The 57671-nt window shown below is 73.2% G+C and carries 50 protein-coding genes (1 of these 50 only partly in view); 36 read left to right on the top strand and 14 right to left on the bottom strand.

Annotated features, from left to right (window positions below):
• From ACIRBX_RS13680 to ACIRBX_RS13670, 3 genes are all read right to left on the bottom strand, one after another.
• Positions 1-222, bottom strand: partial view of a hypothetical protein gene (locus tag ACIRBX_RS13680; protein ID WP_402296296.1) — the 5' portion only. It extends 498 nt beyond the left edge of the window; 222 of the gene's 720 nt are visible here — the first part of the coding sequence; it begins with the start codon at positions 220-222; the stop codon falls past the left edge of the window.
• A gap of 311 nt (positions 223-533) precedes the next feature.
• On the bottom strand, positions 534-791 hold the full coding sequence (gene rpsT, locus ACIRBX_RS13675; protein ID WP_402296295.1) for a 30S ribosomal protein S20: 258 nt from the start codon (positions 789-791) through the stop codon (positions 534-536).
• Positions 792-1062: 271 nt separating this feature from the next.
• Complete coding sequence (locus ACIRBX_RS13670; RefSeq protein WP_402296293.1) at positions 1063-1383, bottom strand: antibiotic biosynthesis monooxygenase family protein; 321 nt, start codon at positions 1381-1383, stop codon at positions 1063-1065.
• A 109-nt stretch (positions 1384-1492) separates the two neighbouring features.
• Here ACIRBX_RS13670 and lepA point away from each other — a divergent pair, with 109 nt between their 5' ends.
• The gene (gene lepA, locus ACIRBX_RS13665) at positions 1493-3364 is read left to right on the top strand and encodes a translation elongation factor 4 (RefSeq protein WP_402296480.1); all 1872 of its coding nucleotides are present in this window, start codon (positions 1493-1495) and stop codon (positions 3362-3364) included.
• A 53-nt stretch (positions 3365-3417) separates the two neighbouring features.
• Here the strand turns inward: lepA and ACIRBX_RS13660 are convergent, their stop codons facing one another.
• From ACIRBX_RS13660 to ACIRBX_RS13650, 3 genes are all read right to left on the bottom strand, one after another.
• The gene (locus tag ACIRBX_RS13660) at positions 3418-4491 is read right to left on the bottom strand and encodes an NAD(P)/FAD-dependent oxidoreductase (RefSeq protein WP_402296291.1); all 1074 of its coding nucleotides are present in this window, start codon (positions 4489-4491) and stop codon (positions 3418-3420) included.
• A gap of 56 nt (positions 4492-4547) precedes the next feature.
• On the bottom strand, positions 4548-5447 hold the full coding sequence (locus ACIRBX_RS13655; RefSeq protein WP_402296289.1) for a sigma-70 family RNA polymerase sigma factor: 900 nt from the start codon (positions 5445-5447) through the stop codon (positions 4548-4550).
• Positions 5448-5521: 74 nt separating this feature from the next.
• Positions 5522-6037: a MarR family winged helix-turn-helix transcriptional regulator gene (locus tag ACIRBX_RS13650; protein WP_402296287.1), complete on the bottom strand. Its 516-nt coding sequence runs from the start codon at positions 6035-6037 to the stop codon at positions 5522-5524.
• Between the two features lie 61 nt (positions 6038-6098).
• On the opposite strand from ACIRBX_RS13650, the gene ACIRBX_RS13645 reads away from it, so the two are divergent.
• The gene (locus tag ACIRBX_RS13645; RefSeq protein WP_402296286.1) at positions 6099-7046 is read left to right on the top strand and encodes an EamA family transporter; all 948 of its coding nucleotides are present in this window, start codon (positions 6099-6101) and stop codon (positions 7044-7046) included.
• Between the two features lie 83 nt (positions 7047-7129).
• Here the strand turns inward: ACIRBX_RS13645 and ACIRBX_RS13640 are convergent, their stop codons facing one another.
• Positions 7130-9166, bottom strand: coding sequence for an ABC transporter ATP-binding protein (locus tag ACIRBX_RS13640; RefSeq protein ID WP_402296284.1), 2037 nt, complete (start codon positions 9164-9166; stop codon positions 7130-7132).
• On the bottom strand, positions 9163-10896 hold the full coding sequence (locus ACIRBX_RS13635) for an ABC transporter ATP-binding protein (RefSeq protein ID WP_402296282.1): 1734 nt from the start codon (positions 10894-10896) through the stop codon (positions 9163-9165). The genes ACIRBX_RS13640 and ACIRBX_RS13635 overlap by 4 nt, the downstream gene beginning before the upstream one ends.
• Before the next feature lie 282 nt (positions 10897-11178).
• Here ACIRBX_RS13635 and ACIRBX_RS13630 point away from each other — a divergent pair, with 282 nt between their 5' ends.
• The 3 genes from ACIRBX_RS13630 (at position 11179) to ACIRBX_RS13620 (ending at position 15795) form a co-directional block, all read left to right on the top strand.
• Complete coding sequence (locus tag ACIRBX_RS13630; protein WP_402296280.1) at positions 11179-13074, top strand: AMP-dependent synthetase/ligase; 1896 nt, start codon at positions 11179-11181, stop codon at positions 13072-13074.
• Positions 13075-13189: 115 nt separating this feature from the next.
• Complete coding sequence (gene hemW, locus ACIRBX_RS13625) at positions 13190-14419, top strand: radical SAM family heme chaperone HemW (protein ID WP_402296278.1); 1230 nt, start codon at positions 13190-13192, stop codon at positions 14417-14419.
• 92 nt (positions 14420-14511) lie between these two features.
• Positions 14512-15795 (top strand): glycosyltransferase 87 family protein, encoded by a 1284-nt coding sequence (locus tag ACIRBX_RS13620; protein ID WP_402296276.1) that lies wholly within the window; start codon positions 14512-14514, stop codon positions 15793-15795.
• Here the strand turns inward: ACIRBX_RS13620 and ACIRBX_RS13615 are convergent.
• Both ACIRBX_RS13615 and ACIRBX_RS13610 read right to left on the bottom strand, forming a co-directional pair.
• The gene (locus tag ACIRBX_RS13615) at positions 15783-16622 is read right to left on the bottom strand and encodes a DUF3097 domain-containing protein (RefSeq protein WP_402296274.1); all 840 of its coding nucleotides are present in this window, start codon (positions 16620-16622) and stop codon (positions 15783-15785) included. The genes ACIRBX_RS13620 and ACIRBX_RS13615 overlap by 13 nt on opposite strands.
• 47 nt (positions 16623-16669) lie before the next feature.
• Positions 16670-17404: a DUF2785 domain-containing protein gene (locus ACIRBX_RS13610; protein ID WP_402296273.1), complete on the bottom strand. Its 735-nt coding sequence runs from the start codon at positions 17402-17404 to the stop codon at positions 16670-16672.
• Positions 17405-17462: 58 nt separating this feature from the next.
• On the opposite strand from ACIRBX_RS13610, the gene ACIRBX_RS13605 reads away from it, so the two are divergent.
• Both ACIRBX_RS13605 and ACIRBX_RS13600 read left to right on the top strand, forming a co-directional pair.
• Positions 17463-17936, top strand: coding sequence for a DUF4440 domain-containing protein (locus ACIRBX_RS13605; protein ID WP_402296271.1), 474 nt, complete (start codon positions 17463-17465; stop codon positions 17934-17936).
• A 2-nt stretch (positions 17937-17938) separates the two neighbouring features.
• Complete coding sequence (locus tag ACIRBX_RS13600; RefSeq protein WP_402296270.1) at positions 17939-18436, top strand: hypothetical protein; 498 nt, start codon at positions 17939-17941, stop codon at positions 18434-18436.
• Positions 18437-18453: 17 nt separating this feature from the next.
• Here ACIRBX_RS13600 and ACIRBX_RS13595 read toward each other — a convergent pair whose 3' ends face one another.
• Entirely contained in the window at positions 18454-19038 is a 585-nt protein-coding gene (locus tag ACIRBX_RS13595) for a hypothetical protein (RefSeq protein ID WP_402296268.1), read from the bottom strand.
• 16 nt (positions 19039-19054) lie between these two features.
• Positions 19055-19969 carry a zinc metalloprotease HtpX gene (htpX, locus tag ACIRBX_RS13590; protein WP_402296266.1) on the bottom strand — a complete coding sequence of 305 codons (915 nt, stop codon included), beginning with the start codon at positions 19967-19969 and terminating at the stop codon, positions 19055-19057.
• A gap of 213 nt (positions 19970-20182) precedes the next feature.
• Between htpX and hrcA the strand changes: the two genes are divergently transcribed.
• From hrcA to ACIRBX_RS13570, 4 genes are all read left to right on the top strand, one after another.
• Positions 20183-21214 carry a heat-inducible transcriptional repressor HrcA gene (hrcA, locus tag ACIRBX_RS13585; protein WP_402296264.1) on the top strand — a complete coding sequence of 344 codons (1032 nt, stop codon included), beginning with the start codon at positions 20183-20185 and terminating at the stop codon, positions 21212-21214.
• A gap of 81 nt (positions 21215-21295) precedes the next feature.
• Positions 21296-22435 carry a molecular chaperone DnaJ gene (gene dnaJ, locus ACIRBX_RS13580; protein ID WP_402296262.1) on the top strand — a complete coding sequence of 380 codons (1140 nt, stop codon included), beginning with the start codon at positions 21296-21298 and terminating at the stop codon, positions 22433-22435.
• A gap of 28 nt (positions 22436-22463) precedes the next feature.
• Positions 22464-23213: a 16S rRNA (uracil(1498)-N(3))-methyltransferase gene (locus tag ACIRBX_RS13575; RefSeq protein ID WP_402296260.1), complete on the top strand. Its 750-nt coding sequence runs from the start codon at positions 22464-22466 to the stop codon at positions 23211-23213.
• A 176-nt stretch (positions 23214-23389) separates the two neighbouring features.
• A complete protein-coding gene (locus ACIRBX_RS13570; protein WP_402296258.1) occupies positions 23390-26734 on the top strand; it encodes a PDZ domain-containing protein in 3345 nt (1114 codons plus the stop codon).
• Here ACIRBX_RS13570 and ACIRBX_RS13565 read toward each other — a convergent pair.
• Positions 26731-27312, bottom strand: a complete 582-nt coding sequence (locus ACIRBX_RS13565) for a hypothetical protein (RefSeq protein ID WP_402296256.1) — start codon at positions 27310-27312, stop codon at positions 26731-26733. The genes ACIRBX_RS13570 and ACIRBX_RS13565 overlap by 4 nt on opposite strands.
• 121 nt (positions 27313-27433) lie before the next feature.
• Here ACIRBX_RS13565 and ACIRBX_RS13560 point away from each other — a divergent pair, with 121 nt between their 5' ends.
• The 10 genes from ACIRBX_RS13560 (at position 27434) to era (ending at position 35147) form a co-directional block, all read left to right on the top strand.
• Complete coding sequence (locus tag ACIRBX_RS13560; RefSeq protein WP_402296254.1) at positions 27434-27787, top strand: histidine triad nucleotide-binding protein; 354 nt, start codon at positions 27434-27436, stop codon at positions 27785-27787.
• Positions 27788-27791: 4 nt separating this feature from the next.
• Positions 27792-28709 carry a ribonuclease Z gene (locus ACIRBX_RS13555; protein WP_402296252.1) on the top strand — a complete coding sequence of 306 codons (918 nt, stop codon included), beginning with the start codon at positions 27792-27794 and terminating at the stop codon, positions 28707-28709.
• 178 nt (positions 28710-28887) lie between these two features.
• Complete coding sequence (locus ACIRBX_RS13550; protein ID WP_402296251.1) at positions 28888-30000, top strand: PhoH family protein; 1113 nt, start codon at positions 28888-28890, stop codon at positions 29998-30000.
• A 14-nt stretch (positions 30001-30014) separates the two neighbouring features.
• Entirely contained in the window at positions 30015-30509 is a 495-nt protein-coding gene (gene ybeY, locus ACIRBX_RS13545; protein ID WP_396292795.1) for an rRNA maturation RNase YbeY, read from the top strand.
• Between the two features lie 13 nt (positions 30510-30522).
• Entirely contained in the window at positions 30523-31854 is a 1332-nt protein-coding gene (locus ACIRBX_RS13540; protein WP_402296249.1) for a hemolysin family protein, read from the top strand.
• Positions 31855-31899: 45 nt separating this feature from the next.
• Entirely contained in the window at positions 31900-32415 is a 516-nt protein-coding gene (locus ACIRBX_RS13535) for a DUF4383 domain-containing protein (RefSeq protein ID WP_402296247.1), read from the top strand.
• Positions 32416-32552: 137 nt separating this feature from the next.
• A complete protein-coding gene (locus ACIRBX_RS13530; protein WP_402296246.1) occupies positions 32553-33542 on the top strand; it encodes an aldo/keto reductase in 990 nt (329 codons plus the stop codon).
• Between the two features lie 35 nt (positions 33543-33577).
• Entirely contained in the window at positions 33578-33934 is a 357-nt protein-coding gene (locus ACIRBX_RS13525; protein ID WP_402296245.1) for a cytidine deaminase, read from the top strand.
• A gap of 94 nt (positions 33935-34028) precedes the next feature.
• Positions 34029-34181: a hypothetical protein gene (locus tag ACIRBX_RS13520; RefSeq protein ID WP_402296243.1), complete on the top strand. Its 153-nt coding sequence runs from the start codon at positions 34029-34031 to the stop codon at positions 34179-34181.
• A gap of 27 nt (positions 34182-34208) precedes the next feature.
• Positions 34209-35147, top strand: coding sequence for a GTPase Era (gene era / locus ACIRBX_RS13515; RefSeq protein ID WP_402296241.1), 939 nt, complete (start codon positions 34209-34211; stop codon positions 35145-35147).
• A gap of 221 nt (positions 35148-35368) precedes the next feature.
• Here the strand turns inward: era and ACIRBX_RS13510 are convergent, their stop codons facing one another.
• A complete protein-coding gene (locus tag ACIRBX_RS13510; protein ID WP_402296239.1) occupies positions 35369-36373 on the bottom strand; it encodes a LacI family DNA-binding transcriptional regulator in 1005 nt (334 codons plus the stop codon).
• A gap of 133 nt (positions 36374-36506) precedes the next feature.
• On the opposite strand from ACIRBX_RS13510, the gene ACIRBX_RS13505 reads away from it, so the two are divergent.
• From ACIRBX_RS13505 to ACIRBX_RS13435, 15 genes are all read left to right on the top strand, one after another.
• The gene (locus ACIRBX_RS13505) at positions 36507-37736 is read left to right on the top strand and encodes an MFS transporter (protein WP_402296238.1); all 1230 of its coding nucleotides are present in this window, start codon (positions 36507-36509) and stop codon (positions 37734-37736) included.
• Positions 37737-37774: 38 nt separating this feature from the next.
• Complete coding sequence (locus ACIRBX_RS13500; RefSeq protein ID WP_402296237.1) at positions 37775-38488, top strand: alpha/beta fold hydrolase; 714 nt, start codon at positions 37775-37777, stop codon at positions 38486-38488.
• 112 nt (positions 38489-38600) lie between these two features.
• Positions 38601-41057 (top strand): beta-glucosidase, encoded by a 2457-nt coding sequence (locus tag ACIRBX_RS13495; protein WP_402296236.1) that lies wholly within the window; start codon positions 38601-38603, stop codon positions 41055-41057.
• Between the two features lie 161 nt (positions 41058-41218).
• Complete coding sequence (locus tag ACIRBX_RS13490) at positions 41219-41584, top strand: hypothetical protein (RefSeq protein WP_402296234.1); 366 nt, start codon at positions 41219-41221, stop codon at positions 41582-41584.
• 17 nt (positions 41585-41601) lie between these two features.
• On the top strand, positions 41602-42597 hold the full coding sequence (gene pstC, locus ACIRBX_RS13485; RefSeq protein WP_402296233.1) for a phosphate ABC transporter permease subunit PstC: 996 nt from the start codon (positions 41602-41604) through the stop codon (positions 42595-42597).
• Positions 42594-45701 carry a phosphate ABC transporter permease PstA gene (gene pstA / locus ACIRBX_RS13480; RefSeq protein ID WP_402296231.1) on the top strand — a complete coding sequence of 1036 codons (3108 nt, stop codon included), beginning with the start codon at positions 42594-42596 and terminating at the stop codon, positions 45699-45701. The genes pstC and pstA overlap by 4 nt, the downstream gene beginning before the upstream one ends.
• Positions 45698-48661, top strand: a complete 2964-nt coding sequence (locus ACIRBX_RS13475; RefSeq protein WP_402296229.1) for a hypothetical protein — start codon at positions 45698-45700, stop codon at positions 48659-48661. The genes pstA and ACIRBX_RS13475 overlap by 4 nt, the downstream gene beginning before the upstream one ends.
• Positions 48662-48807: 146 nt before the next feature.
• Positions 48808-49809 carry a substrate-binding domain-containing protein gene (locus ACIRBX_RS13470; RefSeq protein WP_402296228.1) on the top strand — a complete coding sequence of 334 codons (1002 nt, stop codon included), beginning with the start codon at positions 48808-48810 and terminating at the stop codon, positions 49807-49809.
• A gap of 120 nt (positions 49810-49929) precedes the next feature.
• Complete coding sequence (locus ACIRBX_RS13465; protein ID WP_402296226.1) at positions 49930-51522, top strand: Ig-like domain-containing protein; 1593 nt, start codon at positions 49930-49932, stop codon at positions 51520-51522.
• A gap of 133 nt (positions 51523-51655) precedes the next feature.
• A complete protein-coding gene (locus ACIRBX_RS13460) occupies positions 51656-53383 on the top strand; it encodes a hypothetical protein (RefSeq protein ID WP_402296225.1) in 1728 nt (575 codons plus the stop codon).
• Positions 53380-54390: a sortase gene (locus ACIRBX_RS13455; RefSeq protein WP_402296224.1), complete on the top strand. Its 1011-nt coding sequence runs from the start codon at positions 53380-53382 to the stop codon at positions 54388-54390. The genes ACIRBX_RS13460 and ACIRBX_RS13455 overlap by 4 nt, the downstream gene beginning before the upstream one ends.
• Before the next feature lie 76 nt (positions 54391-54466).
• Positions 54467-55270: a phosphate ABC transporter ATP-binding protein gene (locus tag ACIRBX_RS13450; protein WP_402296478.1), complete on the top strand. Its 804-nt coding sequence runs from the start codon at positions 54467-54469 to the stop codon at positions 55268-55270.
• A gap of 59 nt (positions 55271-55329) precedes the next feature.
• The gene (locus ACIRBX_RS13445) at positions 55330-56808 is read left to right on the top strand and encodes an insulinase family protein (protein WP_402296222.1); all 1479 of its coding nucleotides are present in this window, start codon (positions 55330-55332) and stop codon (positions 56806-56808) included.
• 18 nt (positions 56809-56826) lie between these two features.
• Positions 56827-57405 carry a hypothetical protein gene (locus tag ACIRBX_RS13440; protein WP_402296220.1) on the top strand — a complete coding sequence of 193 codons (579 nt, stop codon included), beginning with the start codon at positions 56827-56829 and terminating at the stop codon, positions 57403-57405.
• A 48-nt stretch (positions 57406-57453) separates the two neighbouring features.
• The coding region (locus tag ACIRBX_RS13435) for a hypothetical protein (RefSeq protein ID WP_402296218.1) at positions 57454-57671 on the top strand (218 nt) is incomplete at its 3' end.

Below are 57671 nucleotides of genomic sequence, written 5' to 3'. Positions count from 1 at the left end.
CTCCACCACCCGGTAGGACCCGAGGTCCGGGGCCCGCCCGCCCGGCGGGGCGACCAGACCGGGCACGGTGAGCACCGCCGCCACCCAGATCGCCGAGGTCAGAGCAGCGCTCGCGGCACCCCAGAGCAGGTGGCGCCGGCTGCGGCGGGGCGGGCGCCGGTAGGGCGACGGCGGTGCGTGGGTCCGTCCGCCGTCCGTCCTGGTCGGTACCTGATGCGTCATCTGATGAGCCCCCAAACCGGGATCCGCACGGAGCGCGTCGCACGTACCATATCGGTGACCGTGGCATGGCAGAACGTGAGGGAGCGTCAGGTCCCGGCCGGAGGCGGCGCCGGAACGCCGACAGGCGCCGCGGCCGGAGCCGCGACGCCTGTCGCTGTACCGCACCCGCGTGGCGAACGCAGGCCGCGTGCGGTACGGAGTCACTACGCCTCACGGGTTCCGGGTAGAGGGCCGGAAGTTGACGCGGGGCGGGTCGGGTGGCGGAGGCGGGTAGAGGGCCGCCGGTCACGCCTCCCGGAGGGGCCGTCAGATCAGGCCGCGACGAGCTTGGTGACCGCGGACTTCTTGTTGGCGGCCTGGTTCTTGTGGATGACGCCCTTGCTGGCGGCCTTGTCGAGCGCCTTGGAGGCGGCCTTCGCCAGCTCCACGGCCTTCTCGGTCTCACCGGCGGCAGCGGCCTCGCGGGCCTTGCGCAGGGCGGTCTTCAGGGAGGACTTGACGGCCTTGTTGCGCAGGCGCGCCTTCTCGTTGGTCTTGTTGCGCTTGATCTGGGACTTGATGTTCGCCACGAAAGTGCCTCAGCTTTGTCTGGAAGTTGAACGGGTCGCACCCGGCGGGGCAGCTGAGAGGGCATACCTGTGCCGAGTGCAGCGGCCAACGCTACCAAAGCCCCGGCGCCCGCCCCAAACCGGCTGGGGGCTGTCTCCTCGACGGGGCCGGGCTGGCGCCGCCGGAGCACGCCCCTCGCCGGCTTCTCGTCGGTCGCCGATGCTCCGCATGGACTCCCTCCTCGGCGCCGCCGAGGCACGCACTCCAACGACGCCCGCTGATCCAGCCCCATCAAGGAGACAGCCCCGAGGCCGTGAGCAGCGCCTCGCCGTAGTGCTCGACCTCCGGGAAGGGCTCGTAGAAGTGGTGCAGCAGCCGGCGCCACTCCCGGTACTCGGCCGAGCCCCGGAAGCCCTCGGTGTGGTCGGCCAGGGTCTCCCACTCCACCTGGAGCAGGAAGCGCGAGCCGCGCCCGGCGTCCAGGCAGCGGCGCAGCTCCAGCGAGCGGAAGCCGCGCTGCACGGCGATCAGCGGGCGGGCCTCGGCGAAGGCGGCCAGGAAGGCGTCCTCCTGGCCGGGGCGGACGTCGAGCAGGGCGCTTTCCAGGATCATGGCGGGTGATCCTGCCCCACGGCGGGGCGCAGCGGAAGAGCTGACCGGCAGGCTCCGCCCGGCTCGTGGGAGGATGGACGGAATCACATCGACCGCCCCGAGGACCAAGGTGCCCGCGACCCCGAGCAACGTGCCAGAGCCCAGCCGTACCGACCCGGCGCTGATCCGCAACTTCTGCATCATCGCCCACATCGACCACGGCAAGTCGACGCTCGCCGACCGGATGCTGCAGATCACCGGCGTGGTCGACCCCCGGCAGATGCGTGCCCAGTACCTCGACCGGATGGACATCGAGCGCGAGCGCGGCATCACCATCAAGTCCCAGGCGGTCCGTCTGCCGTGGGCGCCGAAGACCGGTGAGCTGACCGGTCAGACGCACATCCTGAACATGATCGACACCCCGGGCCACGTGGACTTCACCTACGAGGTGTCCCGTTCGCTGGCCGCCTGCGAGGGCACCATCCTGGTGGTCGACGCGGCCCAGGGCATCGAGGCGCAGACCCTCGCCAACCTGTACCTGGCGCTGGAGAACGACCTCACCATCGTCCCGGTGCTGAACAAGATCGACCTGCCGGCCGCCCAGCCCGAGAAGTACGCCGCCGAGCTGGCGCACATCATCGGCTGCGACCCGGAGGACGTCCTCAAGGTCAGCGCCAAGAGCGGCCTCGGCGTGCCGGAGCTGCTCGACCACCTGGTCGAGAAGATCCCGGCCCCGGTCGGCGTCAAGGACGCCCCGGCCCGCGCGATGATCTTCGACTCGGTCTACGACTCCTACCGCGGCGTGGTCACCTACGTCCGGGTGGTCGACGGTCAGCTCACCAAGCGCGAGCGGATCGCCATGATGTCCACCGGCGCGACCCACGAGCTGCTGGAGATCGGCGTCATCTCGCCGGAGCCGAAGGTCTCGGACGGCCTCGGCGTCGGTGAGGTGGGCTACATCATCACCGGCGTGAAGGACGTCCGGCAGTCCAAGGTCGGTGACACCATCACCTCGATGCACAAGGGTGCGACCGAGGCGCTGGGCGGCTACAAGGACCCGCGCCCGATGGTGTTCTCCGGGCTCTACCCGCTGGACGGCTCGGACTACCCGCTGCTCCGCGACGCGCTGGACAAGCTGCGGCTGAACGACGCCGCGCTGGTCTACGAGCCGGAGACCTCGGTCGCGCTCGGCTTCGGCTACCGCTGCGGCTTCCTCGGCCTGCTGCACCTGGAGATCATCCGGGAGCGGCTGGAGCGCGAGTTCAACCTCGACCTGATCTCCACCGCGCCGAACGTGGTCTACCGCGTGGTGATGGAGGACGGCACCGAGCACACCGTCACCAACCCCAGCGAGTTCCCCACCGGGAAGCTGGCCGAGGTGTACGAGCCGGTGGTGCGCGGCACCATCCTGGCGCCGAACGACTTCGTCGGCGCGATCATGGAGCTCTGCCAGGCCCGCCGCGGCAACCTCCAGGGCATGGACTACCTCTCCGAGGACCGGGTCGAGCTGCGCTACACCCTGCCGCTGGCCGAGATCGTCTTCGACTTCTTCGACCAGCTGAAGTCCAAGACCCGTGGCTACGGCTCCTTCGACTACGAGCCGATCGGCGAGCAGAGCGCCAACCTGGTGAAGGTCGACATCCTGCTGCACGGCGACGCGGTGGACGCGTTCTCCGCCATCGTGCACAAGGACAAGGCGTACAACTACGGCGTCATGATGGCCGGCAAGCTGCAGAAGCTGATCCCGCGTCAGCAGTTCGAGGTGCCGATCCAGGCCGCCATCGGCTCCCGGGTGATCGCCCGTGAGACCGTCCGCGCCATCCGCAAGGACGTCCTCGCCAAGTGCTACGGCGGTGACATCTCCCGGAAGCGGAAGCTGCTCGAGAAGCAGAAGGAGGGCAAGAAGCGGATGAAGATGGTCGGCCGGGTGGAGGTCCCGCAGGAGGCCTTCATCGCCGCGCTCTCCACCGACGCTGACGCCCCCAAGGGCGAGAAGAAGTAGCCCGGTGCACGCGAAGGGCCCCCGCCTCCCGGAGGCGGGGGCCCTTCGCGTGCTCAGCGCAGGTTCTTGACGATCAGCTTGACGATGTAGCCCTTGGTCCAGCGGCCGAGCGCGCCGGTCAGCACGGTGTTCCGCATCGAGTCGTCGGGGTGCACCAGCTGCACCATGCCGTCCCTGCGGCCCAGGCTGATGCACTGCACCTGGTACTTGAAGGCGAACGGCTTGTCGGTCCTCCCGCTCAGCAGGTCACCCAGGTAGCCGCCCTGCGGCAGCGCGGTGGCGCAGGCCATCCGCAGCTCGCCGATGCCAGCCACCCGCACCTGCGCGGCGTCGCCGATCACGTGCACCTCGGGGTGCGAGACCGAGCGCAGGTACTCGTCCACCACCGCCCGGCCGTCGGCGGTGACGGTCAGGCCGGCCTCGGCGGCCAGCTCGTACGGCTCCATCGCGGCGGTCCAGGCGACCAGGTCGGCGTCGATCGCGCCCGCGTCGGTGCGCACCCCGGCGGCGGTCACCGAGGTGACCGGCAGGCCCTCGTGCACCTCGACGCCGAGCCGCTCGAAGGTCCGCCGGACGTACGCCCGGCCCTTGGGCGAGAGGTGGTGGCCGACCGGGGCGGCCGAGACGATCCGGACCTTCCAGGCGGGGTGGGTCTCGGCCAGCTCGGCGGCCAGCTCGATGCCGGTCAGCCCGCCGCCGACCACCGCCACGGTGCCGGGCTCCGGCGCCGCCGCCATCCGGGCGGCCAGCTCGGCGGCCCGCTCGGCCGGGTGGGCGTGCTCGGCGGCGCCCGGGACGCCGTGCCAGGCGGTCCGGCTGCCGACCGCGTAGACCAGGGTGTCGTACCCGACCGTCTCGCCCGAGTCCAGCAGCACCTTGCGGGCGTCCAGGTCCAGCTCGGTGGCGCGGGCCCGCTTGTGGGTCACCTGACGGTCCGCCAGCAGCTCGGCCAGCGGCGGCCGGTGCTCCGGGTGGCCGGCGAAGGTCTCGTGCTGGCGGGTCCGGTTGAGGAAGCGGTCCTCGGGGGCGATCAGGGTCACCCGGTGCTTCCGGCCGGCCCGGGTCGCCGCCGACAGGCCCGCGTAGCCTGCGCCGATCACGACGATGTGCTGCTGCTGGGTGGTCATCCCGTCCTCCTGCGGAGCGCTTTCGGTTGCGTACGGCAGGAGGACGGGACAGCGGCTCAGGATGTGACGGTGATCCGGGTCACATGGGTGAGCTTCTCCGGGTTGACCACCACGTGGGCCTCGGTGATCCGGCCGTCGGTGAGCTCGAAGACCACCACGCCGAAGACGGTGCCCTCGGCGTCGTGCCAGGCCATCCCGGGGACGCCGTTGATCAGCACCGGCGCCCAGCCGACGCCGGCCTCCGGGGCGATGAACTTGGCGTACAGGCCGACCACCAGGCGGGCGACCTTGTCGACGCCGGAGATCGGGCGGACGCCCGCCGAGACGATGCCGCCGCCGTCGGAGTGCCAGACCACCTCGGGGTCGAGCAGCGCCACCAGGCCCTGGATGTCGCCCCGGGTGGCGGCCGAGGCGAAGGCGGAGACCACCTCGCGGTGGGCCGTGCGGTCGACGGTGGTGCGCCGCCCGCCGTTCTTCATCCGGCGGCGGGCCCGGGAGGCCAGCTGGCGGGTGGCGTCCGGGGTGCGGTCCAGCGAGCCGGCGATCTCGTCGAAGCCGATCGCGAACACGTCGTGCAGCACGAAGGCGGTGCGCTCGGCCGGGGTGAGCTGCTCCAGCACGGTGAGCAGCGCCATCGAGACCTCCTCGCCCAGCTCGGCCAGCTGCGCGGGGGAGGCGTCCTCGGAGACCACCGGCTCCGGGAGCCACTCCCCGTAGTACGCCTCCCGGCGGTGCCGGGCCGAGCCCAGCTGGTCGTAGCAGAGCCTGGTCACCACGGTGGTGAGGAAGGCCCGCGGCTCCTCCACCCTGCTCCGGTCGGTGGCCCGCCAGCGCAGCCACGCCTCCTGCAGGATGTCCTCGGCGTCGCTCACCGATCCCAGCAGCCGGTACGCCACCGAACCCAGGTAGCGCCGCAGCGCCTCGAACTCGTCCACCCCTGACGTTTCATCGGTCACGCGGTCACCGTACCGCCCGCCCGCCGGGGCCCGGCCCGGGCCCCGGCAGTCGTGGGCCGGGGGTTGACGTCCCGTCAGCCGCCGGCCGAGGCCAGCAGGCGGCGGAGCAGTTCGTTCAGGGTGGCGGTCTCCTCGGGGGTGAGCACCGCGATGGTCCGCTGGTAGACCTCCACGCCGGGCCCGACGGCCCGCTCGACCATGGCCAGGCCCTCCTCGGTGAGGGTGATCCGCAGGCCCCGGCGGTCGTTCGGGTCGGGGGAGCGGGTGATCAACCCGGCCCGCTCCAGCTTGTCCAGACGGCCCGTCATGCCGCCGGTGGTGAGCATCAGGGTGGCGGTCAGCTCGCGCGGCGAGAGGGTGTACGGCTCGCCCGAGCGGCGCAGGGTGGCCAGGACGTCGAACTCGCCCCGGCCGATCCCGTGGCCGGCGTGCACCTGGGAGACCGAGTCGGTGACGGCCCGGGAGATCCGGCCCATCCGGCCGAAGACCGTCATGCCGTCGGTCGCCAGGTCCGGGCGGACCGCGTTCCACTGGGCGGCGATGGCGTCCACCGCGTCGGGGGTGGGGGGCTGCTCGGTCTGCTCGCTCATGGGGGAAGTCTGCCACAGGAAAGTGACTTGACGGCAAGTAGCTTGATGGTAAGTTACTTTCATGCTTCCGAACTTGCGCACCCTGGCCCTCACCGCACTGGCCCCGCTCGCCTGGGGCTCCACCTACCTGGTCACCACCGAGTACCTGCCGCCGGACCGCCCGCTGCTCACCGCCACCCTGCGCGCGCTCCCGGCCGGGCTGCTCCTGCTGGCCTTCGCCCGGCGGCTGCCCAAGGGCGGCTGGTGGTGGCGGGTGCTGCTGCTCGGCTCGCTCAACATCACCCTCTTCCTGGCGCTGCTGTTCGTCGCCGCCTACCGCCTGCCCGGGGGAGTGGCCGGCGTGCTCGGCGCGATCCAGCCGCTGGTGGCGGCCGGCCTGGCCGTCCCGCTGCTCGGCGAACGGGCCGGTGGCCGGGCGGTGCTGGCCGGGGTGGCCGGGGTCTTCGGGGTCGCGCTGGTGGTGCTGAAGGCCACCGCGCAGCTGGACACCGTCGGGGTGCTGGCCGGGCTCGCGGGGGCCGGAGTGATGGCCCTGGGCACCGTCCTGACGAAGCGTTGGGGCCGACCGGAGGGCGTCGGCCCGCTGGCCATGACCGGCTGGCAGCTCACCGCCGGCGGGCTGCTGCTGGTGCCGATCGCCCTGCTGGTGGAGGGCGCACCGCCCGCGCTGACCGGCGTCAACCTGCTCGGCTACCTCTACCTCGCGGTGCCCAACACCGCCGTGGCGTACTGGCTGTTCTTCCGGGGCGTCGGCAAGCTGCCCGCCTCCTCGGTCGCCTTCCTCGGCCTGCTCAGCCCGGTCTCGGCCACCGTGCTCGGCTGGGTCTTCCTGCACCAGTCGCTGACCGCCCTGCAGATGCTGGGCATGGGCATCGCGCTGGGCAGCACCGTGGCGGGCGCGCTGTTCGCCGTCCGGCGCGGCTCGGCCGGCCGGGTGGTCGCGGAGGTCCAGCCGGCCCCGGCCCCGGCCCCGGCCCCCGCACGGGTCCGGGCCCGCCTCGGAAGCTGAGACGGGCCCGGTGGGTGAAGCGGTCGTGCGGTCTGGAGCGGGTGGCCGGGGTCGGTCGGCCTCGGCCACCCGCCTCGCCGGGGTCAGTCGACCTCGGCCACCGCCTGGCTGAACTGGGCCTGGTAGAGGCGGGCGTAGGCCCCCTCGGCCGCGATCAGCTCCTGGTGGGTGCCCTGCTCGACGATCGAGCCCTCCTCCATCACCAGGATCACGTCGGCGTCCCGGATGGTGGAGAGCCGGTGCGCGATCACGAAGCTGGTCCGGCCGCTGCGCAGCCGGGCCATCGCGCGCTGGATCAGCACCTCGGTCCGGGTATCGACGGAGGAGGTGGCCTCGTCCAGCACCAGGATGGACGGCTGGGCCAGGAAGGCCCGGGCGATGGTGATCAGCTGCTTCTCGCCCGCGCTGACCCCGGTGCCCTCGTCGTCGATCCTGGTGTCGTAGCCCTCCGGGAGGGTGCGGACGAAGCGGTCCACGTGGGCGGCCTTCGCCGCCTCCACCACCTGCTCGCGTGACGCCCCGTCAGCCCCGTACGCGATGTTCTCCGCGATGGTGCCGCCGAACAGCCAGGTGTCCTGGAGCACCATGCCGATCCCGGACCGGAGCTCCTCCCGGGACATCGCGGTGATGTCCACGCCGTCCAGGGTGATCCGGCCACCGGTCGGGTCGTAGAACCGCATCAGCAGGTTGACCAGGGTGGTCTTGCCCGCCCCGGTCGGGCCGACGATGGCCACCGTGTGGCCGGGCTCGACCTTCAGCGAGAGCCCGTCGATCAGCGGCTTCGCCGGGTCGTAGCGGAACGACACGTCCTCGAACGCGACCAGCCCGCGCAGCACCTCGGGACGCTCCGGCCGGGCCGGTTCGGCGGACTGCTCGTCGGCGTCCAGGAGTTCGAAGACCCGCTCGGCCGAGGCGACGCCGGACTGCACCAGGTTGGCCATCGAGGCGACCTGGGTGAGCGGCTGGCTGAACTGCCGGGAGTACTGGATGAACGCCTGCACGTCGCCGATGGAGAGCGCGCCGGAGGCCACCCGCAGACCGCCGACCACCGCGACCAGCACGTAGTTGAGGTTGCCGATCAGCATCATCGCGGGCTGGATGATCCCGGAGATGAACTGGGCCTTGAAGCTGGCCCGGTAGAGCGCCCCGTTCTCCTCGGCGAAGGTCTCGGCCGCCTGCGCCTGCCGCCCGAAGACCTTCACCAGGGCGTGCCCGGTGTACATCTCCTCGATGTGCGCGTTGAGCGTGCCGGTGGACTTCCACTGGGCGATGAACTGCGGCTGGGCCCGCTTGCCGACCTTGGTGGCGACCACCACCGAGACCGGTACCGAGATCAGGGCGATCAGGGCCAGCAGCGGGGAGATCCAGAACATCATGGCCAGCACGCCGACGATGGTGAGCAGCGAGTTCACCACCTGGCCCATGGTCTGCTGCATGGACTGGCCGATGTTGTCGATGTCGTTGGTGGCCCGGCTGAGCACCTCGCCGCGCGGCTGCTTGTCGAAGTAGCTGAGCGGCAGCCGGGCGATCTTGGACTCGACGTTCTCGCGCAGCCGGTAGACCGCCCGGTTGATCGCGGTGGCGGCCAGCCGGCCCTGCACCACGCCGAAGACGGCGGAGAACAGGTAGATCAGCAGGGTCCAGCCGAGCACCGTCCCGATCGCGCCGAAGTCCATGCCCTGGCCGGGGACGAAGTCCACCGAGCCGAGCAGGTCGGCCACCCCGCCCTGGCCGTTGGCCCGCAGGCCCTCCAGCACCTGGGCCTTGTCCACCCCGCCCGGGGTCTGCCGGCCGACCACCCCGGCGAAGATCAGGTCGGTGGCGTGGCCGAGCACCTTGGGGCCGGTCACGGCCAGGCCGATGCTCAGCACGCCGAGCGCCAGGACACCGGTCAGCAGCGCCCGTTCGGGCCGCAGGGTGCCGAGCAGGCGCTTGGAGGAGCCCTTGAAGTCCATCGACTTCTCGGCGCCCTGGGCCCCCATGAAGCGTCCCGGCCCGGCCGGACCCCGCCGGGCGGCGGCGGTCTGCGAATCCGAACCGCCGGCGTCCGCCCCGGCCTTCGTCAGGTCCGGCCTGCCGTCGGGCGGCTGAGGACCCGTCGGGTCCTTCGGGGTGGTCATGCCGCCTCCTGCTCGGTGAGCTGGGAGAGCACGATCTCCCGGTACGTCGGACTGCCGGCCATCAGCTCGTGGTGGGTGCCGGCGCCGACCACGGCGCCCTCGTCCAGCACCACGATCAGGTCGGCGTCCCGGATGGTGGAGACCCGCTGCGCCACGATCAGCACCGCCGCCTCGGCGGTCTCCCGGGCCAGCGCGGCGCGCAGCCGGGCGTCGGTGGCGTAGTCGAGCGCCGAGAAGGAGTCGTCGAACAGGTACACCTGGGGCCGGCTCACCAGCGCCCGGGCGATCGCCAGCCGCTGGCGCTGACCGCCGGAGACGTTCGAGCCGCCCTGGGCGATCGGGGCCTCCAGGCCCTCCGGGAAGCGCTCCACGAAGTCCTTGGCCTGGGCCGTCTCCAGCGCCTGCCAGAGCTCCTCGTCGGTGGCCGCCGGATTGCCGTAGCGGAGGTTGGAGGCGACTGTGCCGGAGAACAGGTACGGCTTCTGTGGCACCAGGCCGACGGTGGCGGCGATCACCGCCGGGTCCAGCTCGCGGACGTCCACGCCGCCGAGCAGCACCTGCCCGCCGGTGGCGTCGAACAGCCGGGGCACCAGCCCGAGCAGGGTGGACTTGCCGCTGCCGGTGGAGCCGATCACGGCGGTGGTCCGGCCGGGCCCGGCGACCAGGTCGATGCCGCGCAGCACCGGGGCCTCGGCGCCCGGGTAGCGGAACTCCACGTCGCGCAGCTCCAGCTGACCCCTGGTCAGCAGCTCGGTGACCGGGGCGGCGGGCGGGGCCACGCTGCTCTCGGTCTCCAGCACCTCCTGGATCCGCTCGGCGCAGACCTCGGCGCGCGGCACCATCATGAACATGAAGGTGGCCATCATGACGCTCATCAGGATCTGCATCAGGTAGGAGATGAAGGCGGTCAGCGCGCCGATCTCCATGCCGCCGGAGTCGATCCGGTGGGCACCGAACCAGATCACCGCGACGCTGGAGACGTTCACCACCAGCATCACGCTGGGGAACATGAAGGCCATCAGCCGTCCGACCCGGACCGAGACGTCGGTCAGGTCGGCGTTGGCACCGCCGAAACGATCCTGTTCGTGACGGTCCTTCACGAAGGCCCGGATGACCCGGATGCCGGTGATCTGCTCGCGCAGGATGCGGTTGACCGAGTCGATCCGGGTCTGCATCGAGCGGAACATCGGCCGGACCCGGCGGATCAGCACCAGCACCACCGCGCCCAGCAGCGGCACCACGACCAGCAGCAGGGCGGAGAGCGGCACGTCCTGGTTGAGCGCCATCAGGATGCCGCCGAAGCACATGATCGGCGCGGCCACCATCAGGGTGAAGCCCAGCAGCACCACCATCTGGACCTGCTGCACGTCGTTGGTGGTGCGGGTGATCAGGGAGGGGGCGCCGAAGGAGTTCAGCTCCCGGGCGGAGAAGCTCTGCACCCGGTCGAAGACCTCGGCCCGGACGTCCCGGCCGACGGCCATCGCGGTGCGGGCGCCGTAGTAGACGGCGCCGACCGAGCAGAGCGCCTGGACCAGGGTGACGGCGATCATCACGCCGCCGACCGAGAGGATGCGGCCGGTGTCCCCCTTCACCACGCCGCTGTCGATGATGTCGGCGTTCAGGGTGGGTAGGTAGAGGGCGGCCAGGGTGGCGACCAGTTGGAGCAGGACCAGCCAGCCGATCGGCCGGGCGTGGGCCCGCAGCCGGGGCCGTAGCAGTTTGAGTAGCACTGGGACACTTTCGTCGTACGTCGTGGGAGTCGCAGCCCATTTTCGGGGTTCCGGCGAGGCGCCGGGGGGTTTACCGTGTGCCGACCAAGGGGTTTTGTCGTCTCTTTGCACGGCGCGGAGAGCCGGGTGCCAGGTCCGTGTACCCCCTTACGGATCGGCTTCCCAGCCCCTAGGCTGCTGGCACCCAGTTTGTTACTCGCTGGTTAACCAGTCCGTCCGGTCGGCCGGCCCCCACGCCACCGGGCTCCACCCTCGGCCACCCCGCCACCCCGGAGGTCCTCGTTGAGTTCCGCGCAGTCCACGATCGACCGGCGCCCGCCGTCGGTGGCCCACCTGTTCCAGAACCGCGTCGAGGCCACCCCCAACGGTGAGGCGTACCGCTTCCCCGTCCCGGTGGACGAGCACGCGGCGGACGGTGCCCCCGGTGCCGAGCAGTGGCGCTCGCTGACCTGGAAGCAGACCGCCGAGCGGGTGCACGCGGTGGCGGCGGGCCTGATGACCCTGGGAATCGGCCCGGAGGACCGGGTCGCGCTCTCCTCCTCCACCCGGATCGAGTGGATCCTCGCGGACCTCGGCAACATGTGCGCGGGCGCCGCGACCACCACCGTCTACCCGAGCACCAACGCCGAGGAGACGGCCTTCATCCTGGCCAACTCGGAGAGCAAGGCGCTGTTCGCCGAGAACACCGCCCAGCTGGCCAAGGCGGTCGAGCGCAAGGCCGAGCTGCCCGAGCTGCGCACCGTCATCCTGTTCGACGCCCCGGGCGGCGCGCTGGAGACCGGCGGGCTGGACGTGCTCACCCTGGACGAGCTGGAGCAGCGCGGCCGGGCGCACCTGGCCGAGCACCCGGACGCGGTGACCAAGGCGATCGAGGCGCTCGACCGCGAGCAGCTGGCCACCTTGATCTACACCTCCGGCACCACCGGCCGCCCCAAGGGCGTCCGCCTGGTGCACGACTGCTGGGCCTACGAGGGCGTGGCCCAGGAGGAGAGCGGTCTGCTCCGCTCCGACGACGTGCAGTTCATGTGGCTGCCGCTGTCGCACGTCTTCGGCAAGACCCTGATCTCGGGTCAGATCCGCACCGGCCACGTGATGGCGCTGGACGGCCGGGTGGACCGGATCATCCACAACCTCCCGGTGATCCGCCCGACCCTGATGGCCAGCGCCCCGCGGATCTTCGAGAAGGTCTACAACGGCATCGCCGGCAAGGCCCGGGCCGAGGGCGGCGCCAAGTACAAGATCTTCCTGTGGGCCGCCAAGGTGGCCCGCGAGCACGCCCGGATCGGCCAGGCCAACCGGATCGCCACCGGCCGGGACTCGGTCCCGTTCGTCCTCGGCCTCCAGCATTCGATCGCCGACAAGCTGGTCTACGCCAAGATCCGGGCGGCCTTCGGCGGCCGGCTGCGCGGCGCGGTCTCCGGCAGCGCGGCGCTGGCCCCCGAGATCGGGTACTTCTTCAAGGGCGCCGGCGTCCCGGTGCTGGAGGGCTACGGCCTGACCGAGACCAGCGCCGGCTCCACCGTCAACCGGGCCGAGGACTTCCGGGTCGGCACGGTCGGCGTGCCGCTGCCGGGCACCGAGGTCCGGATCGCCGAGGACGGCGAGATCCTGCTCAAGGGCCCGGGCGTGATGCGCGGCTACCACCAGCTGCCGGAGCAGACGGCGGAGGTGCTGGAGGACGACGGCTGGTTCCACACCGGCGACATCGGCGAGATCGACAACGGCTACCTGCGGATCACCGACCGCAAGAAGGACATGTTCAAGACCTCGGGCGGCAAGTACGTCGCGCCCAGCGAGGTGGAGGGCAAGTTCAAGGCGGTCTGTCCGTTCGTCAGCAACATCCTGGTGATCGGCAACGGCCGCAACTACTGCACCGCGCTGATCGGCCTGGACGAGACGGTGATCATGCCGTGGGCGGCCGAGCACGGCCTGGCCGGCAAGTCGTACGCCGAGGTGGTGGCCAGCCCCGAGGTGAACGAGCTGATCGACGGCTTCGTGCAGCGGGTGAACGGCGAGCTCCAGCGCTGGCAGACCATCAAGAAGTTCAGCCTGCTCCCGCGCGACCTGGACATCGAGCACGGCGAGCTGACCCCGAGCCTCAAGATCAAGCGGCCGGTGGTCGAGAAGACCTACGCCGACGCGGTCACCGCGATGTACGCGGGGTCCAACGAGGCGTGACGCCCGGCGGTCCGGGCTCCGGCCCGGGCCTGCGTTCGGTGCTCGGGCCCGGGTGTGCGGTCCGGGCTCGGGGTCCCGGTCCGGGGGCGCCCTCCCGGTACCGGACAATGGGGGCATGCCCTCCGCACTTCCCGACGGCGAACCGCTGCCGTCCGACGGTTCGCTGCCCGACTCCGCGCTCGCGGAGGTCGGGCGGCGGCCGTTCGGCTTCTACCTGCACGTGCCGTACTGCGCCAGCCGCTGCGGCTACTGCGACTTCAACACCTACACCGCCACCGAGCTGCGCTCCTCGGGCGCCGTGGCCTCCCAGGAGACCTACGCGGACAACCTGGTGAGCGAGATCCGGCTGGCCCGCCGGGTGCTCGGCGACGCCGACCTCCCGGTCGAGACGGTCTTCGTCGGCGGCGGCACGCCGACCCTGCTGCCCGCCGCCGACCTGGTGAAGGCGCTGGCCGCGATCCGGGACGAGTTCGGCCTCGCCCCCGGCGCCGAGGTCACCACCGAGGCCAACCCCGAGTCGGTCGACCCGGCCTACCTGGCCGAGCTGCGCGAGGGCGGCTACAACCGGATCTCCTTCGGCATGCAGAGCGCCAGGCCGCACGTGCTCCAGTTGCTGGACCGTCACCACACGCCCGGACGGCCGGAGGCGTGCGTGGCCGAGGCCCGGGCGGCCGGCTTCGAGCACGTCAACCTGGACCTGATCTACGGCACCCCCGGCGAGTCCGACGACGACTGGCGGGCCTCGCTGGCCGCCGCCATCGGCGCCGGGCCGGACCACGTCTCGGCCTACTCGCTGATCGTCGAGGACGGCACCAAGCTGGCCGCCCGGGTCAAGCGCGGCGAGCTGCCGATGATCGACGACGACGTGCACGCCGACCGCTACCTGATCGCCGAGGAGGCGCTCTCCGCCGCCGGGTACTCCTGGTACGAGGTCTCCAACTGGGCCACCACCGAGGCCGGGCGCTGCCGCCACAACGAGCTGTACTGGACCGGCGCCGACTGGTGGGGCGCGGGCCCCGGCGCGCACAGCCACGTCGGCGGGGTCCGCTGGTGGAACGTCAAGCACCCGGCGGCGTACGCCCAGGCGCTGGCCGAGCGGCGCACCCCCGGACAGGGGCGGGAGCTGCTGGCGGCCGAGGACCGGCGGGTGGAGCGGATCCTGCTGGAGCTCCGGCTGCGGGACGGCTGCCCGCTCTCGCTGCTGACGGCCGACGGGCTGGCGGCGGCCGGCCGGGCACTGGCCGACGGCCTCCTGGACGGCGCGGCGTACGCGGACGGCCGGGCCGCGCTGACCCTGCGCGGGCGGCTGCTCGCGGACGGGGTGGTCCGCGACCTGGTGGACTGAGGCGCCGCTGACGGGCCGTCAGCCGGGCGGGCGGTCGTCCGCCGGTGCTTCGTACCGGAAGGACAGCGGCCGGGCAGGCTAACCTTGGCCGGATGAGTGTCCTCTCCCCGCGGCCGGTCGGCCCCGCCCCGGACCGCCCGGCAGAGGGCACCGTCGGCCGGCCCGTGCACCCCCGGTGGTCGTCCTGGTGCTTGCCGCTGCTGCTGGTGAGCGCGGTGGCGGCCCTGGCGGTCGGGCTCTCCTCGCCGCCCGGGACGGCCCAGCGGTGGTGGGGGGTGCTCGCCGGCCCCGGGTACGCCTCGGCGGCGCTGGTCGCGCTGGGCACCCGACGCCGGTGGGGGAGGGCTGCGGCGGTGGTCGCCGTCCTCGGCTCGCTGGTGCTGCCCCTGCTCTGGCTCACCGTGCTCGGCCGGGCCCAGATGGAGGTGGGCGTGATCGAGCGCGGCACCCGCCTGCTGCTCGACACCGGCACCCCCTACCTGCACGCGCCGCAGGCGGTGCGGGAGTTCAACCCCTACCTCCCGGGGATGTCCCTCTTCGGTCTCCCCGCCGCGCTGTTCGGTGGTGGGGGGCTGGTCGGCGCGCTGGCCGGGGCCCGGCTCTGGCTGGTGCTCGGCACGCTGGCGGCGCTGGCCTGGTCGGTCCGGCTGGTCCGGCCCGCCACCGGGCCCGCTGACGGCCCGTCAGGGCCCCCGGACCGCCTGACCAGGCTGCTCTGGCTGGTGGCCTGCCCGGTGCTCGCCCTGCCGTTGGCGATCGGCGGGGTGGACCCGCCGGTGATCGCGCTGCTCTGCCTGTCCCTCGCCTTCGCCCGGCGGGGCGAGGCCGGCCGGGCCGGGGTGGTGGCCGGGCTGGCGGCGGCCCTGAAGTGGACGGCCTGGCCCGCCGTTCCGGTGCTGCTGGTGCTCCTCGCGGCCGTGGCCGGGCGGCGGGCGGCGCTGCGCTTCACGGCGGCGGCCGGGGCGGTGGCCCTGGTTGCCGTGGTGCCGGTGCTGCTGGCCGATCCGGAGGCGTTCCGGCAGAGCGTGTTGCTCTACCCGTTCGGGTTGAGCGACACCGCCTCCACCGCCGCCAGCCCGCTGCTCGGCCAGTTGCTGGTGGTGCTGTCGCCGGAGCACGGCAGGACGGTCGCGGTGGTGCTGATCGGCCTGAGCGCACTGGCCGTCGGTGTCTCGCTGCTGGTCCGGCCGCCGCGCGACGTGACGGCGGCGGCCGGCCGGCTGGCGCTCGGGCTGCTGCTGGCGATCCTGCTGTCCCCGGCGACCAGGATCGGCTACGCGGTCTACCCGGTGGTGCTGTACCTCTGGCCCCGGCTCTTCCTGCCCGGAGCGCTCCCGCTGCGCCCGGCCGGAGCATCGGCGGCTCAGCCCTCCTGACCCGCCGTCACGAAGTCGATCAGCTCCTCGACCCGGCCCAGCAGCGCCGGGTCGAGGTCGCGGAAGGAGTTCACCGAGGCGAGGATGCGCTTCCAGGCCGCCGGGGTGTCCTCCGGCCAGCCCAGCCGGCGGCAGACCCCGAGCTTCCACTCCTCGCCGCGCGGCACCTCGGGCCAGCCGGGGATGCCCACACTGGACGGCTTCACAGCGGCCCAGACGTCGACGTACGGGTGGCCGACCACCAGCACCTCGGCCCCGGTCACCTGCTGGGCGATCCGGTGCTCCTTGGTGCCGGGCAGCAGGTGGTCCACCAGCACCCCGAGCCGCCGGCCCGGACCGGGCCCGAAGTCCGCGACGATCGCCGGGAGGTCGTCCACGCCCTCCAGGTACTCCACCACCACGCCCTCGATCCGCAGGTCGTCACCCCAGACCCGCTCGACCAGCTCGGCGTCGTGCCGCCCCTCCACGTAGATCCGGGACTCCCGGGCCACCCGGGCCCGGGCCCCCGGGACGGCCACCGAGCCCGAGGCGGTCCGCCCCGGCCCCTGCGGCGGGCCGGTCCGGGTGGCGGCCGGCCGGACCAGGGTCACCACCCGGCCCTCCAGCAGGAAGCCGCGCGGCACCATCGGGAAGACCCGCTGCCTGCCGTGCCGGTCCTCCAGGGTGACGGTGAAGCCCTCCGCCGTCTTCTCGCACCGCACCACCGCCCCGCAGTAGCCGGTGGCCGCCTCCTCCACCACCAGGTCGCGCTCGGCCGCCACCTCCGGCGCCGGCTGCTGCCGCTTCCACGGCGGGGTCAGGTCGGGTCCGTACTCCTTGCTCCGCATTCCCCGGAGTCTACGAGCCGCCCGCCCCGCTCACCGGTCGGCGCCGCTCACCCCGCGTACGGTGCGGCGATCGCCAGCACGCCGGCCACCGCCTCCCGCACCGCCGCCCGGTGACGGAGCATCAGCGGATCGCCCTGGTGCCCGCGCGGCCGTACGCCGCGGTCCGCCAGCAGGTAGACCACCCGGAGGGTGCGGAGGGTGTTGGAGGCGAACGGCGGTACCGGCCCGGGCTCGGCCCGCCCGAACTCCGCCACCACCGGGTCGAGCCACCCCAGCGCCTCACGCTCCGTCAGTTCCTCCCGGGTCAGCACCACCCCGAGCGCGCAGCCGATCCGGTCGTCCTCCATCGCGTCGAAGACCTGCCCGGTCGGTGCCAGCAGGCGCAGCACCCCGAGCTCCAGCAGCGGAGCGGGCGGAACCTCGGGATGCCGGCCGAACGCGGCCAGCAGGTCGGCCCCGTGCGCGGCGGCGTGCAGCCAGCCCATCTGCGGGTCGTACCCCCGCAGGTCCGGCTCCGCCGGGTACCAGTCCGCGAACGCCGCCAGCCACTCCGCCCGGTGGGCCCCGGCCTCCACCAGCCGGGCCAGCACCAGCGCGGCGAAGCTCCGCGCCTGCACCTCAGGATCGCCGAGCCGCCCGGCCAGTTCGTCCCCGAGCCGGAGCCGCTCCGCCTCGTCCAGCTCGGGGACGAGCGCCGCCAGCCGGACGTAGGCGTGGTCGTCCCGGACGGCGGGGTCGGGGGAGCGGAGGCCGGTCAGCAGTCCGGGCAGTTCGGATCTCATGGGCCGTCAGACTACGTTCCCCTCCCGGTGGGTGCCATTGCACTGTTACTGTCCGGCCATGTCCAACGAAGCGGCCACCGGAGCCGTCACCGAAGCCGTCACCGAAGCTGCGAACGAGGCCGCCGACGAGGCCGCCAAGCGGGAGATCGACGCCCTCACCGCCGAGTTCTTCGGCGCCTTCGACAACCGGGACGGCAAGCCGGCCGACGTGGCCCGGATCCGGCGCCTGATGGTCCCGGGCGGGGTGATCGTGGTGACCGGCCCGCGGTACACCGTCCACTCCGTCGAGGAGTTCATCGCCCCCCGCGAGGAACTGCTCTCCAACGGCCGCCTGACCGACTTCCACGAGTGGGAGACCAGCGAGCGCACCGACATCGCCGGCGACATCGCCTGCCGCTTCGGCGAGTACGCCAAGGACGGCACCCTCGACGGCGCCCCGTACGGGGGCCGGGGCACCAAGACCATCCAGTTCGTCCGCACCCCGGCGGACGGCTGGAAGATCACCGCCTTCTCCTGGTACGACCGGCCCTGACGGTGACCCACATCGAGGACCTCGCGCCGTACGGCTGCTTCGAGAAGACCGTTCTGTACCTCCCGGACCGCTACATCAGCTTCCGTCACGACCCCGCACGGACCCTCGCGGTGGGCTGGTTGGGCGACGACTGCCCGCACTCGGGTCCGGTGGACGGGGGACTGCTGGACGCGGTCCGGGAGTTGATGCGGCACCAGAGCATCGCGCTCACCCGGGGCTTCCACACCTGTGAGATCTGCGGTCCGGTCGCCTGGGCCGACATGCAGGAGGGTGAGGCCAAGGTGCTGGCGGGCGAGTTCGGGAACGGGGAGCTGCGGGTGCCGGGGGAGGGCGGGGTGGTGTACGCGGCGCCGGTGATGCTCTGGCACTACCTCAGCGCCCACGGCTACCGCCCGCCGTCCGCCTTCACCGCCGCCGCCAAGGAGTTCGTGTCCTCCGGCCGGCACCGTGACATGGCCCTGCTGGCGCCCCCGGACGCGGTGGTGCAGCTCCACGGCTGACGCCCCGTCACCACCCGTCACAGCCCCGGCGCGCCCCAGACCGGGAACCAGCGGTTGAGCTCCGGCTCCACCCGGAGGTCGTCGCCGAGCACTGCCTTGACCTGGAGCTCCAGGGCGTTGTCCCGGCGTTCGACGCCCCCCGGGAGCGGGGCGAAGGGGTAGAAGGTGCCGCGCTTGTAGAGGTAGACCAGGCCGAGCGGGCGGCCGGCCGGGTCGCGGAAGGAGACGAGGGAGCAGAGCAGTTGGGGGCCGAAGCCGTTCGCCTCCAGCTCGCTGTTGACCGCGTGCAGGTCGTTGACCAGCTCGGGGAGCTCCTCGGGGGCGTGCCGGGCGAGCAGCCAGGAGTAGCCGTAGGAGTCCCGGGAGGCTTCGACCGGGGTGCCGCCCCGGCCGGTGTCGGCGTCCAGCAGGGCGGTGACCTGGGCGGTCAGTTCGGTGAAGGCGCCGCCCTCGACGGCGGCGAAGCAGACCGAGCCGAGCCCGGTCGGCCGGAAGCCGGTGCCGGCCTCCAGGGTGAGGGCGGCGGAGGGCACCGCGAAGAGCTGGTCCAGGTCGGGGCGGACGGGCTTGCTGCGGCCGAAGAGCGCGTCGAGGAATCCCATGGTGCGTGCAGCCCCTTCAGCGGCCGAGATCGGCGGAGATCCGGCCGAGCTGGGCGAGTCGCTGCTCCAGCGACGGGTGGGTGGACATCAGTCGGCTCGCCGTCTCCCGGGCGCTCAGCGCGGGCGCGAAGTAGAAGGCGTTGTACGGCTGGGCCCGGCGCAGGTCCTCGGTCGGGATGGCGGAGATCTGGCCGGTCACCTTGGTCAGCGCGGAGGCCAGGGCGCTGGGCCGGCCGGTGAGTTGGGCGGCGGCCCGGTCGGCGGCCAGCTCGCGGTAGCGGGAGAGCAGCCGGGTGAGCAGGAAGCTGGCCGCGTAGACCACCATGCTGACCAGCGGGATCAGGATCATCGCGATCGCCGCGTTGTTGTCCCGGCTGCCCCGCCCGTTCAGGAAGCCGCCGTAGAGCGCGATCCGGGTGATCACCCCGGCCAGCACGCCGAGGAAGCCGGCGATGGTCATCACCGCCACGTCCCGGTGCGCCACGTGCGAGAGTTCGTGGGCCAGCACGCCCTCCAGCTCCTCCGGCTCCAGCCGCCGCAGCAGACCGGTGGTGACGCAGACCACCGCGTTCTGCGGGTTGCGTCCGGTGGCGAAGGCGTTCGGCATGTCGGTGTCGGTGACCGCCACCCGAGGCTTGGGCATGTCGGCCAGGGCGCAGAGCCGGTCGACGGTGCCGTGCAGCTGCGGGTACTCCTCGGGGGTGACCTCGCGGGCGCCCATCGCGCGCTGGGTGATCCGGTCGCTGAACCAGAACTGTGCCACGAACAGCCCGCCGGAGATCAGCACCACCAGGGGCCAGGCCCCGCGCAGCAGCACGATCAGCACCCCGGTGAAGCCCACGTAGAGCAGACCGATGACGAACATGGTGATGACCATCCGGCCCGTCAGGCCCCGGTCCGGGGCGAAGCGGGTGTGCCGACTCGATGACATGTCTGCTCCTTCTGTCCCGGTATGTTCGCTTTCGATGCTGCCACCCCGGGGCCGCCCCCGGAGCTCGCCCCAACTGGCGGAGCAATGAGGATCACCTGAGCGCCCCGTTCCTGCCGTCACCCATGGGCCTTACACTGGCTGGTACTGCCCTGGCACTCTGACGGTCTGAGTGCCAGCGGGTCCGGCCGGAGGGACGAGGGGAAGGTGGGTGCCATGTACGGCGAGCGTCCGTTGGACGACCGCAAACTCGCGGTGCTGCGCGCCATCGTCCAGGACTACGTCGGGACCGAGGAGCCGGTCGGCTCCAAGGCCCTGGTGGAGCGTCACAACCTCGGCGTCTCCCCGGCCACCGTGCGCAACGACATGGCGGCCCTGGAGGAGGACGGCTACATCCACCAGCCGCACACCAGCGCCGGCCGGATCCCCACCGACAAGGGGTACCGGCTGTTCGTCGACCGGCTGGCCGAGGTCAAGCCGATGAGCTCACCGGAGCGCCGGGCCATCCGGCACTTCCTGGACGGCGCGGTGGACCTGGACGACACGGTGGCCCGTACGGTCCGGCTGCTGGCGCAGCTGACCCGGCAGGTCGCGGTGGTCCAGTACCCCTCGCTGAGCCGCTCGACGGTCCGTCACGTCGAGCTCGTGGCGCTCGCCCCGGCCAAGGTGATGCTGGTCCTGATCACCAACACCGGCCGGGTCGAGCAGCGGATGGTGGACTGTCCGGGCGCGGTCGGCGAGACGGTCCTGGCGGACCTGCGCTCCCGGCTGAACGCCCAGGCGGTCGGCAAGCCGCTGCCCGAGGTCCCCGGCCTGCTGGAGGACCTCCCGTCCACCTTCGAACCGGCCGACCGGCCGGCTGTCTCCACCGTCCTGGCCACTTTGTTCGAGACCCTCGCGGAGCAGAACGAGGAGCGGATCATGCTGGCCGGCACGGCCAACCTGACCCGCTTCGGCCACGACTTCCCGCTCACCATCCAGCCGGTGCTGGAGGCCCTGGAGGAGCAGGTTGTCCTGCTCCGTCTCCTGGGTGAGACGGCGGACGCCGGGATGACGGTCCGGATCGGCCACGAGAACGCCTACGAGGGCCTCAATTCCACCTCGGTGGTCTCGGTCGGTTACGGTTCGGGCGATCAGAGTGTCGCGAAGCTGGGCGTGATCGGACCGACCCGGATGGACTACCCGGGCACAATGGGGGCGGTGCGAGCGGTGGCGCGGTACGTGGGCCAGATCCTGGCCGAGTCGTAGACGAGTCGTAGGACAGCTCGAAGAACAGCACTGTTCAGGACAAGTCGCAGCACTTCCAGAGGCGAAAAAGCGGAGCATTTGGTGGCCACGGACTACTACGCGGTACTCGGCGTCCGACGGGATGCGGGGCAGGACGAGATCAAGAAGGCGTTCCGGCGCCTCGCCCGTGAACTGCACCCGGACGTCAACCCGGACCCGAAGACCCAGGAGCGGTTCAAGGAGATCAACGCCGCTTACGAGGTGCTCTCCGATCCGGCGAAGCGTCAGGTCTACGACCTCGGCGGCGACCCGCTCTCGCCGAACGGCGGCGGGGCCGGCGGCTTCGGAGCCGGCGCGGCGGGCTTCGGCTTCTCCGACATCATGGACGCGTTCTTCGGCGCGGCCTCCGGTCAGCGCGGCCCGCGCTCGCGCACCCGGCGCGGCCAGGACGCGATGATCCGGCTGGAGATCACCCTGGAGGAGGCCGCCTTCGGCACCACCAAGGAACTCCAGGTCGACACCGCCGTCACCTGCACCACCTGCAACGGCGAGGGCGCGGCCCCCGGCACCTCGGCGCAGACCTGTGACATGTGCCGCGGCAAGGGCGAGGTGTCCCAGGTCACCCGGTCCTTCCTGGGCCAGGTCATGACCTCCCGCCCCTGCCCGCAGTGCCAGGGCTTCGGCACCGTGGTGCCGACCCCGTGCCCGGAGTGCGCCGGCGACGGCCGGGTCCGGGCCCGCCGCACCCTGACGGTCAAGATCCCGGCCGGTGTGGACAACGGCACCCGGATCCAGCTGGCCGGCGAGGGCGAGGTCGGCCCCGGCGGCGGCCCCGCCGGTGACCTCTACGTCGAGATCGCCGAGACCGCCCACCCGACCTTCCAGCGGCGCGGCGACGACCTGCACTGCACCGTCACCATCCCGATGACGGCCGCCGCGCTCGGTACCCAGGTGCCGCTGCAGACGCTGGACGGCCTGGAGGAGGTCGACATCCGGCCCGGCACCCAGTCCGGCCAGTCGATCCCGCTGCACGGACGGGGCGTCACCCACCTGCGCGGCGGTGGCCGGGGCGACTTGATAGTGCATGTCGAGGTGCAGACCCCGACCAAGCTCGACCCGGAGCAGGAGGACCTGCTCCGGCGGCTCGCCGTGCTGCGCGGCGAGGAGCGGCCGTCGGGCCAGTTCGCACCGGGGCAGCAGGGCCTGTTCTCCCGCCTCAAGGACGCGTTCAACGGTCGCTGAGCAGCGACCTGACGAGGAGTAGCACCACATGACCGCCCCCGTGTTCGTCGTGGAGTCCGCACTGCTCGCCGGGGCCGCCCCCGGCTCGGTGGTCCGGCTGGACGGGCCCGAGGGGCGGCACGCGGCTGCGGTCAAGCGGCTGGAGCCGGGCGAGGCCGTCACCCTGGCGGACGGCCTCGGCCTCGGGGTGGAGGGCGCCGTCCGGGCCGTGCACGGCAAGGACGCGCTCGACGTCGAGGTGCTGGCGGTCCGTCAGGAGGCGGAGCCGGCCCCCCGGATCGTGGTGGTCCAGGCGCTGCCCAAGGGCGACCGGGGCGAGCTCGCGGTCGAGACCATGACCGAGGTCGGGGTGGACGTGGTGATCCCCTGGGCCGCCTCCCGCTGCATCACCCAGTGGAAGGGCGACCGGGGCGCCAAGGCGCTCGCCAAGTGGCGCTCCACCGCCCGGGAGGCGGGCAAGCAGTCCCGCCGGCTGCGCTTCCCCGAGGTCCGTGACCTCATGACCACCCGTCAGCTGGCCCCGCTGCTCGCCGCCGCCGCCTTCGCCGCCGTGCTGCACGAGGAGGGCTCCGAACCGCTGGCCACCGCCGCCCTCCCGGCCACCGGTGACCTGGTGCTGGTGGTCGGCCCCGAGGGCGGCGTCTCCCCGGAGGAGCTGGCCGCCTTCGCCGAGGCCGGGGCCAAGCCGCACCGCCTCGGCCCCTCGGTGCTGCGCACCTCCACCGCCGGAGTGGCGGCCGGCGCCCTCCTGCTCGGGCGCACCGGCCGCTGGACCTGAGCCCGTCCGTTCCGCGCACCGGCCGCCGGACCTGAGTCCGTCCGTGCCGTGCACCGGTTGCTGGACGTGAGCCCGTCCGTTCCGCGCACCGGCCGCCGGCCCCGACCGGGCCTCCCTCACCCCCGAGGGTTCGCTGTCGAAGAAACGCATGGTCCCCGGCCCGCCCCCTGCATAGGGTGGCCGCCGTGACGACCTCTGCCGGCGCCTACCTGCGCCACCCCCACCTGCACGGCGACCTGGTCACCTTCGTCGCCGAGGACGACGTCTGGCTGGCCCCGATCGAGGGCGGCCGGGCCTGGCCGCTGACGGCCGATCAGGTGCCGGTCAGCCATCCACGGTTCTCGCCGGACGGCCGGTACGTCGCCTGGACCTCCACCCGGGACGGCGCGGCCGAGGTCCACCTGGCCCCGGCCGACGGCGGTCCGTCCCGGCGGCTGACGTACTGGGGCGCCGGCCGGACCAGGCTGCGTGGCTGGACCGCCGACGGCCGTCCGGTCGCGGTGACCTCCGCCGGGCAGGAGACGATCCGCCGCACCTGGGCCTTCGCGGTCCCGCTGGACGGCGGCGAGCCGGAGCGGCTGCCGTACGGGCCGATCGGCGGGCTGGCCGAGGAGCCGGGCGGTTCCCGGACGCTGCTGCTGGCCCCGCTCGGCACCGAGCCGTCCCACTGGAAGCGCTACCGGGGCGGCACCGCCGGGAAGCTCTGGATCGGCGAGCGCGGCGGCGAGTTCACCCGGGTGCACACCGAGCTGGACGGCCGGGGGAACATCGACTCGCCGCTCTGGGTCGGCGACCGGATCGCCTTCCTCTCCGACCACGAGGGCAGCGGGCAGCTCTGGTCCAGCCTCCCGGACGGCTCCGACCTGCGCCGGCACACCGCCGACCGGGACGGCTTCTACGCCCGCAACGCCACCACCGACGGCACCCGGGTGGTCTGGCACAGCGCGGGTGACCTGTGGATCCTGGACGACCTGACCGGCGCCGAGCCGCGCCTGCTGGACGTCCGCCCGGCCGGCCCCCGGGCCGGCCGCCGCCCCCGCCCGGTGCACGCCGCCGGGCAGTTGGAGACCGTCGCGCCGGACCGCACCGGACGGGCCAGCGCCGTGGTGGTGCGCGGTGCGGTGCACTGGCTGACCCACCAGGAGGGCCCGGCCCGGGTGCTGGACGAGACCCCGGGCGTCCGGAACCGGCTGGCCCGGGTGGTGCCCGGCGCGGTCGCCCCCGAGGGCGCGGACGGTGCGGACGGCGCCAAGGGCCCGCAAGGCGCGGTCTGGATCACCGACGCCCAGGGCGACGACGCCCTGGTGCACGCCCCCGACGTGCTGGGCGCCGAGCGCCGGGTGCTGGCCGCCGGGCAGCTGGGCCGGGTGCTGGCGCTGGCGGTCGCCCCGGACGGCGGCAGCCTGGCGCTGGCCGTGCACGACGGCCGGGTGCTCCACCTGGTGCTGGCCGACGGCACCCTGCACGAGCTGGCCCGCAGCGGCCAGGGCGAGGTCACCGGTCTGGTCTTTTCGCCGGACTCCCGTCACCTGGCCTGGTCGCAGCCGGCCCTCGGTGCCGAGGCCCTGCGGCAGATCGTGCTGGCCGATCTGACGGACCGTTCGGTGGTCGAGGTCACCCCGCAGCGCTTCGTCGACTACGCGCCCGCCTTCACCGCCGACGGGAAGCACCTGGCCTTCCTCTCGGTCCGCAACTTCGACCCGGTCTACGACGCGCACGTCTTCGACCTGTCCTTCCCGACCGGTGCCCGCCCGTACCTGGTGACGCTGGCCGCCGACACCCCGTCCCCCTTCGGCCCGCAGCGGGCCGGCCGCTCGCTCACCGGCGAGGACGACGAGTCGCCGAAGAAGGACGGGCCGAAGAAGGACGGGCCGGCGAAGGAGACCACGGAGGGGAGCCCGGAGGACGGCGCCGCCGGCGCGGCGGAGGAGGCTGCCGGGGACGAGGCGGAGAAGGCTCCGCGCACCACCGTCGACCTGGCCGGGATCGCCGACCGGATCATCCCGTTCCCGGTCGAGGGCGGCCAGTTCGGCGCCCTGCGCGCGGTCAAGGACGGCGTGCTCTGGACCCGCTACCCGCTGCTCGGCATGCTCGGCGACAACGCCGCCTCGCTCGAGGACGACGAGGCCCGCCCGGTGCTGGAGCGCTTCGACTTCAAGAAGCGCCGGGCCGAGGAGCTGGTCTCCGAGCTGGACGGCTTCGCGCTCAGCGGGGACGCCGGCCGGGTGGTGGTCTTCGACCAGGGCACCGTCCGGGTGGTGCCGGCCGACCACAAGGCGGGCGAGGACGACGACCTGACGGTGGATCTGGACCGGCTCCGGATCACCGTGGACCCGGCGGCCGAGTGGCGGCAGATGTTCGACGAGAACGGCCGCCTGATGCGGGACAACTTCTGGCGGGCCGATCTCGGCGGCACCGACTGGGCCGGGGTGCTGGACCGCTACCGCCCGCTGGTGGACCGGCTCGGCAGCCACGACGACCTGGTGGACCTGCTCTACGAGACCGTCGCCGAGCTCGGCACCTCGCACGCCTACGTGATCCCGCCCGGCCGGGGCACCGAGGCGGCCCGCCGTCAGGGCCTGCTCGGCGCCGACCTGGTGAAGGACGGTCAGGACTGGAAGGTGGCCCGGGTGCTCCCCGGCGAGTCCTCCGACCCGCGCGCCCGCTCCCCGCTGAACGCCCCGGGGGCGGCCGTCCGGGCCGGCGACGCACTGCTCGCGGTGAACGGCCGACCGGTCGATCCGGTGACCGGCCCGGCCCCGCTGCTGGCCGGCACGGCGGGCCAGCCGGTGGAGCTCACCGTCCGGGCGCCCGACGGCACCGAGCGCCACCCGGTGGTGGTGCCGCTGGCCGACGAGGAGGCGCTGCGCTACCACGACTGGGTAGCCGGCCGGCGGGCCGCCGTCCGCGCGCTCTCCGACGGGCGGCTCGGCTACCTGCACGTCCCGGACATGCAGGTCGGCGGCTGGGCCCAGATCCACCGCGACCTGCGGGTCGAGATGGCCAAGGAGGGCGTGATCGTGGACCTCCGGGAGAACCGGGGCGGCCACACCTCCCAGCTGATCATCGAGAAGCTCAACCGCCGGGTGGTCGGCTGGGACTTCGCCCGCGACCTGGCCGTCCCCTCCCCGTACCCGCAGGACGCCCCGCGCGGCCCGGTGGTGGCGCTGGCCGACGAGTTCTCCGGCTCGGACGGCGACATCGTCAACGCGGCGATCCAGGCGCTCGGCATCGGCCCGGTGGTCGGCACCCGCACCTGGGGCGGCGTGATCGGCATCGACAGCCGCTACTCCCTGGTGGACGGCACCGCCGTCACCCAGCCCAAGTACGCCTTCTGGCTGGAGGGTTACGGCTGGGGCGTGGAGAACCACGGCGTCGACCCGGACGTCGAGGTGCCGATCGCCCCGCACGACTGGGCGGCCGGCCGGGACCCGCAGCTGGCCGAGGGCGTCCGCCTGGCGCTCGCCGCGCTGGCCGAACGCCCGGCGGCGAAGGCCCCGGAGCTGCCCGAACTGCCCTAGTGCCGCTGGTCCCCGGTCCGGCGGGCGCGCCGGACCAGGAACAGCACCAGGCCGACGACCAGCAGCAGCGGCAGCAGGAGCAGCAGCACCAGCGCCCCGCCGAGGCCGCCGAAGGAGGACTTCTTCTTCTTGGCCTTGGCGGGCTGCTTGCTGACCACCAGCGGCGTCGGAGCGGCGTTCGGCGTCTTGGAGAGCCCGACCGAGGGGCTCGGGGTGGCATCAGGGGACGAGGTCGTGCCGGAGCCGGTGGTCGGGCGGGGGAGCGTGTTCGTCCCGGTGGTGGTGCCGCCCACGCCGGTGCTGCCGGTGCTCCCGCTGCCGCCGTCGGTCGAACCGCCGGTGCCGGCCGTCGGTTTGGAGACCCCGCCACTGGTGGAGGAGCCGCCCGTGGAAGAGCTGCCCGTGGAGGAGCTGCCCGTGGTGGTCTTGCTCTTCGAGCCGCCGCTGCTGCTACCGCCGCTGCTGCTCTTCGAACCGCTGCTGCCACCGGTCCTGGCCTCGGCGGGCACGGCGGCGGCTCCGGCCAGCAGCACCCCGATCAGGGCGGCGGCACTCAAAGGACCTGGTAGGCGGCGCATCTGACGCTCCGTGGCGGAGGGGCGGTGGACGGCCGGGAAACCTACCACAGGCCCCCACCGGGCGGGCAGCCCTCGGCTAGGCTGCGACCCGTATCCCACAGCGATCAGCGAGGAGACCGAGATGGCCGGCGAGCCGCAGTCCGACTGCCTGTTCTGCAAGATCGTGGCAGGGGAGATCCCGGCCACCGTGGTCCGCAAGACCGAGCGCACGCTCGCCTTCCGGGACATCAACCCGCAGGCGCCCACCCACGTGCTGGTGATCCCGCACGCGCACTACCCGAACGCGGCCGCGCTCGCCGAGGCCGAGCCGGAGGTGGCCGGCGAGCTGCTGGCCGAGGCCGGCCGGGTGGCCGCCGACGAGGGCCTCTCCGACTACCGCCTGATCTTCAACACCGGGGCCGGCGCGGGCCAGACCGTCTTCCACGCGCACGTGCACGTGCTCGGCGGCCGGCAGCTGCACGAGGGCCTGGTCTGATCCGGTGTCCCAGCGCGAGCTCGTCGTCCTCGGCACCGCCAGCCAGGTGCCGACCCGGCACCGCAACCACAACGGCTACCTGCTCCGCTGGGACGGCGAGGGCCTGCTGTTCGACCCCGGCGAGGGGACGCAGCGTCAGATGCTGCACGCCGGGGTCTCGGCCACCCAGCTGACCAGGCTCTGCGTCACGCACTTCCACGGCGACCACTCGCTCGGCCTGGCCGGGGTGATCCAGCGGATCAACCTCGACCGGGTGCCGCACCCGGTGGACGCCTACTACCCGGCCGGCGGCCAGGTCTTCTTCGACCGGCTCCGGCACGCCACCGCCTTCCACGAGACCGCCGAGCTGCGCCCGCACCCGATCGAGGAGCCCGGCCCGCTGGACGCCCCGGGTGCCGCCTTCGCGCTGAGCGCCGTCCGGCTCTCGCACCCGGTGGAATCCTTCGGCTACCGGCTGGTCGAGCCGGACTCGACCCGGCTGATCCCGGCCCGGCTCCGGGAACTCGGCATCGCCGGCCCGGAGGTCGGCCGCCTCCAGCGGGACGGCGCGGTGCAGGTCGGCGGCCGGGTGGTCACCCTGGCCGAGGTGAGCGAGCCCCGCCCCGGCCAGAAGTTCGCCTTCGTGATGGACACCCGGCTCTGCCCCGGCGTCGGCGAACTCGCGGACGGCGCCGACCTGTTGGTGATCGAGGCGACCTTCCTGGAGTCCGAGGCCCATCTCGCCGAGGAGCACGGCCACCTGACCGCCGCTCAGGCCGCCCGGGTGGCGGCCGAGGCGGGGGTGCGCACCCTGGTGCTGACCCACTTCTCCCAGCGCTACCCGGACCTGGGCGGTCATCTGGCCGAGGCCGCGAAGCACTTCGACGGCGAGCTGGTGGTTGCCCAGGACCTGGCCCGGGTAGCCGTACCGGCGCGCCGCTGAGCCGGCGGCGGAGCACCGGCGCACACCGAAAACCACTCGCATCCGCACGCTTCCTCCCGGACCATCGGAAGCCGCGTCACCGCAGTGGCCTGGTGCGCGGCGTACCCTGGTGACCCCGGAGAACCGAGCGGCACCCCTAGACGACGGATGGGATGAGGCAGGCCCGAGCGGCCGACCCATGACTGAGACACCGCAGACCCGCACCAATGGACAGTCGCGTCCCGTCGGGGACGCCGCCGCCACCGCCCGCTTCACCATCCCCGAGAAGCACCCGATGGTCACCCTGCTCGGGGCGACCGACTCGCTGCTCCGGGTGATCGAGCAGGGCTTCCCGGACGCCGACATCCACGTGCGCGGCAACGAGGTGACCGCGACCGGCTCCCGTGCCGAGGTCGCCCTGGTCCAGCAGCTGTTCAACGAGATGATGCTGGTGCTGCGCACCGGCCAGCCGCTGACCGAGGACGCCGTGGAGCGGTCGATCACCATGCTCCGCAGCGCCGCCGACGACCCGGACCACCCGGCTCCGTCCGAGGTCTTCACCGCGAACATCCTGTCCAACCGGGGCCGGACCATCCGCCCCAAGACGCTCAACCAGCAGCGCTACGTCGACGCGATCGACAAGCACACCATCGTCTTCGGCCTCGGCCCGGCCGGTACCGGCAAGACCTACCTGGCGATGGCCAAGGCCGTGCAGGCCCTCCAGGCCAAGGAGGTCAACCGGATCATCCTGACCCGGCCGGCCGTCGAGGCGGGGGAGCGGCTGGGCTTCCTGCCCGGCACGCTCTACGAGAAGATCGACCCGTACCTGCGCCCGCTCTACGACGCGCTGCACGACATGATGGACCCGGACTCCATCCCCCGGCTGATGGCTGCGGGCACCATCGAGGTCGCCCCGCTCGCCTACATGCGCGGTCGGACCCTGAACGACGCCTTCATCATCCTGGACGAGGCGCAGAACACCTCGCCCGAGCAGATGAAGATGTTCCTCACCCGCCTGGGCTTCAACTCCCGGGTCGTGGTGACGGGTGACACCAGCCAGATCGACCTCCCCGGCGGCACCCGCTCCGGCCTCAAGGTGGTCCAGGAGATCCTGGTCGACGTCCCGGACATCCACTTCTCGGTGCTCACCAGCACCGACGTGGTCCGGCACAAGCTGGTCGGCCGGATCGTCGACGCCTACGAGCGCTGGGACGCCCAGCAGGAGGCCGCCGAGGCGACCGCCGCACCCCGCAAGCCCGTCCAGCGGAAGGGCGCCCGTGCCCCCCGCCAGTCCCATCGCACCGAAAGCTGAGTAACCAGCCCGTCATGTCGATCGACATCGCCAACGAGTCCGACTGGGAGGTCGACGAGGAGTCCATCCTCGACGTCGCCCGCTACGCCCTCGACCAGATGCGGATCCACCCGCAGGCGGAGCTCTCCGTCATCCTGGTCGACAGCGCCCAGATGGAAGAACTCCACATCCAGTGGATGGACCTGCCCGGTCCGACCGACGTGATGTCGTTCCCGATGGACGAGCTGCGCCCCGGCAAGGAGGGCGAGGACCTCCCGCAGGGGCTGCTCGGCGACATCGTGCTCTGCCCCGAGGTGGCCAAGCAGCAGGGCCTGGACGCCCCGACCAAGCACTCGATGGACGACGAGCTGCAGTTGCTCACCGTCCACGGGGTGCTCCACGTGCTCGGCTACGACCACGAGGAGCCGGAGGAGAAGGAGGTCATGTTCGGCCTCCAGAAGCGCATCCTGGACGACTGGCGGGAGGGGCGCGGCCTGTCCGCGATCTCCCCCGCCCCGACCACCCACTGAGGCCCGGCCCCCTGTGAGTGGTGACAGTACGAGCCTCCTGATCGGGGCTCTCCTGCTGGTGGTGCTCGGCTGGCTGGCGGCCTGTGCCGAGGCCGGCATCTCCCGGGTCTCCCGGTTCCGCGCCGAGGAGGCCGTCCGGACCGGGCGGCGCGGGGCGGACCGGCTGCTGACGCTGGCCTCCGACCCGATCCGCTACCTCAACCTGGCGACCCTGATCCGGGTCTCCAGCGAGATGGCCGCCGCCGTCCTGGTCACCGTGGTCTGCGTGCGCAGCGTCCACCCGACCTGGCAGGCGGTGCTGCTGGCGTTCGCCGTGATGGTGCTGGTGTCCTTCGTCGCGGTCGGCGTCTCGCCCCGCACGATCGGGCGCCAGCACCCGCTGACCACCTCGACCGCGGCCTCCTTCGTGCTGCTGCCGCTGGCCGGGGTGCTCGGGCCGATCCCCAAGCTGCTGATCCTGCTGGGCAACGCGCTCACCCCGGGCAAGGGGTACAAGGAGGGGCCGTTCGCCTCCGAGGCCGAGCTGCGGGCCCTGGTGGACCTGGCGGAGAAGGACGACCTGATCGAGGACGAGGAGCGCCGGATGGTGCACTCGGTCTTCGAGCTGGGCGACACCATCGTCCGCGAGGTGATGGTGCCGCGCACCGACCTGGTGATGATCGAGCGTCACAAGACGGTCCGTCAGGCGCTCACCCTGGCGCTGCGCTCCGGCTTCTCGCGCATCCCGGTGGTGGGCGAGAACGAGGACGACGTGGTCGGCATCGTCTACCTCAAGGACCTGGTCCGGCGGACCCACATCAACCGGGACTCGGAGTCCGAGCAGGTCTCCTCGGTGATGCGCCCGGCGGTCTTCGTGCCGGACTCCAAGCCGGCCGTGGACCTGCTGCGCGAGATGCAGCAGATGCGCTCGCACGTGGCGATCGTGATCGACGAGTACGGCGGCACCGCCGGGCTGGTGACGATCGAGGACATCCTGGAGGAGATCGTCGGCGAGATCACCGACGAGTACGACCGGGAGCTGCCGCCGGTCGAGGACCTCGGCGACGGCTCGTACCGGATCACCGCCCGGCTGCTGGTGGAGGACTTCGGCGAGCTGTTCGGCCTCCAGTTGGAGGACGAGGACGTCGAGACGGTCGGCGGTCTGCTGGCCAAGCACCTCGGCCGGGTGCCGATCCCGGGCTCCTCGGTCGACCTCCCGGTGCCGGAGGACTCCGGCTCGGAGCTGACCGCGATCCGGCTCACCGCCGAGAGCGCGGCCGGCCGGCGGAACCGGATCGGCACCGTGCTGGTCGCCCCGCTGCGGGAGAAGGACGAGCCCGTCGAGGGGGAGGACCCCGAGGAGTAGCGTGGACAGCGGGGACCCCGCCGCGCTCCGTACGGGAGGCACGCCGTGTTGAAGCTCAAGGACGACCTGCCGGTCGACCACCGGCTGGCGCAGGTCTACCGATTCGGAGCCGGGCTCGGCGGGGTCTTCCTGCTGTTCTTCGGCATCCTCGGACTGCTGGACCGCCCGGGCTTCCTGGACACCCAGGGGGACCGGGTGGCCGGCATGAGCAGCAACGGGCTGCTCGGGCTGCTCTCGGTGGTGGTCGGGCTGCTGCTGATCGCCGGTGCCGCGATCGGCGGGAACCTCGCCTCCTGGATCAACATGACGGTCGGCGCGGTCTTCGTCGTCGCCGGGTTCGTCGGGCTGATGATCCTGGACTCGGACGCGAACTTCCTGGCCTTCGGGATGAGCAACGTGATCTTCAGCTTCGTCTTCGGCCTGGTGCTGGCCACCTTCGGCATGTACGGCCGGGTCAGCCGGCACCTGCCGCACGACAACCCGTACTGGCGCGAGCGGCACGCCCGCTACACCGAGGCCCTGCGCGGCCCGGCCGGGCCGCCGGTGGTGCTCCGGCACTGACGGCCGCACGCGTGCGCCGGCGGCCGTGCCCAGGGTGCGAGACGGGGCGGCCGGTTCCGGGAATTCACCTGACGGGCCGTCAGGTCCGGCGGTAGGAAGGGATCTTCAGGCACGCTTCGACGCGCGAGGAGACCCCGATGACCGCCCGCACCCTGGGTACGCTCAGCACCGCCCCGATCGGCTTCGGGGCGATGGTGCTCTCGCCCGGCATGTACGGGGAGACCGACGACGACCGGGGCGAGCGGGCACTGCTGGCCGCCCTGGACGCCGGTGTCACCATGATCGACACCGCCGACGGCTACGGTGCCGAGGGGCACAACGAGCGGCTGATCGGCCGGGCGCTGGCCGGCCGGCGGGACGAGGTGGTGCTGGCCACCAAGTTCGGCCTCCGGATCCCGGAGGGCGCCGAGGCGCACCGCTTCCCGGTCGGCTACGCCTTCGGCGAGCTGGCGGTGAACGCCGAGCCGAAGTACGTCCGGGGCTACGCCGAGCGGTCGCTGCGCGGTCTCGGCACCGACGTGCTCGACCTCTACTACCCGCACTTCCCGGACCCGCAGGTGCCGCTGGCCGACACCGTCGGCGCGGTGGCCGAGCTGGTGGCGGCCGGGCTGGTGCGCCACCTCGGGCTGTCCAACGTGACCGCCGCCCAGCTGCGCGTGGCGCACGCGGTGCACCCGGTGGCCGCCGTCCAGGTGCAGTGGTCGATGTGGCAGCCGGCCGATCCGGAGCTGCTGGCGGCCGCCCGCGAGCTGGGGGTCGGGCTGGTGGCCTGGAGCCCGCTCGGCGGCGGCTTCCTGACCGGCACCGTGCAGCAGTTGGCCGAGGGCGACTTCCGGCAGAACCTGGAGCGCTTCGACGAGGCGAACCTGCGGGCCAACAACGACCGCTACGCCCCGGTCCGGGCGATCGCCGCCGAGCTGGGGCTGAGCCCCGGCCGGCTGGCGCTGGCCTGGCTGCTGCACCAGGACGACCACGTGGTGCCGATCCCCGGCAGCCGCACCCCGGCGCACATCGCGGACAACGTCGCCGCCGCCGAGGTCCGGCTCTCGGCGGCTGACCTGGCCCGGGTGGACGCGGCGCTGGCCGCCTTCGCGCCCGCCGGGAAGGGCGACCTGCTGGACGTCTGAGCAGCGGCCGGGGCCGGTCTCCTATGCTCGGCGGCATGACCGATCAGACTGAGCAGACCGCCGCGCTGGACCCCGAGGACAAGAAGATCATCACGCTGGCCCGCTCGGCCCGCGCCCGCAACGGCGTGGCCGAGGGGGCCGCCGTCCGTGACGAGACCGGGCGGACGTATGTGGCGTGCACCGTGGCCCTGCCCTCGCTGAAGCTGACGGCGCTTCAGACCGCCGTGGCGATGGCGGTGGCCAGCGGGGCCAAGGGACTGGAGGCCGCCGCCGTGGTGACCGAGGCCGAGGCCCCGGCCGAGGGTGACCTGGCGGCCGTGCGCGACCTCGGCGGGCCGTCCGCCCCGGTGCTGCTGGCCGGCCCGGACGGCACCTTCCGGCAGGCGTTCTGACGGAGGCTCCGGCGGCGGGGCGGGGGCGGTGCCACCCGTCCCGCCTGTCGGAACCGCGCCCGGCAACCGGGGTCGGATCGATAATCTGACCGGCATGGGTGGGTGTGCGTTCATCGCGGGGGTACTGCTGACACTGATGGGCCTGGGGCGGTGGCACGAGACCGGTTCGCCCTACTGGCTGATCGGCTCCCTGGTGCTGTTCCTCTTCCTGTTGATCGGCGCGGCGACGGGCAAGAAGGCCCGCTGACCGACTCCGCTCCGACGATCAGGGAGAATGGTGCCCATGAGTGCTCCTTCTTCCCCGTACCGCTCCGGGTTCGCGTGCTTCGTCGGCCGTCCCAACGCGGGTAAGTCGACCCTGACCAACGCCCTGGTCGGGACGAAGGTCGCGATCACCTCCGACCGTCCGCAGACCACCCGGCACACCGTGCGCGGCATCGTGCACCGCCCCGACGCCCAGCTGGTGCTGGTCGACACCCCCGGTCTGCACAAGCCCCGCACCCTGCTCGGCGAGCGGCTGAACGACCTGGTCCGGTCCACCTGGGCCGAGGTGGACGTGATCGGGTTCTGCCTGCCCGCCGACCAGAAGCTCGGCCCCGGCGACAAGTTCATCGCCAAGGAACTGGCCGAGGTCAAGAAGACCCCCAAGGTGGCCATCGTCACCAAGACCGACCTGGTCGACTCCAAGAAGCTGGCCGAGCAGCTGATCGCCGTGCAGCAGCTCGGTGCCGAGCTGGGCATCGAGTGGGCCGAGATCATCCCGGTCTCCGCCGTCGGCGACCAGCAGGTCGAGCTGGTCGGCGAGCTGATCACCAAGCTGCTCCCCGAGGGCCAGCCGCTCTACCCGGACGGCGACCTCACCGACGAGCCCGAGCTGATCATGGTCGCCGAGCTGATCCGGGAGGCCGCGCTGGAGGGCGTCCGGGACGAGCTGCCGCACTCGCTGGCGGTGGTGGTCGAGGAGATGATCCCCCGTGAGGACCGCCCGGCCGACCGCCCGCTGCTCGACATCCACGCCAACGTCTACATCGAGCGGCAGTCCCAGAAGGCCATCGTGATCGGTGCCAAGGGCTCCCGCCTGAAGCACGTCGGCACCACCGCGCGCAAGCAGATCGAGGCGCTGCTCGGCACCCCGGTCTACCTCGACCTGCACGTCAAGGTGGCCAAGGACTGGCAGCGCGACCCGAAGCAGCTGCGCAAGCTCGGCTTCTGACCCACCGGCAGCCACCGACGGCCCGTCCCCCGCCCGGGGGACGGGCCGTCGCCGTGTCAGGGGGCAGGGGGCAGGGGCAGGGGCCGGGCGGGGGGTACAGCTGCCTGTCCGGGGTGACCGCTCCGGCCCCGCGACCTCGCCGTCCGCTCCGCCGCCGATCCGGTGCTGCTCCTGCGCCACCCGTGCCGCAGGAGCGACCGGCCGGCCTCGGCCGCCGCCGGTCAGGCGGAGTCGCGGGCGATCAGACGGGCCGTCAGCAGGTTGTCCCCGGCCGGTGTGGTGGTGGGGTCGCCGATCAGCAGGTCGATCAGATCGGCCAGCGCCCGGCCCTCGGGGAGGGTGAGGCGGACGGTGCTGAGGCGGGGGCGGAGCAGGCGGCCGAGCAGCAGGTCGTCCGCGCCGACCAGGGCGGTGTGCTCCGGCACCCGGACGCCCAGGTCCTGGAGCGAGCGGAGCAGCAGCATGGCGTACTCGTCGTTGTAGCCGAAGATCCCGTCCAGGCCGAGCTCGCGGCAGCGCCGGGCGGTGGCCGCTCCGGACTCCTCGGTGTAGTCCAGCGGCAGCGGGGTCACCGCCTCGTCCGGCAGGCCGGCGGAGGCGGCGGTGGCCCGGACCCCGGCCAGCCGGGGGCCGCTGAACTGGTCGAGGCCGCTGTCCGTCGGTACCACCACGCCGAGCCGGCGGCGGCCGGCCGCCAGCAGGTGGGCACCGGCGGCGGCGCCCACCTCGCGCTGGTCCATGATCAGGGCGTGTGCCCCGGGGACGGGTGCGGTGCCCAGGGTGAGCACCGCCCGGGTGCCGGAGCGGTGCAGCAGCGCGACCCCGGCGGCGTCCAGCACCGGCTCCAGGCAGAGCACTGCCGCAGGTCTCAACTCGGCCCAGGCGCGGGCGGGTTGCTCGTCCTCGCCGGTCGGGCCGTAGAGCACGCTGGTGTGGCCGCGCTCGCGCAGGGCGCTCTGCAGCTCGCGGTAGAAGCCGCTGAACAGCGGGCCGATCGGGGCCGAGGAGCCGCCGATCAGCACGATGCCGGTGCGGCCGGCCCGCAGGGAGCGGGCGGCGGCGTGCGGCACGTAGCCGAGCTCGGCGGCGGCGGCCCGGACCCGCTGCCGGGTGGCCTCGCCGACCCGGCCGCCGGCGGTGTCGTTGAGCACGAAGGAGACGGTGGCGCGGGAGACCCCGGCGAGGCGGGCGACGTCGGCGCTGGTCGGTGGCTGGGGGCTGCTCATAACGGTTGGAATCTTTTCACGTCCGGGGGCTGGCCGACGGCGGGAGCGCCAGGTTACATGGCTGCTTACACGAGTAAGCGTTACACGTGTAACCTGACGAACGACTTCCCCCACGAGAGTCATGGAGGGCACCGTGGCCCTTTCCCCCACCCCCACCCCCGCCGACGTCCCCACCCGCACCACCCGCGGCCTGCTGCCGCTGCTGTTCGCCGGCAACACCGCGATGTACGCGCTCTACCTCGGCGTCGGCTCCGTGCTGCTGCCGATCCAGATCGAGCGGATCGACCCGGCCGAGAAGGTGGCCAACCTCGGCCTGGTGGCCGGGGTCGCGGCCGTCTTCGCCACCTTCTTCAACCCCTTCGCCGGGGCGCTCTCCGACCGCTCCGGCCGCCGCAACCCGTGGATCCTCGGCGGCGGACTGGCCGCGGTGGCCGCGATGGCGCTGCTCGGCAGCGTCGACACCGTGCTGCTGGTGGCCATCGCCTGGTGCCTCGGCCAGGCGGTGATGAACTTCTACCAGGCCGCGCTCACCTCGGTGGTGCCCGACCGGGTGCCGGTGGCGAGACGCGGCGCCGCCTCGGCGGCGGTCGGACTCGGACTGCCGGTCGGCTCGACGATCGGCGTGGTGACGGCCTCGGCCTTCGCCGACCACTACCGGACCGGCTACCTGACGCTCGGTCTGGTCGTGGCGGTGGCGGCCCTGGTGTTCACCGCCGGCGCGAAGGAGCAGCGGATGGCGCCCAAGCCGGCGACCCCGCTGCGCGAGCAGGTGGCCGCCTTCCTCGGTGTGCTGCGCGAGCACGACTTCCGCTGGGCCTTCATCGGCCGCTGGCTGCTGGTGCTCGGCTACTTCGCCGTGGTGGGCTACCAGTTGTACGTGCTCCAGGACCACATCACGCTGCCCGCCGGACTGGAGCCGGCCGAGGCGGTGGCGATCCTGACCCCGGTCTCGGCCGTCACCATGGCGCTCTCCACCGTGCTGGGTGGAGTGCTCTCGGACCGGCTGGACCGGCGCAAGCTGTTCGTCGGCCTCTCGGCCGGGCTCTCCGGGGTCTCGCTGCTGATCCCGGTGGTCAGCCCGACCTGGGGCGGCATGCTGGTGTTCTCCGCCGTCAACGGCCTGGCCTTCGGCTGCTTCATGGCGGTGGACACCGCGCTGGTGACCATGGTGCTGCCGCGGGCCGAGGACGCGGCCCGGGACATGGGCGTGCTGAACATCGCCAACGCCGGGCCGCAGATCCTGGCCCCGTTCGTCGCCTCGGCCGTGGTCGGAATCGGCGGCTACACCCCCCTGTTCGTGTTCGGCGCGGTGCTCGCCCTGGCCGGAGCGCTCGCCGTCCGGCCCATCAAGGGCGTCCGCTGAGAGCCGACATGTCGACACATCAGAAAGGCAACCAAGCGATGAAGCTGCACACCCGGGAATGGGGCACCGGCGACCGGATCGCCCTGCTGGTGCACGGGATCATGTCCGACCACCGCACCTGGCGCCGGTTCGGCCCGGCGCTGGCCGAGCGCGGCTACCGGGTGATCGCGGTGGACCTGCGCGGCCACGGTGAGAGCCCGCGCGGCGAGGGGGCGACCCCGGCCGAGAAGTACGGGCCGCAGGCGTACGCCGACGACCTGGTGGAGACCCTGCCGGCCGGGGCCGAACTGGCCGTCGGCCACTCGCTCGGCGGGCTGTCGCTGCGCTGGGCGGTGGAGCGGCTGAGGCCGCAGCGGGCGGTCTTCTCCGATCCGGCCTGGCTGTTCGACCAGCCCGCGATCGACCCGGAGCTGTTCGTGGGCTTCGCCGACGGGATCTCGGCCGAGCAGGTCGCCGCGATGAACCCGCGCTGGGCGGACGAGGACGTGGCGACCGAGCTGGCCACCGTGGCGCTCTGGGACCGGGACACCGCCCGCTCGCTGACCGCGCACACCGGCCACGCCGGGCTGCCGGAGGCGCCGGTGGTGCCCTCGCTGGTCCAACTGGCCGATCCCAGCTTCCTGGTGAGCCCGGAGCAGGCCGAGCTGCTGCGCGGCCGGGGCTTCGAGGTGCGCACCGTGGCCGGGGCCGGTCACACCATCCACCGGGACGACTTCGAGGGCTTCCTGAGCTCGCTGGAGGGGTGGATCTGAGATGACCCACCAGCCGCATCAGCCATACCCGGCACACGAGGTGCACGAGGTACGCAACACGCACAACACGCGCGAGACGCGCGAGACGGACACGGCGAACGAGGAGCGCACGATGACCGACCAGGCCCGCGAGGCCGCCGTGGAGGCGGCGCTCGGCAAGCTGGACCTGACCGCCAAGGTCGCCCTGCTGGCCGGGGCGGACATGTGGTCCCTGCCGGCCAACGAGGCGATCGGCCTCGGCCGGCTGGTGATGTCGGACGGCCCGGCCGGGGTCCGGGGCGAGCACTGGACCGCCGACGACCCGTCGGTGGCGATCCCCTCGCCGACCGCGCTGGCCGCCGGCTGGGACCCCGAACTGGCGCGCAGGGCAGGCCGGTTGCTGGCCCAGGAGGCCCGCCGCAAGGGCGTCCACGTGGTGCTGGCGCCCACCGTCAACCTGCACCGCAGCCCGCGCGGCGGCCGGCACTTCGAGTGCTGGTCCGAAGACCCGTTGCTGACCGGTGAGTTGGCCGCCGCGCTGGTGTCCGGGGTGCAGGACGGCGGGGTGGCCACCACCCCCAAGCACTGGGTCGGCAACGACTCGGAGACCGACCGGTACACGGTGGACGTCCGGCTCGACGAGCGCACCCTGCGTGAGCTCTACCTGGCGCCGTTCGAGACCATCGTGGCCAAGGCGCACCCGTGGGGCCTGATGGCCGCCTACAACGCGGTGAACGGCACCACCATGACGGAGCACCAGGAGCTCAACCTGGCGGTGCTGCGCGAGGAGTGGGGCTTCGACGGGGTGCTGGTCTCGGACTGGACGGGGGCCCGCAGCACCGTCGGCTGCGCGCTCGGCGGGCTGGACGTGGTGATGCCCGGTCCGGTCACGGTCTACGGCGAGCACCTGGTCGGCGCGGTCCGGGAGGGGCTGGTGCCGGAGTCGACGGTGGACGGACTCGCCCGCCGGGTCCTGCGGTTGGCGGCCCGGGTGGGCCTGCTGGACGGTGCTCCGCCGGCGGTGGCCCCGGAACGGTTGCCGGCCGAGCTGGACGGCGAGGCGCTGGCCCGCGAGCTGGCCGTCCGCTCCTTCGTGCTGCTGCGCAACGAGGACGAGGTGCTGCCGCTGGCTCCGCGGGCCCGGATCGCGCTGATCGGGGCGGCTGCCGCCGAGCCCCGGATCGGTGGCGGGGGCAGCGCCCAGGTCTTCCCGACCTCGGTGGTCAGCCCGCTGGCCGGCCTGCGGGCCGCGCTCGGCGAGCAGGCGGTCGGCTTCGAGCTGGGCGCCGACCCGCGCACCTTCGTGCCACCGGTGGCCTTCCCCGGGACGGCCGAGATGCTGGGCGCCGACGGTGAGCAGCTCGGCACGGCGGCCACCGCCGACGGCACGGTGCGGTGGCTCGGCGCGCTGCCCGGCGGGGTGGGCTTCGAGGCGCTGCGCCAGGTGGCGCTGAGCACCACGGTGGAGCCGGCCCGGACGGGCGAGCACGTGGTGGCGGTGCGCGGGGTCGGGCGGTACCGGCTGGAGTGCGACGGCCGGGTGCTCTTCGACGACGTGCTGCTGCCGGAGGGCGAGGACCCGGCGGCGGCGTTCCTGAATCCGCCGGAGCGGCGCTTCCCGGTGGAGCTGGCCGGCCCGGCGGTGCTGCAGCTGGTGCACACCCTGCCGGAGGCCGGTGGCTTCGCCGGCTTCGGGCTGGTCTCCTTCGCCCTCGGGCACGCCGAACCGGTGGGCACCGAGGACGAGTTGATCGAGCAGGCGGTCGAGGCGGCCCGGGCCGCCGAGGTGGCGGTGGTGGTGGTCGGCACCACCGAGGAGGTGGAGAGCGAGGGCGTCGACCGGGGGAGCCTGCGGCTGCCGGGCCGTCAGGACGAGCTGGTGGCCCGAGTGGCGGAGGCCAACCCGCGCACCGTGGTGGTGGTGAACGCGGGCTCGCCGGTGCTGCTGCCCTGGCGCGAGCGGGTGGCCGGGCTGCTGCTGACGTGGTTCCCCGGCCAGCAGGCCGGGGCCGCGCTGGCCGAGGTGCTGACCGGGGCGGCCGAGCCGGGCGGGCGGCTGCCCACCACCTGGCCGGCCGAGGAGGCGGACGTGCCGGTCTGGGCGGTGGAGCCGCAGGACGGCCGACTCCCGTACGAGGAGGGCCTGTTCATCGGCTACCGGGCTTGGCAGCGCCGGGCCGGGGCCGAGCCGGCCTACTGGTTCGGCGCCGGTCAGGGATACACCAGCTGGGAGTACCAGGGCGTGGAGGCCCGGCTGAGCGCCGAGCCGGGCGTGCTGGCCGAGGTCGCCGTCCGGGTGCGGAACACCGGTGCACGGACCGGGCGCGAGGTGGTCCAGGTCTACCTGGCCACCGACGGGGTGGACCGCAGCCGGCCGGCCCGCCAGCTCGCCGGGTTCGCGGTGGTGGAGGCCGGCCCGGGGGAGTCCGTGCTCGCCCGGATCACGGTGGCCGAGCGCGCGGTGCAGACTTGGCAATCCCATGGGTGGGTGCGGCAGTCCGGTACGTACACGGTGGAGGTCGGCCGGAGTGCGGCCGACCGTGCCCTGACGATGGCCCTGGAGGTGAACGCGACCGCCCTGGGCAGCTAACTGTTCGTCAGATTCGAAGCTGTGGTGTGTGATCCGTGTGGGTTCTGCGCACCGTTCGTTCAGGAGTCCCGTGTCCGGCGTTCATCCGAGCGCATCTGGGCGGTACTTCTGAGCCGAGACGGTCTCTTCCGGCCAAGCAGCGCGGAAGGGCGGGCACCGGCATGGGACATCCCAGGTTCCTCATCGTCAACAGACCGTCCCGCCCCGACCTCGGTGCGGGCGGGACGGTCTGGCGGCTGCTCGGCGCCAACAACCGGCACCTCGGGCAGAGTCAGGAGACCTTCCGGGACGCCGCCGCCTGCCGGGCCGCGATCGAGGACTTCCAGGGTCGGGTCGACCAGGGGAGGGCCACCATCAGCTCGCTGGACCGAGGCCAACTCTGGCTCTGGCGGCTTGAGTTGGACGGACGCACGGTGGCCTGCTCGGCGCGCGGCTACCGCCGTCAGCGGGAGTGCCAGTACAACCTGGCCCGTTTCATGGCCGGGGCCCGCAGCGTCGCCGAGGCGGAGTCGGGCGGTGCCGCGTGACCACTGTCGCCCCTCCCGTGGCGGACGATCCCGCGCAGGACGTGCCCCGCCCGGTCAGCACCAACCCCGGCCTGACCGACCGGGTCTTCCTGGCCTGGGCCAAGGGCAGCGGCGCCTTCGTGCTGGTCGTGATGCTCGGCGTCGGCGGCTACCTGGCGGTGCGCGCCTCCGAGGCGCTCGGGGTGGCGGGGGTCTCCTTCCTCACCACCGAGAGCTGGAACCCGGACGGCGGCAAGGGCCAGTTCGGCATCGCGGCCGTGCTGGTCGGCACCCTGCTGGTCGGCGGCATCGCCGTGCTGCTGGCGGTGCCGCTGGCGCTCGGCAGTGCGCTCTACATCAGCGAGTACGCGCCCCGGAAGCTGCGCCGCACCCTGATCGGCATGGTCGACCTGATGGCCGCCGTGCCCTCGGTGGTCTACGGCGTCTGGGGCTACAAGCTGCTCCAGTACCAGCTGGCCGGGGTGGCCCGCTGGCTCTCCACCTGGCTGGACTGGATCCCGCTGTTCGAGGTCAACGGGGTGGACCCGAACGACCCGCTCACCCCGCCGCTGGTCTACACGGCGTCAAGTCTGATGGCCGGTACGGTCGTCGCCTTCATGATCACGCCGATCATGTGCTCCATCATGCGCGAGGTCTTCGACCAGGCGCCGGCCGGCGAGCGCGAGGGCGCCTACGCGCTGGGCTCCACCCGCTGGGGGATGATCCGCTCGGTGGTGCTGCCGTTCGGCCGGGGCGGGATCATCGGCGGCACCATGCTCGGCCTCGGCCGGGCGCTCGGCGAGACCATCACGGTCTACCTGATCCTCTCGATGGCCTTCGAGATCCAGCCGCACATCCTGCAGACCGGCGGCAGCGCGGTGGCCCCGATGATCGCGCTCCGCTACGGCGACTCCTCGCCGTTCTCGATCTCCGCGCTGATGGCCGCCGGGCTCGCGCTCTTCCTGCTGACCCTGGTGGTCAACTTCGCCGCGGCGGCCGTGGTCGCCCGTAGCCGTTCGGGGGCCAGCTCGTGACCACCACCCTTCCGCCCTCCACGCCACAGGCCGGCCCCGACGACGGGGTGCCCGACGGCGGGGCGCCCGCCGCCGGGGAGGCGGCGCCGCGCACCACCGTGGTCGAGCGGCCGGAGACGGCCGCCCCGCAGCGACCGCGCCGGATCGCCGCGCGCCGGGCCTCCGACCACTACGCGTTCTGGGGCAGCCTGGCCGCCTCGGTCGCGCTGAGCGCCCTGCTGTTCCAGCGCTTCGCGCCGTTCAGCGGCGGCTTCGGCTTCGTGATCTGCGTCTGGGTCGGCTTCCTGGCCCTCTACGCGCTGCTGGTCTCCCGGGACGAGAGCGGGCTCGCGGTCCGCGACCGGCTGGCCTCGGTGGTGGTGCACTCGATCGCCGCGCTGCTGCTCGGTGTGCTGTTCTGGGTGGTCGGCTACGTCTTCCTGAAGGGCTGGGACGCGCTCAGCCACCTCAACTTCTACACCGAGGACCTGGCCGAGGCCGGGCCCACCGACCCGCTGGACAAGGGCGGGGCGCTGCACGCCATCGCCGGCACGCTGATCCAGATCACCATCTCGCTGGCCATCACCATCCCGGTCGGGATCAGCTGCGCCGTCTTCATGAGCGAGGTGCCCGGCCGGTTCAGCCGGCTGGTGCGCACCCTGGTCGAGGCGATGACCGCGCTGCCCTCGATCCTGGCCGGGCTGTTCATCTACGCCGTGATGGTGCTCGCCATGGGCCTCTCGCGCTCCGGCCTGGCGGCCGGGGTGGCGCTCTCGGTGATGATGCTGCCGATCCTGATCCGGGCCACCGACGTGGTGCTGCGGCTGGTGCCGGCCTCGCTCAAGGAGGCCTCCTACGCCCTCGGCGCCGGCCGCTGGCGCACCGTCTGGACGGTCACCCTGCCGAGTGCCCGCTCCGGCCTGGCCACCGCCGTCATCCTGGGCGCGGCCCGGGGCATCGGCGAGACCTCCCCGGTGCTGCTCTGCTCCGGCTACACCAAGAACCTCAACCTCAGCCCGCTCGGCGACCCGCAGGCCTCGCTGCCGCTGATGGCCTTCACGCTGATCAAGTTCCCCTCCCAGCTCCACATCACCAGGGCCTTCGGCGCCGCCGCGGTGCTGCTCGGCCTGGTGCTGCTGCTCTTCGTGGTGGCCCGCACACTGGGCGGCCGGGGCCCCGGCGACCTGACCGGGCGTCAGCGCGCCCGCCGGGCCCGGGAGTCCGCCGCCGACCTGGCCCGGATGACCGGCCCCACGGCCGGCCCCGTCACCACCCCCGCCTCCCGGAAGGCCCCCGTGCTCACCCGAATGCTGACCCGCACCCTCACCCTGCTCACCGCGCTCGCGGTGCTGGCCGGCTCGCTGCTGCTCGGCGCCGCGTCCCGGGCCGAGGCCGCCGACTACCGCCGGATCAGCGGCGCCGGCTCCACCTGGAGCAGCAACGCGGTGGACGCCTGGGTGACCAACGTCCGCCAGTACGGCATGACCATCGACTTCGACGCCCAGGGCTCCAGCTACGGCCGCAACCAGTTCAAGAACAGCGCCACCGACTTCGCGGTCACCGAGATCCCCTACGGCCTCACCGACGGCGGGCAGTTCGACGCCCCGCCGCCGTTCCCGATGGCCTACCTGCCGATCGTGGCCGGTGGCACCGCCTTCATGTACAACCTGAAGATCAACGGCAAGCGGGTCAACAACCTGCGGCTCTCCGGCGAGACCCTGGCCAAGATCTTCACCGGTGTGATCACCAAGTGGAACGACCCGGCGGTGGCCGCCGACAACCCCGGCCTGGCGCTGCCCAACGTCGCCGTCCGCCCGGTGGTCCGCTCCGACGGCTCCGGCACCACGGCCCAGCTCACCACCTGGCTGACCAAGCGTCACCAGGGGATCTGGGACACGTACTGCAACAAGACCACCCGGCACGCGGCCTGCGGGATGACCTCGTTCTACCCGCTGCTGCCCGGCTCCACCTGGCAGTCGCTCGGCACCTCGATCGCGGTGGCCAACGCGGTCTCCAACGACTCCAACGTCGGCGCGATCACCTACGTCGAGTACTCCTACGCCCTCAACTCCGGCTTCCCGGTGGCCAAGGTGCTCAACGACGCGGGCTACTACGTCGAGCCGACCGGCCGCAACGTCTCGGTCGCGCTCGGGCACGCCGGGATCAACGCGGACCTCACCCAGCGCCTCGACGAGGTCTACGGCGCCCCGGAGAAGAACGCCTACCCGCTCTCCAGCTACAGCTACATGGCCGTGCACAGCAGCGCGACCCAGAGCTTCCCGGAGGAGAAGGGCAAGACGCTCAGTGCCTTCGGCTACTACTTCCTCTGCGAGGGCCAGCGGCAGGCCGACAAGCTCGGCTACTCGCCGCTCACCCAGCAGCTGGTGAAGTCCGGCTTCGAGCAGCTGGCCAAGGTGCCGGGCACCGAGGGCAAGGCCTTCGACGCGGCCTCCTGCGCCAATCCGACCTTCGGCGCGAACGGCACCAACCCGTACGCGGCCGGGGCGCCGATGCCGCAGGAGTGCGACAAGAAGGGGGCCCAGATGTGCGGCACCGCGACCGGCGGGGCGGGCACCTCGGCCGGCGGTGCGGCGGCCGGCGGTGCGACGGGCGGCTCCAACTCCACGGGTGGCGGTGCTGGTTCGGCCGGCGCGGCGGCGACGGGTGGCTCCGGCGGCGCGAGCGGCGGTGCGGCCACCCGCGGGACCACGGGTGGCAGCGCGGCTGCCGCCGGGGGAGCGGCGGCCGGTGGCGCGAGCGGCGGGGCCGCGGCCTCCGGCGGTGCAGCCACCGGTGGTTCGGGCGGAGCGGCCGGTGGCGCGGCGGACGGTGGTGCCAACGGTGGTGCGGCGTCCGGCGGTTCGGGTGATCCGGCCCTCGGTGGTGGTGACCCGGCCCTCGGCGACGGGGGTGGTGCGGCCGGCGGTGCGGCGGGCGGCTCCTCCGGGGGTGGCGGTGGCGGTGGCCAGTTGGTCACCGCGACCCAGGTGGAGATCGCGGCCAGCTCCGGTACCGGCCTGCGGCACTCGCTGATGGTGGTGGCGGGCCTGCTGCTCGGCGCCGTCATCGTGGTGCCGCCGCTGGTGGCCGGCCGGGCCGCGCGTCGCCGGGAGGAGGGCCGATGAGCCCGCGCCGGGTGACCAGCGGTCAGGAACGGGCCGTACGCGAGCGACAGGCCCGGCCGGAAACGACCGGAACCGCGCGGCCGCAGGGCGGCGCGGGCCGTCCGGTGCGGCGCGCGCTGCGGACCGCCTCGGCGTTCGCGCTGGTGCTCGCCACCGCCACGGGGGCGGCCCTGTCGGCCGGGCCGGACTCGTCCGCGGTCCGCGTCGCGGTGGGGAGTTCGGCCGTCCCCGAGATCCCGGTGGATCCGATCACCGGTGCCCCGGTGCCGATCGACGGTCAGCGCCAGGTGGGTGCCCTCACCGTCGCGGCGGACGCCCCGGCCACCGGCAAGCGCCCGACCGGCTCCGCCACGGGCTCGACCGGTGCGCGTTCGGCGGCGGCAGGCGGCGCGGGCGCTGCTGTAGGCACGGCCACGGCCGCCGGGGCCGACGCCCCGGTGGCGCTGTCGGCGGCTGCCCCGGGCGCCGCCCGGCTGGCCGAGGCCGGCACCGGCACCGAGAGCGACCAGCGGCCGGTCACGGTGAGCGGCACCGGGGAGTTCGCCGGCCTGGAGGTGACGGTCCACCAGACCGCCCACCTGGTGAACCAGTCCGTGCCGGTCACCTGGACCGGCGCCAAGCCGACCTGGCCGAGCCCGATGATCCTGGGCCGCCACTACCTCCAGTTCATGCAGTGCTGGGGCGACGAGGAGACCGGCCCGAGCCGCGAGCAGTGCCAGTACGGTGCCACCAAGGGCGATGCGCGCATCTCGGCCGGTGACTTCGTGAGCACCCGTCAGCTCAACGCCGGGGCACTGAAGGACCGGGACGACCCGATCCAGCAGGCCAACCCGACCGGCAACATCTTCGTCCCGTTCCGCCCGGCCAACGGCGGCCCGGCGGAGAACGGCGGCGCCAGCCAGTACTACGACGCGCAGACCACCAACGAGGTGCCGTTCGGCCCGACCCGGGCGGACGGCTCCGGCCAGATCGACTTCGAGATGCAGACCGGCATGGAGGCACCGGGCCTGGGCTGCGGCCAGACCCCGGCCGGCGCCCCCACCGACGCCACCCCGCGCCGCTGCTGGCTGGTGATCGTGCCGCGCGGCGAGATCGAGGTGGACGGGCAGGTGCCGACCGGCTCCTCCGGCAAGCTGCAGACCAGCCCGCTCTCCTTCACCAACTGGAACAAGCGCCTGGTGGTGCCGCTGAGCTTCGAGCGGGTCGGCCTGTCCTGCCCGATCGGCAGCTCCGAACGGCCCACCAACGGCAGCGAGTTGGCCGCCGAGGTGATGTGGCGGTGGCAGCCGGTGCTGTGCCGCCAGGCCGGCGGGATCTTCAGCTACACCCAGATCGCCGACCACCTGGCCCGGGGCCAGCTCAACCAGGACGACCCCGGTCTGTCCTACCTCGGCCTCCCGCAGGCCCGCGCGGACGACCGGCCCGGCCGGACCCCGTACTACGCACCGGTCGCGCTCTCCGGCCTGACCTTCGCCTTCGACATCGAGAGCCAGTCCGGCGTCCGGACGCCGGAGGACAAGAAGAAGAAGGACGGCCAGCGGATCCACGACATCCAGCTGACGCCCCGGCTGATCGCCAAGCTGATGACCCAGAGCTACCAGCAGTCGGTCAACCCCCGCGACCCGGACGTGCCGGCCGACAACCCGGTCGACCTGCTCACCGACCCCGAGTTCCTGGCGCTCAACCCGTACTTCAAGGACCTGTACTTCCCGACCCGGGTCGCCGACCTGCTGCTGCCCAACGGTGACAGCGACGCGGCCCAGCAGGTCTGGACCTGGCTGCTGAAGGACCCGGAGGCGGCGGCCTTCCTCCAGGGTGAGAAGCACCCGGAGTACAAGGACACCATCAACAAGGCGTGGCTCAGGGTCGGCACCACCTACCCGCGCTCCAACTACCCCAAGCAGGACGCCTACTGCCTGGAGTTCCCGGACGACCTGGACGGCCGCCCGGCCTGGTGCAACCTGGACTCGCACGCCTACGCGCCCACCATGCGCGAGGGCGCCCGGGGCATCAGCCGCGGTGACAACCTCGGCAAGTCGGTCTGGGACGCCACGGTGATCCCGGGTCAGCTCAAGAAGGGCTCCCCGCAGCCGCAGGGCCTGCGCGCCATGATGGCGCTCACCACCACCGCCCAGGCGGCCCGGTTCGGCCTGAGCACCGCCAGGATCCGCAACGCCAAGGGGGAGTTCGTGGCCCCCACCGACAGCGCGATGCTGACCATGGCGCTGGCCGCCAAGTCCGACGACCCGGACCTGGCGGCGGTGATCGACCCCTCGGCCCAGGTGACCGGCGGCTACCCGCTGACCTTCACCACCTTCGCCGCCACGGTCCCCTCGCAGATCACCGCCGAGGCCGGCAAGTCGTACGCCGACCTGCTCCGCTACGCGGCCGGCCCCGGGCAGGAGACGGGAGTCGCCGCCGGCCAGTTGCCCATCGGCTACGTGCCGTTGCCCGAGAAGACGCGGGAGCGGGCCAGACTGGTCGCCGACGCCATCGAGGCGAACGCGGGCAAGCCGGAGCCGACTCCGAGCCCGTCCGCCTCGGCCTCCAGCTCCGCGACTCCGTCCGCGTCGGTCTCCGCCGCCGCCTCTCCGAGCGGCATGCCGGCCGGGAGCTCGGCCGCTCCGGGCGAGAACCCGACCACTCCGGTGGAGCCGATCCCGCCGGTCACCGGTGGCACCGGCTCGGAGCCGGTCGGCTCCGGGAACGGCGGACCTCCCCCCGCCGGGGGCGGGGCGCCGGTGGACACGGCGCCGCTGAGCCCGCCGCCGCCGAGCCCGACCCCCTCCCACAGCCCGGTGCTGCTCTCCGCCACCCCCTCCGCCGCCCCGGTCGCCAAGACCGCCGGCACCGAGGTCGGCTCCGCCCGCTACCTGCTGCTCGGCGCCCTGATCGCCGGTCTGCTGGCAGCCGTCGGCGGCGTGGCCGTGCCGCGCCTGCTCCGCAGCCGGCGGCACTGACCGGCCGCCGGCCCGCCCACCGAACCATCGGCTCCACTCCGCTCCACCGATTCACCGATTCACCGCTCCACCGTCAACGCAGGTGCCCCACACGGCCGGTGACCCGCCGGCCGTGCCCGAGAGCTGCCCGTATGGAAGAAGGAACCGTGAAGACTCTCACCAAGAGCAACCTGGCCAAGTGTGTGACCGTGGCCGCCGGCCTGGGCCTGGTGCTGGGGAGCACCGGCACCGCGCAGGCCGACCCGTCGGGCCAGCCGGTCTACCGCACCCTCGCGGGCGTCGGCTCCGACACCACCCAGGGCGTGATGAACGCGCTGGCCAACGACATCACCGTCGGCGGCCAGAAGGTGATCGCCTCCTACAACGCGCTGGGCTCGGCCACCGTGGCCACCAAGGCGGCGGCCGCGTGCCAGTCCGTCGCCCGCCCGAACGGCTCCGGCGCCGGCCGCACCGCGCTGGTCAACCAGCTCAACCTGGGCAACGGCTGCCTGGACTTCGCCCGCTCCTCCAGCCTGAACCTGGCCGCCGTCACCCCCGGTCTGACCTACGTCCCGTTCGCGGTGGACGGCGTCACCTACGCCGTCAGCTCCGGCTCCGAGGTCGCCCTCGACCTCTCCACCGCCGACCTGCACTCGATCTACAGCTGCGACCCGGGCTACGTCGGCTCCGGCCCGAACTGGGACATCAAGCCGCTGCTCCCGCAGGCGGGTTCGGGCACCCGGGCGTTCTGGCTCACCGTGGTCGGCATCACCGAGTCCGACATCAGCGCCAACAAGTACCCCTGCGTGACCGACACCAAGGGCGGCAAGAAGATCGAGGAGCACGACGGCCGCGTCCTCGACACCAAGTCGCTGGTGCCGTTCTCGATCGCCCAGTACATCGCGCAGTCCTCCTCGACCATCGCCGACATCCGCGGCTCCGCCCAGCTCGGCAACATCAACGGCGTGCCCTCGGTGCTGCTGAACACCAGCGCGGCGGCCACCCGTGACGTCTACAACGTGATCCCCACCAGCAAGGTCGGCACCAGCCCCTGGAGCGACGTCTTCGTCGGCTCGGGCTCGCAGATCTGCCAGCGCGCCAACGTCATCAAGCAGTACGGCTTCGGCACCAACGCCAACTGCGGTGACACCTCGCGCATCACCGGCTGACCCTCCCCGGTCGCCCGCGCCACCGATCCACCCGATCCACCTGCACCACCGGTCTGAGCAGCACAGTCCTGAAAAGCCCTCAGAACACGCTCCACCGACGCCTGAAAGGCGAACTCCACCGTGAGCATCCGGATCACCCGCACCATCGCGGTCAGCGCGGCCACCCTGCTGGCCGCCGGCAGCATCACCATGCTCGGCTCCGTCGCCGCCCACGCGGCCGACAGCCCGACCATCGGCACCCTGGCCATCGCCCCGGGCACCGGCACCATCGACGACACCCTGAACGCGGTCGCCTCCGGCGCCTGCGAGCAGGGCACCAACCTCCAGGTCCTGGTGCTCGGTCAGGGCTTCCCGGCCGACGGCTACGGCGCCACCTCGAACCAGTCCAAGGACGGCTTCCCGGCCGACGCCTCGGGCAAGGTGACCGTCCCGCTCTCCAACACCCTGCGCGGCTACGCCCAGGCCAACGGCATCGCCGAGCTGTCGGGCAAGTACGAGTTCCGGCTGCGCTGCCGTAACAAGGTCGGCGCCACCTACTTCGGTGACTACGTCGGCGCGATCTGGATCTCCGGCGGCACCAGCTTCACCTCGACCGACCCCAACACCCCGGCGGCGGTGGCGACTTCGACCACCGTGACGGCCACCCCGAACGGCTCGGCCACCGTGGGCAGCGACGTCACGCTGACCGCCGCCGTCTCCCCGTCGGCCCCCGGCACCGTGCAGTTCCTCGACGGTGCCACCCCGGTCGGCGCCCCGGTCGCGGTGAACAACGGCCAGGCCAGCGTGACCACCAGCACCCTGACCGAGGGCGCGCACCAGCTGTCGGCGGTCTTCACCTCCTCCAGCGCCGGCTTCCTCGGCTCCACCTCCTCGGCCGTGGCGTACACCATCAGCCCGAAGGGCGCCGCCGCGACCACCACCGCGCTGGCCGTCTCGCCGGCCGGCTCGGCCGCCAAGAACACCCCGGTGAAGCTGAGCGCCACCGTCACCCCGAACGTCGCCGGCACGGTGGCCTTCAAGGACAACGGCACCCAGATCGCCACCCAGGCGGTCTCGGGCGGTGCGGCGGAGTACACCACCGTCTCGCTGGCCGAGGGCGACCACGCCTTCACCGCCGAGTTCACCCCGGCCGTCCCGGCCGACCACGCCGCCTCCGCCTCGGCCACGGTGGCCTTCACCGTCACCCCGCCGGTGGTCGTCCCGAACCCGGGCGGCCCGACCCCGCCGTCCCCGGTCTTCGAGACCATCACCACCTCGGTCGCCCCCGGCGCCCTGGTGATCAGCGTGGCCGGCACCAACGTCACGCTGCCCCCGCTGGCGCTGAACAGCACCAGCACCCTGTACTCCACCGGCGGTCCGATCCAGACCGTCACCGTCACCGACACCCGGGCCGGTGCGCCGGGCTGGTCGGTCAGCGGCCAGGTCGCGCAGTTCGCCTCGGGCGCCAACGTGATCAACGCGCAGAACCTCGGCTGGGCCCCGAGCCTGGTCTCCAAGGGCGACGGCCTCAAGGTCACCCTGGGCTCCACGGTCAACCCGGCCAACGCGGTCGAGGCCAACGACAGCGGCCCGTACGGCCTGAAGTCGGCCCGCACGCTGGCCACCGCGACCGGCCTCGGCACCGCCAAGCTCGGCGCCGACCTCACCCTGCTGGCGCCGACCTCCACCCAGGCCGGCACCTACCAGGGCCTGCTCACCCTGACCGCGATCTGACGCCGGTAGTTCACCGGGTCAGCGTGCGTTCGTAACCCGGCGGCCGGGCGGTCCAGGCGACACTGTGTCAGCTCTGGACCGCCGGGCCGCCGGTGCCCAACTCCCGTACCGACAAGCGAGGATGACGCCGCCGATGCGCCGATGGCTCCTGGCACTCGCCACCCCGGCCCTGCTCGCCCTGAGCGTGCTCCAGGGGACCGCCGCCCACGCGGAGGACCCGCCGGCCGCCCCGGCCCCGGCCCAGGGCGCGCCCGCGCAGGGTGCCCCGCCCGCCGCGCAGACCTTCGGCATCCAGCCCTCCTCGGCCGACACCCCGGACACCCGGGGCACCTTCGGCTACGCCGCCACTCCGGGCGCGGTGGTCAAGGACCACGTCGCGGTCTGGAACTACAGCGAGCAGCCGCTCACCCTGCGGCTCTACCCCGCCGACGCCTTCAACACCGACAGCGGCGGCTACGACGTGCTGCCCGACGGCCGGAAGTCCACCCAGGCCGGCAGCTGGCTGCGCACCGCCGCCGAGTCGGTGACGCTGCCGCCGCGCAGTCGGCAGATCGTCCCGTTCACCCTGGCCGTCCCGGCCGACGCCACCCCCGGGGACCACCCGGCCGGGATCGTCGCCGCACTCCGGGCCGAGAGCACCGACGCCAAGGGCAACGCCATCACGGTCGACCAGCGGGTCGGTGCCCGGGTCAACATCCGGGTGGCCGGCGACCTGCGGGCCGAGCTCACGGTGCAGGACACCAAGGCGGTCTACCACCCGAGCGCCAATCCGCTGGACTCCGGCCGTACGACGGTGAGTTACACGGTGCGCAACACCGGGAACGTCCGGCTCGGCGGCAAGCAGGCGGTCCGGGTCACCAACCTGTTCGGCTCGATCGCCACCGGCCACACCCCGCCCGACCTCCAGGAGCTGCTGCCGGGCAACGCGGTGACCTACCGCTTCGACGTCTCCGGCGTCTACCCGACCCTGTGGGGCACCGCCGGGATCACGGTGGACCCGCTGGCGGTCGGCAACGACCAGGACCCGAAGCTGACCAGCACCGTCACCAAGCACCGGTTCGCCTGGATCCCGTGGACCGCGCTGCTGATCCTGCTGGTGGCCGCCGGGCTGGCCGGGCGCTGGTACCTGCGCCGCCGCCGGCCCGCCGTCCCGGCCGCGCCGCCGGCCGCCCCGGCCCCGGCGGTGGTGGCCGCCGCCGTCCTGCTCGCGGTGCTGGCGGCCGGTCAGCTCTGGTCCGCGCCGACGGCGTCCGCCGCCGAGGCGCCCGGCACGCTGGCCTTCGACTACCCGGCCGGCAAGGACGACGACCCGATCGACCTGGTCAGCTCGGCCGCCTGCCCGGACCCGGCGAGCAACTATGTCGCGCTGAAGATCACCGGGGCGGGCTTCCCGGCCGAGGGGTACCCGCTGACCGGCCTGGTCGCCGCCTCGGTCTACCGGCCCTCGCCGAACGGCGGCTTCGTGCTGCCGCTGGCCAACACCCTGCGGGTGGTGGCCTCGCAGGCCGGCGCCGGCCAGCTGAAGGGCGAGTACACCGTCACCGCGAGCTGCCGGCACAAGGTCCGGCCGGCCGCGCTCAAGGAGTTCACCGGCCGGCTCACCTTCACCGGGCCGGGCACCTGGACCGCCGCCGAGGTCGCCCCCGCCGGCTCCGTGCACGCCCCGGCCCCCGACGCCGGCGCGGCCGGGCCGGTGCCCGCCGCCAAGGGCGCCGCCACCCCGGTGGCCGCCGCCACCGACGCCGGGGTGCCGCTCTACACCTGGATCTCGGTCGCCGCCGGACTGCTGCTGCTCGGCTGGCTCGCCGTGCCGCGCCTGCGCCGCCGCGCCCGGCGCACCGCCGAGGAGGCCGCCGAATGACCGTCAGCACTCCCACCCCGCTCAAGGCCGGCCCGGGCCCCCGCGACTGGACGCCCTCGGCCGACCCGTGGGCCGCCCCGCCGCCCGGCGCGACCGCCCCGCCACCGCCCCGGCCACCCGCGCCGCCGCCGGTCCGCCGCTCGGCGGTGCGCCGGCTGACCCCGGACGGGCCGCAGCTGGTCGGTGCGGCGCTGGCCATCGTGGCCGGGCTGATGCTCGGCCTGCTGCTCGACCTCGGCCCGCTCGGCGGGCTGCGCCACCTGCGCGACCACGAGACCGGCATGGCCGACCTGCGGCTGAGCCTGGCCCAGGGCACCACCCCGGTCGGCCAGGTGGACAAGGACGGCAAGCCGGTGGTGCCCGGCACGCCGGTCGCGCTGCTGGAGATCCCGCAGCTCGGCCTGCGCGAGGTGGTCCGCGAGGGCACCACCGGTGAGGTGCTCTCCTCCGGACCGGGCCACCGCCGGGACACCGCGTTGCCCGGTCAGGCCGGTACCAGCGTGCTGCTCGGCCGGCAGGCCGGCTTCGGCGGCCCGTTCGGCACCATCGGCCACCTGCGGGTGGGGGAGACCTTCACGGTGACCACCGGTCAGGGCGCACACCGCTTCCGGGTGGTGACGGTCCGCCGGGAGGGTGATCCGGTGCCGCCCGCGCTCAAGTCCGGCGCCGGCCGGGTGGTGCTGGTCACCGCCGACGGACCGCTGTACGCGCCCGACGGCCTGCTCATCGTGGACGCGGACCTGGAGAGCGAGGTGCAGCCGAACAACCCCCGGCCGCTCACCCCGGTGGCGCTGCCCTCCGCCGAGCGGGCGCTCGGCACCGAACAGGACGCCTGGGTGCCGCTGGTGCTCTGGGGCGAGGCGCTGCTGCTGGCCGCCGTCGCGCTGGCGCTGGCCTGGACCCGCTGGGGCCGCTGGCAGGCCTGGACGGTCGGGGTGCCGGTGCTCACCGCCCTCGGCCTGGCCGTCGCCGACCAGGTCGCCCGGCTGCTGCCCAATCTGATCTGACCTCACTTCCCTTGCCCCGCACCGCCGTTCCCGCCCAGAAAGGGGCCGCTCCGTGAGTCTCGACACCACGGCCGTCCTGCCCGTCGTCCCCACCGCCGCGAGCAATGCCGGGACGCTCGACGCCCACGGCATCTCGGCCTGGTTCGGCGAGCGCAAGGTGCTGGAGCGCGTCTCGCTGCTGATGCCGGCCGGCCAGGTCACCGCGCTGATCGGCCCGTCCGGCTGCGGCAAGTCCACCTTCCTGCGCATCCTCAACCGGATGCACGAGCTCATCCCCGGCGCCCAGCTGGCCGGTGAGGTGTTGCTGGACGGCGCGGACGTCTACGCCCCCGAGCGGCGGCTGACCTCGGCCCGCCGGGACATCGGCATGGTCTTCCAGAAGCCCAACCCGTTCCCCGCGATGTCCATCTACGACAACGTGGTGGCCGGCCTCAAGCTCACCGGCCTGCGCGCCTCCCGGTCCGAGAAGGACCACCTGGTGGAGGAGTGCCTCACCAAGGCGGGCCTGTGGAACGAGGTCCGGGACCGGCTGCGCCAGCCCGGTGGCGCACTCTCCGGCGGCCAGCAGCAGCGCCTGTGCATCGCCCGCTCGCTGGCCGTCCGCCCCAAGGTGCTGCTGATGGACGAGCCCTGCTCGGCCCTCGACCCGACCTCCACCCGCCGGATCGAGCAGACCATCCGCGAACTGGTGGAGGAGGTCACCATCGTGATCGTCACCCACAACATGCAGCAGGCGCACCGGGTCTCCGACCAGTGCGCCTTCTTCCTGGCCGAGCAGGGCACCCCCGGCGGCATCGTCGAGCACGGCCCGACCGAGGCGATGTTCACCGCCCCGGTGGACCAGCGCACCTCCGACTACGTCAACGGCCGCTTCGGCTAGCCGGCCCGGTGGCCGAAAAGTGATGCTGCGCTGTCCGGAACCGGTCGTATGATCGCCCGATGCAACGCGAACTCATCGACGGCGTCCCCGTGCTCTGGACGGAGACTCCCGGCCCGCTCGAAGCCACCCTGGTCTTCGGCTGCGGCGTCCGGGACGAGACCTTCCGCACCCTCGGGGTGACCCACCTGGTCGAGCACCTGGCGATGAGCACGCTGCCCCGCCTGCACTTCGACCACAACGCCTCGGTGGACCTGAGCCTCACCCAGTTCACCTGCACCGGACGCCCCGAGCAGGTGACCGACTTCCTGGAGCGGGTCTGCCGCGCGCTCTCCGCGCTGCCGCTGGACCGGATCGAGCGGGAGGCCGGCGTCCTGGAGGCCGAGGGCAGCGGAGTGGCCGACCCGACCACCGCCGAACTGCTCTCGATCCGCTACGGCACCGAGGGCGTCGGCCTGGCCTCCTTCGGCGGCCCCGGGCCGGACCGGATCCCGGTCGAGGCGGTCCAGGACACCGTCGCGCGGTACTTCCACGCGCAGAACGCGGCGCTGGTGCTGACCGGCCCGCCGCCGGCCGGCCTGCGGCTGCCGCTGCCCACCGGCGAGCGCCCGGCCCGCGGTGCCGGCCAGCCGGTCCGGCAGGCCGGTCCGGGCTGGCAGCAGGTCCAGGTGCCGGGCCCGGGGCTGGCGGTCTCCTGCGACCTGAACGACCAGGCGCTCTTCCTGGCCTTCCAGTTGCTGCGCCAGCGCCTCACCGAGACCGTCCGGCACCGCGAGGGCCTCACCTACGACGTGGGCGGCGACGTGGTGTTCGTCGCCCCGGGCCGGGGCGAGCGGACCATCTGCATGGAGGCCCGGGAGGGCCAGGAGCAGCGGGTCGCCGAGCTGCTCTGGCAGGAGGCGGTCCGACTGGCCACCGAGGAGGTCTCCGAGGCCGAGCTCGCCGAGGAGGTGGAGGGCGCCCGGGAGGTGCTGCTCGACCCGCGTGCGGCCGAGTACGAGCTGCTCGAGGCGGCGGCCGAGCAGGTGCTCGATGACGCGCCGATGCGTGGCCGGGACCGCCTGGAGCGGATCGAGGCGCTCACCCCGGCCCGGCTCCGGGAGGCGTTCGCCGCCGCGCTCGGCTCGGCCCTGCTGGTCGTCCCGTGCGAGGTGGAGATCCGGCCGCGCTGGACGGACGGCACCGAACTGCCGCAGTCCTCCTGCGGTGTGGGTGGTGAACTCCCCTCCGGCGGGCAGGAGTTCCGCCCGCCGATGAAGGACCGGCTGCGCTACTCGGGGGCCCGCAAGGTGCGTCTGGTGGTCACCGGCGAGGGCATCTGGATGCGCCAGCCGGACGGCTCGGTGCACGCCATCCCGTTCGCCGAGGTGGTGGGCGTGGAGATGCAGGGCCCCGGCCGGGTGGTCTACGGAGCGGGCAACTGCTTCCTCCCGGTGCTGCCCGACCTGTTCGCCGGGATCGGCCCGGCCGTCGCCGCGATCGACGCCGCCGTGCCCGCCGGGCTGCGCTACCCGGCCTCCGCCTTCCGCTCCGCCGACTGACCGTCAGGAACCAGCACCGTGCCCACGTACGCCGTCATCACCGCCGCCGACCGCGACCAGGTCCGCGCCGCACTGCTCCGCACCAAGGTCGGGGGCTACCTGCACACCGGGGAGGGGCCGGGCAGTGCGGTGCTGTTCGACCGCCCGAAGCCGCGGTTCGGCCGCATCTCCCGGAGCCGCATCCTCGACCCCGCTTGGGAGTTGGCGGGCGCCACCAAGGCGGGCGCCTGGCTGCTGGAGGACGACGGGCAGTGCGCGCAGGTGACCGCCTGCTACCCGACCGGCGGCTACCTCAGCCTCGGCTGGGCCGCCGAGTGGACCCCGCCGGAGGACCCGGCCCGGTTGGCCGCCCACCTGAGGCTCTGGCGCAAGGACTGCGCGGAGATCGCCCGGAAGACCGGCCTCTCCGACCCGGACGCACTCGCCGAGGTGCGCAACGATCCGGCGCCGGACGGCTCCCGGATCGCGGGGGAGGACATCCTGCGCCGGATCTGCGCGTTGGTGGGCGCACCGGACCTGGTGGTCGGCCAGTCGCTGTTCGAGCAGGCCGGGCCGCGCGGCCGGGACTTCGAGCGCTTCGAGGCCAGGGGCCGCTGACCCCGGGGCAGTCGGCCGGTGCCTTGCCCGCCTGGTCGACTTCCTTGCGTGGCAGCTGACTTGGTGGGTTTCGGCTGGTGGTGGTGGTCGGCCCCGGCGATGTGCCGCAGGGCGGTGGTGTGGCGGGTGGCGGGTGAGGGCTGCTGTCCCGTGCTCCACTCGCCGTCAGTGGCCTGGTTGCCTGGTCAACTGCCGCTCGGGGTCGGCGACTTCAGCTGCTCCTGGCTGCTCGTGACCACCCGCCCCGCCGGGTGCCGCAGGGCGGT

This window comes from Kitasatospora sp. NPDC096147, from assembly GCF_044763225.1.
GTDB lineage: Bacteria > Actinomycetota > Actinomycetes > Streptomycetales > Streptomycetaceae > Kitasatospora.
This window is presented reverse-complemented; position numbering and strand designations above follow the sequence as displayed.

Coding starts and splice junctions, on each gene's coding strand:
- ACIRBX_RS13575 (WP_402296260.1), top strand. CDS start 22,464: ATGACCGCCCCCGTGTTCGTCGTGGAGTCCGCACTGCTCGCCGGGGCC.
- ACIRBX_RS13565 (WP_402296256.1), bottom strand. CDS start 27,312: ATGCGCCGCCTACCAGGTCCTTTGAGTGCCGCCGCCCTGATCGGGGTG.
- ACIRBX_RS13615 (WP_402296274.1), bottom strand. CDS start 16,622: ATGCGGAGCAAGGAGTACGGACCCGACCTGACCCCGCCGTGGAAGCGG.
- ACIRBX_RS13660 (WP_402296291.1), bottom strand. CDS start 4,491: ATGACCACCCAGCAGCAGCACATCGTCGTGATCGGCGCAGGCTACGCG.
- htpX (WP_402296266.1), bottom strand. CDS start 19,969: ATGTCATCGAGTCGGCACACCCGCTTCGCCCCGGACCGGGGCCTGACG.
- ACIRBX_RS13605 (WP_402296271.1), top strand. CDS start 17,463: ATGTCCAACGAAGCGGCCACCGGAGCCGTCACCGAAGCCGTCACCGAA.
- ACIRBX_RS13495 (WP_402296236.1), top strand. CDS start 38,601: ATGACCGACCAGGCCCGCGAGGCCGCCGTGGAGGCGGCGCTCGGCAAG.
- ACIRBX_RS13560 (WP_402296254.1), top strand. CDS start 27,434: ATGGCCGGCGAGCCGCAGTCCGACTGCCTGTTCTGCAAGATCGTGGCA.
- ACIRBX_RS13500 (WP_402296237.1), top strand. CDS start 37,775: ATGAAGCTGCACACCCGGGAATGGGGCACCGGCGACCGGATCGCCCTG.
- era (WP_402296241.1), top strand. CDS start 34,209: ATGGTGCCCATGAGTGCTCCTTCTTCCCCGTACCGCTCCGGGTTCGCG.
- ACIRBX_RS13620 (WP_402296276.1), top strand. CDS start 14,512: ATGAGTGTCCTCTCCCCGCGGCCGGTCGGCCCCGCCCCGGACCGCCCG.
- ACIRBX_RS13490 (WP_402296234.1), top strand. CDS start 41,219: ATGGGACATCCCAGGTTCCTCATCGTCAACAGACCGTCCCGCCCCGAC.
- ACIRBX_RS13475 (WP_402296229.1), top strand. CDS start 45,698: ATGAGCCCGCGCCGGGTGACCAGCGGTCAGGAACGGGCCGTACGCGAG.
- ACIRBX_RS13530 (WP_402296246.1), top strand. CDS start 32,553: ATGACCGCCCGCACCCTGGGTACGCTCAGCACCGCCCCGATCGGCTTC.
- ACIRBX_RS13640 (WP_402296284.1), bottom strand. CDS start 9,166: ATGACCACCCCGAAGGACCCGACGGGTCCTCAGCCGCCCGACGGCAGG.
- ACIRBX_RS13510 (WP_402296239.1), bottom strand. CDS start 36,373: ATGAGCAGCCCCCAGCCACCGACCAGCGCCGACGTCGCCCGCCTCGCC.
- ACIRBX_RS13595 (WP_402296268.1), bottom strand. CDS start 19,038: ATGGGATTCCTCGACGCGCTCTTCGGCCGCAGCAAGCCCGTCCGCCCC.
- ACIRBX_RS13550 (WP_402296251.1), top strand. CDS start 28,888: ATGACTGAGACACCGCAGACCCGCACCAATGGACAGTCGCGTCCCGTC.
- ACIRBX_RS13525 (WP_402296245.1), top strand. CDS start 33,578: ATGACCGATCAGACTGAGCAGACCGCCGCGCTGGACCCCGAGGACAAG.
- hrcA (WP_402296264.1), top strand. CDS start 20,183: ATGTACGGCGAGCGTCCGTTGGACGACCGCAAACTCGCGGTGCTGCGC.
- ACIRBX_RS13455 (WP_402296224.1), top strand. CDS start 53,380: ATGACCGTCAGCACTCCCACCCCGCTCAAGGCCGGCCCGGGCCCCCGC.
- ybeY (WP_396292795.1), top strand. CDS start 30,015: ATGTCGATCGACATCGCCAACGAGTCCGACTGGGAGGTCGACGAGGAG.
- ACIRBX_RS13445 (WP_402296222.1), top strand. CDS start 55,330: ATGCAACGCGAACTCATCGACGGCGTCCCCGTGCTCTGGACGGAGACT.
- ACIRBX_RS13520 (WP_402296243.1), top strand. CDS start 34,029: ATGGGTGGGTGTGCGTTCATCGCGGGGGTACTGCTGACACTGATGGGC.
- ACIRBX_RS13610 (WP_402296273.1), bottom strand. CDS start 17,404: ATGAGATCCGAACTGCCCGGACTGCTGACCGGCCTCCGCTCCCCCGAC.
- hemW (WP_402296278.1), top strand. CDS start 13,190: ATGCCCTCCGCACTTCCCGACGGCGAACCGCTGCCGTCCGACGGTTCG.
- ACIRBX_RS13650 (WP_402296287.1), bottom strand. CDS start 6,037: ATGAGCGAGCAGACCGAGCAGCCCCCCACCCCCGACGCGGTGGACGCC.
- ACIRBX_RS13460 (WP_402296225.1), top strand. CDS start 51,656: ATGCGCCGATGGCTCCTGGCACTCGCCACCCCGGCCCTGCTCGCCCTG.
- ACIRBX_RS13670 (WP_402296293.1), bottom strand. CDS start 1,383: ATGATCCTGGAAAGCGCCCTGCTCGACGTCCGCCCCGGCCAGGAGGAC.
- ACIRBX_RS13645 (WP_402296286.1), top strand. CDS start 6,099: ATGCTTCCGAACTTGCGCACCCTGGCCCTCACCGCACTGGCCCCGCTC.